The sequence below is a fragment of the Candidatus Berkiella aquae genome (genome assembly GCF_001431295.2).
GTDB classification, from domain to species: Bacteria; Pseudomonadota; Gammaproteobacteria; order Berkiellales; family Berkiellaceae; genus Berkiella; species Berkiella aquae.
This window is the reverse complement of record NZ_LKAJ02000001.1, coordinates 2,074,796-2,132,466: the sequence shown is the minus strand read 5'-3', so window position 1 is coordinate 2,132,466 and position 57,671 is coordinate 2,074,796. Positions and strand designations below refer to the sequence as shown.

The following is a 57,671-nucleotide window of genomic DNA, read 5'->3' as shown; positions in this document are numbered from 1 at the left end:
TTGCTTTGTTCATTTGGGATTTATTTACTGATTGCTTTGATTACCTATCATGATGGTGATTCTGCTTGGTCACATTCTGGTATGTCTAATGACATTCGAAACTCAGCTGGAAAAACCGGTGCTTGGTTCTCTGATGTCCTTTTCTCATTGTTTGGATACATGGCTTACCTATTTCCAGCGGCTTTAGGCATTTCAGGCCTATTTATTTATCGCGATCTTCCGCAAAAAACCGAATCAAACCCGCTCATTTGGTCGGTGCGTTTATTAGGATTATTAGTCGCTTTGGCAGCCAGTTGTGGCTTAATAGCGCTACATATTTCTATGTTGCCTAGCTTGCCAATGAGTACAGGGGGATTGTTGGGGGCAGCAGTCAAAGCCGTAACAGTTACTTACATGAATCCTGTGGGATCGACGGTTATTTTGTTGGCTTTGTTACTCAGCGGTGTAACGCTGTTTACAGGAATGTCATGGTTACTCTTTTTGGAGTTAATAGGTCACCACACCCTGGTGATGCTAGGAAAGCTAACAAAATACTTACCAGGTATTGTGAAAAAAGGCTCTGAACAAATGAGCCAGATTAAGTTACCTGCTTTACCCGATTTTTCAGCCATTAATTTGGGAGGTCGCTCTAGCAAGCAGTCTCCTGCAGATTTTGAAGATGTGGCTTTTGAGCCCGAAGAATCATCAATGAAATCCAGTTCAAAAGATTCATTAGATTCGTTCATCGATGAAGATGATGTCTTTTCGGAACCCTTACCATCATTGCGTCCAAAAGCTAAAAAACAAACGCAAGCAGCAGTCCCCGCATCTGCTCCTCTTGCACTTAAAAAACCACGCGTTGTCGTGAAACCCAAGGCCGTCGTGGAAGAAGAAGAAGTATTACCCTCGATTACAGCGCGCCCAAAACGTCGTCCTAAACAGGATGAAGAACATGCTTTGCCTGATTTATCCTTGCTAGAAATGCCAGAAAAGTCTGCTAGACAAGGTTTTAGTTCACAACAAAGGCAAGATCTCTCCCGATTAGTTGAAACCCGGCTCATGGAGTTTGGGGTTGATGCCAAAGTGGTTGGTGTTTTGCCAGGCCCTGTGATCACCCGTTTTGAATTAGATTTAGCGGCAGGGATCAAAGTGAATAAAATCACGGGACTTGCCAAAGATTTAGCTCGAAGCTTATCGGTGGTCAGCGTGCGTGTGGTTGAAGTGATTCCAGGTAAATCAGTCGTTGGTTTAGAAATACCTAACCCTAATCGAGAGCTGGTACGGTTAAAAGAAGTATTAGAAGATAGCTGTTATCAAGATGCAGAATCTCCAATCACCTTAGCATTAGGTAAAGATATTGCAGGCAGACCCGTTGCCGTTGATCTGGCGAAAATGCCCCATTTGTTGGTCGCTGGTACCACAGGTTCCGGTAAATCAGTGGGGGTGAATGCCATGTTACTTAGTATTTTATACAAAGCTTCACCCGAAGATGTCCGCCTCATCATGATCGATCCCAAAATGCTTGAATTGGCGGTCTATGACAATATCCCTCATCTGTTGACTCCCGTTGTAACCGATATGAAAGATGCAGCAAATGCATTGCGTTGGTGTGTCGCGGAAATGGAAAGACGATATCAGCTAATGGCTGCGATCGGCGTGCGTAACCTAACAGGTTATAACCAAAAAGTGGTTGCGGCAGCAAAAGAAGGACAACCCCTGTTAGATCCTTTTTGGCAGCCCATGCCAGGGGATAAACCAGAACCGTTAGAAAAATTGCCTTATATCGTTGTGGTCGTCGATGAATTTGCTGACATGATGATGGTCGTGGGTAAAAAAGTGGAAGAACTCATTGCCAGAATTGCCCAAAAAGCCCGTGCTGCGGGTATACACCTGATTTTAGCGACACAACGGCCTTCAGTTGATGTGATTACAGGGCTTATTAAAGCCAATATACCGACCCGTATCGCTTTCCAAGTGTCTTCTCGTATTGATTCCAGGACTATTATCGATCAATCCGGTGCAGAGCAGTTATTAGGACATGGGGATATGCTCTATTTACCTCCGGGAGTGGGTATACCTCATCGTATTCACGGGGCGTTTGTTAGCGATGATGAAGTTCATAAGGTGACCAAAGAATTAAGAAAATTAGGGCAGCCAGCTTATATTGAAAGCGTGATACAATCTTCACCCAGTTCAACGACATCAGCGTCGGATGGTGAATTAGATGAGTTATATGACCAAGCATTGGCAATCGTCACTGAATCGCGTAAAGCATCCATCTCGTTAGTCCAACGCCGATTAAAAATTGGTTATAACCGTGCAGCACGCCTCATAGAACAGATGGAAAGTGAAGGAGTGGTTAGCTCAGTCCTTTCTAACGGAACCCGAGAAGTGCTCGCACCCGCACCGATTGAAAGAGGTTAATATGCGAAGCGTTTTAAAAAGTGTGCTACTGACATTCGGCCTTTGTTGTGTCGTGACACAAGCCATTGCAGAAGATTCTGCTGCTGAACAATTAATGGCTTCCTTAAAAAAGATTTCAACCTTTAAAGCGAATTTTTCTCAAAAAATTCAAGGTTCACAAGGTGAGTCATTATCGAATACTCAAGGCGAAGTCGTGATTTCACGCCCTGGTAAATTTTATTGGAAAAGCAAAAAACCCGATCCCATTCTAGTTGTTGCGGATGGCAAATTCGTTTGGACTTATGATCTTGATTTAGAGCAAGTGACCAAACAAGATTTAGGTCAAGCCCTACAAAATTCTCCAGCCACCTTATTAGCAGGAGATGCTTCTAAATTGGGGGATACATTTACGATTTCATTTGCTAAAAAGTGTGATAACAACCAAACCTGTTATCAATTAAAACCAAAGCAAAAAGACAGTACTTTTTCAACGATTAATATCCGTTTTACTCAAGAAAAGCTTAATGAAATTCGTATGCGTGATCCCTTAGGGCAAAATGTGAAAACCATTTTCACTAATGTAGAAGTAAATCAATCAGTTAATCAAAAATTATTTGCTTTTACGCCTCCTAAAGGTGTCGATGTGATTCAAGCAGGCAGCTAACGATGAACGTCCCTTTTTGGCCAAGTTTGAACGTTCGCTATTGAGTGAGAACGCATTATGGTTTTACCGCTTGCTGCTAGATTAAGGCCCACCACGTTTGCTCAATTTGCTGGCCAAGCACATTTAGTTGGCCCTAATCGACCATTGCGTTTAGCAATCGAAAGGGGCAACTTGCATTCAATGCTATTTTGGGGGCCACCCGGCGTTGGTAAAACGACATTGGCTCAGATTATTGCGAATTCAAGTAAAGCCCATTTTTGTGCTTTATCGGCTGTGATGGCTGGTGTTAAAGAAATAAGAGAAGCCGTCGCGGCTGCGGCAACGCGTTTGCAGGAAGAACAGCGTGAAACGGTTTTATTTATTGACGAAATTCATCGCTTTAATAAAAATCAACAAGACGCTTTATTACCCTTTGTTGAAGACGGAACCGTTCACTTAATTGGTGCAACCACTGAAAACCCTTCTTTTCAGGTAAATCATGCTTTGCTTTCTCGTTGTCGAGTTTATGTTTTAAAACCCTTAACCAATGCTGATCTGCTACAAGTTTTACAGCAAGGGTTAGTACAAGAGAAAATGGAATTCACCCAAGCAATGCAAGAAAGGTTAGTGAGTAGCGCTGATGGCGATGCCAGAAGATTATTAAATATTCTAGAAATTATCATTGAACGCTATCATGGATTAGCTGATCCAACAACATTTTCAATGGAAATAATTGAAGATGTTCTGCAACAAGATTATCGTCATTTTGATAAACAAGGCGATGTCTTCTACGAACAGATCTCTGCTTTACACAAAGCAGTTCGCGGAAGTTCGCCAGATGGCGCGCTTTATTGGCTTTGTCGTATGCTAGATGGTGGCTGTGATCCGGCTTATATCGCAAGACGCATCGTCAGAATGGCGAGCGAAGACATTGGTAATGCGGATCCCAGAGGTTTAGGTTTAGCCATGGATGCATGGCAAGCATTAGAGCGATTAGGTTCGCCTGAGGGAGAATTGGCGCTTGCTCAAGCCGTTGTTTATCTTGCTTGCGCCCCTAAAAGTACGGCTGTCTATAACGGTTATAATCAAGCCATGGCACAAATCAAGCATTCTCCATCTTATGGGGTACCGGATCATTTACGAAATGCGCCGACCAAATTCATGAAAAAGATGGGATATGGAAAATCTTATCGCTATGATCCGAATGAACCTGGTGGATTTGCACAAGGCCAGACGTACTTCCCAGATGAGATGGGAGAGCAACAATATTATTACCCCGTTCAGCAGGGGCTTGAAATAAAAATAGCTGAAAAATTAGCATTTCTTCGTCCCAAAGAACGTGAGAGTTAGAACATGATTGATCCAAATTTACTCCGAACAAAATTAGAAGACGTAGTGGCAAATTTAGCAAAGCGTGGCACAACCTTGGATGTTGCTAAGTTCACCTCACTTGAAGAATCTCGCAAATCATTGCAGATGAAAACACAGCAATTGCAAAGTCAGCGTAATGCTCTTTCTAAAGCAATTGGTCAAGCAAAAGCCAAAAAAGAAGATACAACGGCTTTAATGCAAGAAGTCGAAGGCGTTACGACAGAACTTGCAACAACTGAACAAGCTTTTGATGCGATTCATAAAGAACAAACTGAATTTTTGTCTTATCTACCCAATTTAATCCATGACAGTGTTCCAGTTGGGAAAGATGAGGATGCGAATGTCGAAGTGCGTAAATGGGGAGAGCCCAAAACGTTTGATTTTGTTCCCAAAGATCATGTGGATTTAACGGCTTCACAACATGCTATTGATTTTGATGCTGCTAGTAAAATATCAGGATCACGTTTTGCCGTATTGCGCGGCGAGGTTGCTAAATTACACAGAGCATTAGCGCAATTTATGCTATCGGTGCACACCACCGAACATGGTTATCAAGAAGTCTATGTGCCTTATTTAGTTGAGCGTGAAGCTTTATATGGTGTTGGACAATTACCTAAATTTGAGCAAGATTTGTTTCATATTAAGGGAGAGCGAGGGTTGTGCTTGATCCCAACCTCAGAAGCTTCATTAGCCAACTTGGTGCGAGACAGCATATTAACGGCCACTGAATTACCACTCAAATTTGTAAGCCACTCGCCTTGTTTTAGGAGTGAAGCAGGCTCATATGGTAAAGATACGCGCGGTATGATTCGTCAACATCAGTTTGATAAAGTAGAACTCGTACAAATCGTCACGCCAGAATCTTCTTATGAGGCGCTTGAGTCTTTGACAGGGCATGCTGAATCCATATTACAACGCTTAGAGCTTCCTTATCGTGTTATGGCGCTTTGCAGTGGAGATATTGGTGCTGCAGCGGCTAAAACTTACGATTTAGAAGTCTGGTTACCAAGCCAACAAAAATATCGTGAGATTTCTTCTTGCTCTAATACAGAAGCTTATCAAGCACGTCGGATGCAAGCGCGTTTTAGGCCAACAGCGAGTGCAAAGCCCGAGTTAGTTCATACATTAAATGGTTCAGGACTCGCAGTAGGTCGTACTTTAGTTGCTATTTTAGAAAACTATCAAGATGAGCAAGGTAACGTTCATGTACCAAAAGCATTGTATCCGTTTATGGGAGAGACACGAGTTATACAATTAGCGGTTGCGTGAATATTCGCCGTATCATAGTATAAGTTCATCGCAGTTAGTGGGTACAAGGAATTGGTCCCGAAGGTTGGCAATGAAAAAGAGTTTAACAGCCCTCCTTGCAAGCATGGTAGCAACGAATGCCTTTGCAATGGTTGGGGATATTCAAATCAATGGATTTTTGTCTGCAGCCGTTGCCTGGTCAACTGTTGATTATCTCAACACAGGTGTTGAGCCGATTTACGTTTCTTACATAGGTAAGAGACCGAGCTGGGAAAAAGATACTAACATTGGTATACAATTAACCAAATATTTACGTGAAGATGTTAGCATCACGACCCAATTCTTTGCTGAAGGGTCACGCGATTTTGATGTGGTCGCACCTTGGGCATTTATTAAGTGGGAACCCAACGATCGTTGGCAATTTCGTGCAGGCCGAATGCGCACCCAAACTTATATGCTGTCTGATTATGTGAATGTTGGATACGCTTACCCTTGGATCCGTCCACCACAAGAAGTTTATTCACAAATCCCTGCCTCTTTTAGTAACGTCACCGGGGTTGATGCACGTTACCGAATGGAATTATGGGGACAAGATTTAACCCTCACTGGTTTTTATGGCGCAACTAACGCTGAATTAACGTTCCCCATTCCTCCGGGAAATACCATTCTTGATTTAATTAGAGTTCGTTTACGCGATCTGTACGTTATTAATCTTCGTTACGGAGATGAAACTTTTAGCATTCGTGCAGGGTATGAAGGCACTCGAGTGACGTTAACCCCTAATGCAGGGACTGTGATGGAGGGCCTGAATGTTGCGATGGATACGTTGGTGGGTTTTGGCATATTAGGGCCCGATTATATTAATTATTTTTCTGCTTACGGTATTGATGCAAGCTTCAAAGGAATTGGTTATCAATTCGATTGGAATAATTTCGTCAGCATGGGTGAATTGGTTAAACGACATGCTGGTACGCCGATTATTGCCGACGTTATTGGTTGGTATTTAATGGGTGGTTACCGTTTTAACGAATTATTACCTCATATTACTTTTGCGCGAGAAAGACTCGCAGATAATTACACGCGACGATTTAACAGCACGGCAAATATGATAGCAACCTTACCTCCCGCTTTTGGTGGCCTGGGGCTAAGTAGTAACTTCAATCAAATTGCTCAAGCATTGATTGGCACTAGCGTATTTTTTGATGGGGGCGCTGGTGAACAAACATCCGTTACTATCGGTTTACGTTGGGACGTTTATGAAGGGATTGCGATAAAAGGTGAATACTGTCACGTCCATCCTGATCGTTATAGTCCGGGTCTGTTTGATGCGCTTCCGCATAAATCAGTCAACATTTATTCCTTAGCAGTAGATGCGGTGATGTAATGAAAACGGTCTTATTGCCAATTAAAATCAGTGCTACAACCTTAATATCGCTTTGGATAGGATTTGTCTCTCCTGCGGTTCAAGCTGAGATTGTCGTAATAAGTAATCATCAATTACCGGTGACAAGTTTGTCACGCGATGAGGTCTATCGCATTTATTTAGGTAAAACTAAATTTTTGCCGAATGGCACCAAAGTGATCCCTATCGATCAGAAAATGGGAGCTGTTTCTCGATGCCAGTTTTATAAATCAATTATTCACAAAACGGAAACAGAAATAAAATCTTATTGGTCACGAGTTATTTTTACTGGGCAGGGTAATCCACCTTTGCAACAAGACGATGATTTAGCAGTGAAAGAAATGGTAGCCAAAGATACACATTGTCTTGGTTACATTGACAAATCTTTAGTCGACCAATCGGTTAAGGTGGTTTATAGCCAACCCTCTTTTGGGAAAACGATTGGAAACGTTACATTGGCACTTAATGCCATGATGCAAAAGGGATAGTCATGGTAAGAAAAACAACAACAAACTTACTGACGTTATTGTGCTTAGCGCTTGCTCCGCTTGTTTCAGCAGCAGAAATTGCAGTCATTACGAATCCACAATTACCTGTGACTTCAATGTCTCGTGAAGAAATTTATCGAATTTATTTAGGTAAAACCAAATTTTTACCCAGTGGCGTAAAAATAACGCCAGTCGACCAAAGACCGGGTGCTTCAGCTAGAGCCCAATTTTATGCGAATGTGATCCGTAAAAGTGAAACGGAAATGAAATCCTATTGGTCACGCGTCATCTTTACAGGGCAGGGCCAGCCTCCTGTCCAGGAATCGGATGATCAAGCTGTTAAAGAATATGTAGCTAAGAATCCCAATGCTTTGGGTTACATCGATAGATCAGCTGTAGATGATTCAGTGAAAATCGTTTATAGCCAGTAGTGCTTTTTTTCTTCTTCTGAGATTGCCGCGGCAATTGTCCGCGGTGTCATACTCCTTGATTCTTCTATTTGACTGTCCTTTGGCTTATGGCTCTTTGAGAAATGGCTGTCCTAAAATGATGGGGGCAAAAAAAAGCCTCCGGAAGGAGGCTTTTTTGAGAAGCTTGATTATTCTCGATTGCCGCTGAAAGCGGAGAGAATATTCAGTAATGAGATAAACAAATTATATAAGGCAACGAAGATAGAGACGGTTGCCATAATGTAGTTTGTTTCACCACCATGGATGATGGAGCTAGTTTCAAATAAAATAATTGCAGAGCTGAATAACATAAAGCCAGCAGACAGTGCTAATTGTAAAACTGGCATTGGGAAAAAGATCTGCACAAGAACGCCAAGCAAAAGCACAATAGCACCCGACATTAAAAATCCAGACATATAGCTGAAATCTTTACGGGTTGTTAATGCGTAGCCTGAGAGTCCAAAGAAGATCACTCCTGTACCACCTAATGCGGTAAAAATTAGTTGGTGACCGTTCACAAAATTATGCACGTAATAGTTCAGCATGGGTCCTAGTGTATAACCAAGTAAACCAGTTAACGCAAAGACGCCAACGATGCCTAATACGCTATTTTTTGTTGCATTAATGAAAAAAAGCAGCCCAAAGTATAGTAGCAAGGAGAATAAGCCTAATGACGGTGCATTTGTCGCCATTGCTACACCTGCCATTGCTGCACTGAACAACAATGATGAACCCAATAAGATATAAGTGTTTCTTATCACTGAGTTCGTTTGTAAGATCGATGCGCTGCTCGTTCGTGTAACTGCAGGGATTTGAGTAGCCATTAAAACAACTCCTTTCAGCAGGTTATATAGCTATTGTAGATTATACCATAGTATAGGTGATGGTAGTAAAGAGTATGCTCTTACACCTTATGTTTGGGCAGTATGTTAAAAATTCAAGGTTGATTTGCTGTACCTACCTGGGTAGACTGGCGCACGGAAGCTTGGCAGAGTGGTCGATTGCACTGGTCTTGAAAACCAGCAAACCGAAAGGTTTCCAGGGTTCGAATCCCTGAGCTTCCGCCAATAAACAAGAACTTAGGTTCTTCGTTCCTTTAATCTTCTTATTAAAGCCTTATTATGCTCATTAACTCACAAGGAACAGGGCTATGGCTTGGATCTTATTACTCTTTGCTGGTCTGCTTGAAATCGTTTGGGCTTTCACCATGAAGCAGTCAGAGGGCTTCACACAAATAGTGCCTAGCATTATTACGTTAGTGACAATGATTGGTAGTTTTGCCCTTCTTTCTATCTCAATGCGAACCCTACCGCTTGGAACAGCTTATACCGTTTGGACAGGGATTGGGGCCGTGGGCGCCTTTATTGTTGGGATTGCTTTTTTAGGCGAACAGCTTAGCGCCGTTCGCATTTTAGCTGCCGTGCTTATTGTGTCCGGACTCATCCTAATGAAAATTTCTAGCACCCATTGATTGAGTTTGATTTAGTATACGTACTTTTTCGTCAAATAGATGCAATGTAAGCCAAAGCGGGTGCTGGTAAAGTCCATGTGCCTAGGTTATTCTGCGTTAAAAGCTGACACTAGCCCTTGGGGATAGCAAACATTGATCACTGTACTTATCGTTGATGACCATGAATTAGTCCGAGCAGGGATTCGTAGCCTGTTGTCTAGCGTTTCTGGGCTTAAAGTGATTGGTGAAGCCTCAACCGGTGAAGAGGCCATCAAGCTAGCCCGTGAGAAACATCCCAATGTCGTTCTGATGGACGTCAGAATGCCGGGTATTGGTGGGTTGGAAGCAACGCGTAAATTACTCAGAACCGATCCGGATTTAAAAGTCATTGCGTTGACGGTCTGTGGTGAAGAACCTTTCCCATCTAAATTATTACAAGCGGGCGCTGCAGGTTATTTAACTAAAGGCTCTGGTCTAGATGAAATGGTACAAGCCATTCATTCTGTGCACCATGGCAAGCGTTATATTAGCCCAGAAGTGGCTCAGCAATTGGCGTTAAAACATTTATCAGATGAAAAAGCGTCTCCTTTTGAAACACTGTCTGAACGTGAATTACAAGTTATGTTAATGATAACTAGCGGTCAGAAAGTTCAGGAAATTTCCGATAAACTTTGTTTAAGCCCAAAGACAGTCAACAGTTATCGTTATCGTCTCTTTGAGAAACTGGGTGTGAATAGTGATGTTGAGCTAACCCATTTAGCGATTCGTCATGGTATTTTAGATACTGAAACCTCAACTGCTTAACTTTTTATGTTCAATCCGCAGGATTTTGTAAATGCGTTAAGTTCGCATCCTGGCGTTTATTGTATGCGCGATCGCGCCAATAAACCGCTCTATGTTGGCAAAGCAAAAAATCTTAAAAATCGTGTCGGTAGTTACTTCAAAGAGCACGACGATCCTCGAATTAATCAGCTCGTTAGTCAAATTGCCAATATTGATATAACCATTACCTCGAGTGAAAAAGAAGCACTTCTTCTTGAAAACTCTCTGATTAAAGCACTTAAACCGCGTTATAACGTTATTTTCCGCGATGATAAATCTTATCCCTATCTATTTCTTTCTGAGCATCCTTTCCCACGGCTTGTTTATTTTCGGGGAAAGCAAAAATTAGCAGGGCAGTATTATGGGCCCTACCCAAGCAGTATTGCGGTTAAAGAAACGCTGACGGTATTGCAGAAGCTTTTCAAGATCCGTCAATGTGATGATCTCTTTTTTAGCAATCGCTCAAGGCCGTGTTTGCAGTATCAGATTGGTCGTTGTAGCGCGCCCTGCGTCAAGTATGTTACTCAAGAGGATTATCACCTTCAGGTGAATAATGTTGAGCTCTTTCTAAAAGGTAAAGAAACATCGATTATTAACGATCTTGTCAAAAAGATGGAATTAGCTTCGCAGACACAGGAATTTGAAGAAGCGGCTGCTTTACGCGATCAGATCATGCGATTACGTGTCATTCATGAGCAACAGGTGATTTACCGTCAGCAAGGTAATGCCGATGTCATTGCCGTTGGAGAACATAAGGGGCATTTTTGCATTCAGCTCCTCTATATTCGCCAAGGTCGCATTTTAGACACCCAAACGTATTTTCCTAAACAAGTCGGTGAAGGAACGCGTGTAGGCGTTTTACGTGGCTTTTTGACACAACTCTATTTAAACCAAGAGGATAAGCTAGATTATCCCCATGAGATTTTATTAAATGAAAATATTGAAGATGAATCTGTCATTGCTGAAGCCATGTCTTCAGTGGCTAAACATCGCATTAAGATTTATGTCCCGCAAAAAGGTGAGAAGGTTAAGTGGTTAACCTTGGCATCTGAAAATGCAGCCCAAGCACTGAATCGAAAAATTAGCCAATCAACTGTCATGACGCAGCGTTGGTTTGAATTAAAGAAAGTACTAGGGCTGAATCAAAATCTCACGCGTATTGAATGCTTTGATATTAGTCATACCCAAGGAGAAGCGACGATTGCTTCTTGTGTGGTTTTTGATGTGAATGGTCCCACCAAAGCGGAATATCGTCGCTATAACATGGATGTCCCAGCGAATGATGACTATGCGGCGATGGAACAAGCTTTAACCAAACGATACTTAAAACGTAAAGCAGAAGAGCTTCCCTTGCCTGATTTAATTTTAATTGATGGTGGGAAGGGGCAGCTGCATCGGGCGAAGAAGGCGTTATTAGAGTGCCAGATTTTGGATGTCCTCATGATAGGGATAGCCAAAGGAGAGGGGCGAAAGCCTGGCCTTGAAACGCTTTATCTCACACGCAGTCAAAGTGATGAAGAATTTATTATCAACTTACCACCGACATCCAGTGCGTTGCATCTTTTGCAACAGATCCGCGATGAAGCCCATCGCTTTGCCATCACAGGGCATCGACAGAAGCGAGCCAAAGCGCGTAAACATTCTCCATTAGAGGAAATTCCAGGGATTGGCTTAAAGCGTCGTCAAGCTTTAATCAATTATTTTGGTGGCTACCAGGCATTAGTTGGTGCAAGTCAGGAAGCAATTGCGAAAGTGCCTGGTATTAGTGCGCAATTAGCTGCTAAGATTTACATAGCTTTACACCCCTGAGAACATGCTAGCTAGGTAAATTATGCAAGGCATTATGAGTATTCCAAATTTACTCACAGCAGCAAGGATTGCGTTAATTCCTTGTTTTGTGGTCGCCTTTTATTTGCCAACAAAACATGCTGGCATGATCACCGCAGCTATCTTCTGCTTAGCAGGGGCTACCGATTGGCTAGATGGTTATCTTGCCCGAAAGTTAAATCAAACTTCTCGATTTGGTGCTTTTTTAGATCCTGTTGCTGATAAGTTAATTGTGGCGGTAGCCTTAGTGTTGCTGGTAGGGGAATATGGTTCAGTTTGGATGACCATTCCTGCGGTGGTGATCGTCAGTCGTGAAATTACTATTTCAGCATTACGTGAGTGGATGGCAGAAATTGGTCAACGTACCACTGTGTCAGTTAGTTATGTTGGAAAGTTGAAAACATTTATTCAAATTATTGCGATCATTATTTTATTATCTCAGCCAGCAGACTGGAATCTGAAATCTGTTATAGTTGGCACAATTTTCATGTATTTGGCAGCAATTTTAACACTTTGGTCGATGATTGCTTATTTGAAAGCGGCATGGGCTGCGTTAACGGAAAAGTAACTTGCTGTTTTTGTTGAGCTTTAGGCTTGACACAGAGGGTGAAATCTTTAACAATGCACAGCGCGTTTGATGCGGGAATAGCTCAGTTGGTAGAGCACAACCTTGCCAAGGTTGGGGTCGCGAGTTCGAGTCTCGTTTCCCGCTCCAGAATTTTTAATTGCTCTTATTTTTAAAATTGATTTAATTTTCTTTTAAGCGGTTCTAGTACTATTCTAGAATCTTAAGAAAAGTGTTTGGGGCACCGGCTGGGTGGCAGAGTGGCTATGCAGCGGCCTGCAAAGCCGTGTACGCCGGTTCGATTCCGGCCTCAGCCTCCAAAGAATCAATTCTCTTTCTGATACTCGCGTTAGATAAACGCCGAGTTCTTGAATGCCCGGGTGGCGAAATAGGTAGACGCAAGGGACTTAAAATCCCTCGGAGGTTAAACTCCGTGCCGGTTCGATTCCGGCCCCGGGCACCATTAGTTATTGTTAAATCGCCTTCGGCGATTGTTACAATAACTTATGTCCGCCGAAGCTAACCATTCCATAAAGAACTCTGTACCTAAAGCAACCTCAATTTATTTAAGTATAAATTTACCTAAATGTATTCGCGTAGGCGGACTTCTGGCACGCCACGTAAATTCAAAATAAATAAATGTATAAATTCCCCATATTGCAATAATTCCCTGCGTAAGGCGCATTCCGGCGTAGCTCGAAGAGCGAAGACGGAAGTGAATGGGTCGCAATGTGGGGAAATGAGCATTCCCACCACCCAAGCCCCGTAGGGGGCGCAGGAAAAATTCTAAAATATTCTCAAGAAATTGTTTGCAGGAAATAGTCTTCTGTTGTATTTAAGAGGCTTATAAACTCGTTGGACTTTTGATACAGGATGTAAAAATATGAATTTGATTGTCACAACATATCCCATCCTCGTTTTTATATTATTAGGGCTAAAACGAAAACCGTGGTTTTATGGTTTTACTAATCAAAATCCAAAGCTTAAATCATCTAAAATGCGTATGACGTTGATAGGATTATTTAGCATTCATACTCTTGTTGCTCTTTGGTATTCAACCCAGTTTTATTGGCAAGCACTGACTTAATCGTAAATGTTTCAAAAGATATGTTTTTAAGCTAGGTGATCATGTAGCAAGAAGGCTGCTACATGATCATTAGAAAACAACATTATTTATTTTGACGCTGAATTTTCTATAACAATGTTTGCTGGATAAACCATCTGCCCAAGTTGATCTGGCTGAGTTGCATTAAAAATTTGTTCACCAAGGGCATGACCAAACTGATTTAAAGTTTGTGTTGCATTAATTATTGTAGCGGTACCTACATAAGTTGAAACACCCGCACCAATAGCTATAAAGATAGCATTGCCAGCTGAGACCATAGAAAGTAAATCTTGATCGAGAATGTCCATATTTTCCTCAGGATTTTTCAGATTAATAAATAGAGTTAAGAATTATGCCATATCTTTGAGTGATGATTCTAATGGCAACTGTGAAATTAAGTAAAAATAATGAATATATGTCAATGGTGTTTATTATTGAGAAAACATTGTGCTTTGATGATGAATGGTGTAAATCTATTTTCGCTATATGTTTATATGGAGATATCATGATGCAAAGTAAGATTTCTGAGTGTTCTATCATTTCAACAGATTTGCTTTCATTAATCTGTGGTGGCTACAATGAAACCACACAAGATCCACAATTCACACCCCCTTCTGGGCCAGTTATCATTAGCGGCAATGGAAACGTAGCTGGCGGTGCAGTTATTGGATCATTCCCTATCACAAACAATACAACAGCGGGTACTTACGTAACTGCTGATACGATCAATGGAGTGACTGGGATGGGAGCTTCGATTACTCATCGGTTTTAATTTAGACTGGAGAAAATCTTGAAAATTAACTGGATGTTAAGATCTTTAATCATAGGGATTATTCTCCACTCTCCAATTGGCTATACAAAAACAAGCCAAATCCATGATCTTATTTATAAAATAAACTATTTAGGTGGGGCGCAATCAAATTGTCTTGATATATCAGCTGGTATAAGAGGCAATCAAAATGAAACCATTAAAATTAAGTTTCCCGAATATGTAAATAATTTTTCACTCAAAGCAAATGAAGGCAATATTTCTTATACATTGCTTGAAAATAGAACTATTTTAGTCTCATTAAAACCCAATGTGGACATGGAAGCAAATTATCAAATATGCGTAGATAATCCCATCAGAGATAATGAACGTCCTATTATAGAAGAGGAATTTTTTCATTTTGCAGCAGAAAAATTATTAGCTGTCCCTGATGTTGATTTAGAAACAGTTTATAAAATTAAGATTCAGCTGAATAATTTTCCAAAGAATTTTTCAATCGCAACCAATCACAATATAAATAAAAGAGAATATGAAATAGAAACCTCTGTCGAACAGCTAAGCCGATCGATTATAGCAGGTGGAAATATAGATATTAGAACCATATTCATAAAAGAAAAACCTGTCCATATTCTTATGAATGGAAAATGGGCTATGTTTGATGTAAATGAACTGATAGATTATTTGCATAAAATTATTAGTCTTCAAAGAGATGTTTTAGAAGATCACCATTTCCCTCATTTTGTTTTAATTTTCTATGACAATAAATTACCTGAGGGAGAATCTGGTGTTGTAGGCTCTTTATATGAAAATGTATTGAGCATGGTTATCACAGATGGTAAACCAAAGAATAAACCTATTTTATTTGGGTTAATTTCACATGAGTTATTCCATGCGTGGTTAGGTAATAAAATTAGAATTTCCAGACCTCAAGGTGATAAACAATGGTTCTTTGAAGGTGTGAATGATTTTTATGGATGGCAACTTGCACTTGAGACCGGAATGATTTCAAAGCAGGATTATCTTGAATATTATAATAAATTGTTAAAAGAATATATGACATCTCCCTTCAGGGAATCTAACAATCAAGAGATTGCTGCAGCATTTAAATTGAGAAATCCAGCAGGAAGATTGGTTATGTTTAGAGGGCATATTTTATTTATGGAAATGCTTAATAAGCTAGATCATCGAGGTCAATTTAGAAAACCAATAGATACTGCACTGCAGGAAATTCTTGAGAATGCTTCAGATGTGAATTTAGATGCCATATTTAGAAAACATGTTGGTAAGGATATTTGGGATGAAACGGCTGCCATGATCCAGTCGGGTAAGATAATCTCACTTTCTCCTACTTTATTTTCAAATGAGGTAAAGTTAAAAAATCAAACCATCGAAATTCCTGATGTTGGTTTTAATTTGAAATCCCTTGTCAAAGAAAAAAGAATTCGCTCACTTGTGAAGAATAGCCCAGCATCAAAAGCTGGACTAAAAGAAAATGTAAAGATCATCGATTATGGTTTAGATTTAGCTAATCCTCAAAGCAATGTATATATAACACTTGAAGACAAGGGAAATGCAAAAACAGTAAGCTTTAAGCCAGAAACCGCCAAAAGAATAATTCCGCAATATGAGAATAAAAGCAGTCAACAGAATACTTGATCCTTTTTTCTTCTAGCAGGGTTAAAAATAAAACCTTTTATGTAACTACACTATTATTTGTGCAAGCCAATGAGTTTGACAAAAACAAGTTGTTTACTTATGCAAAACAGTATGGGCACGTATTTACTAAGAAGTTTTTTAGTGCTCTAGAGCTTTACACGAGATAGAAAATGAATTCAGTGCAGGAAATTAACGTAGATAAAGCAGAAGAATTTTGGGATATATTATCTCCTACTAAACCAATGTTTCCAGAACCTTATAATTTAATATACAGAGGACAAAGAGATGCCGGCTGGCCGCTTGAACCCTCTGTATTTAGAGAGCATAACAATCCTATAATTGAATTTAATTCGAAGATCCCTACTGCTTATCAGCAAATATCTTCAGAGCTTGATAGTTTTAGAAAATTCTTGGAATACTGCGACAAAATAGGCATTCCCTTGCCGGGTGATTCACATCAATTCAGAGAAATCCATTTTAACTCTAGTAGAATGTTAAATAATTATCTACATAATGCTTACCTGTGGCCTCATCCTGATCTCTATGAGTTAATGGCGATAGCTCAACATTATGGATTACCTACGAAACTTCTTGATTGGAGCAAATATTCATATGTTGCAATTTATTTTGCTGCTTCAGATGCTATAGATAACATTAACAAAATTACCAGCCCTGGCAATTTTGATGAATTGAAAAAGAAAAGATTAGCTGTTTGGATTTTAAATATTGAGAATAAAATTCATTTTCCTGCATTGGAAATAGTTAGAGTTCCAAGTGGTTATAACAAAAATATTGCGAATCAAGAAGGATGTTTTACTCTCCTTAGGCAATCGGCAGAAGTTAATAAACCTTTTAATGGAAGTAGATTTCATGATGAATTTCCGAGAATGTTACCTGACAATTACATAAAGAAAGTAACAGTTCCTGTCATGGAGGCTGTAAAATTGTTGGAATTATGTGAATCGCATTTTATATCAGCTTCAACTTTATTTCGTGATTTTCAAGGAGCAGCCAGAGCAGTTAAAGATGATTTGAATAAAAGCAAATTTCTTCAATTAATGAAACCTGATGCTAATATGGTGAATAAAATTCTCATGCCACAAGAAGCTTAAAGTGCCTAAGTATATTAGCGAAGGACAGGCTGTTTTGATGATGACGTAGCTCTTTCTTATTTATGGCCACTTCAGCTTACGAACACAGCACATTATTAATAGAGGTAAAAATGAAAATACTGAGTGCAAATGAAATCAAGGAAATCGCTGGCGGTATAAACAATCCTGGTTACAATCATTTAGATATTGCTGTCAAAGAAGGTGCCTTAACCTCTTTATTGGTAGTACCACCCACTTTATTGATTGCCTATGGGATAGGTGTTACGAGCCCTTACTTAGCATTAGGAGCTGGTATCGGATTTTTAGCTTGTATATATTGTGAAACTGCTCTGGCTTATTTCGATGTTCCAGCCACTTATATTTTTTATCCGAATGATATTGCGGATTCAATATAAAACTTATCCAAGATTCTATTCGAGAGACGGGTTTGGCGTCTCTCGATTAAGTTAATCATTTACAACAATCTTATGTCTTATTTATACACCAGTTATTCTATCCATCTATAGAGTATAGCGGGGCAATGTTCTTCATTGCCCGAGCCATCATCAAAATCGATTGCTAAAAATCCGTGTTTTTCATAAAAACGTTTTGCACCAATATTTTTCTCAAACGTATAGAGGTAAATTGGAGAACCTAAAATGGATTTTGCTTTTTTTATCATTAATGTGCCGACACCTTGACCAACTGAATCAGGATGAATATAGAGTTGCTTAATCCATTTTTTTTCATCTTCACTAGTTAAAGACATCATTCCAATGATGATGACATTTTTTTCGGCAACAATGACCTGTTCATTGGGAAGCAGTGTATTACGAACCCATTCATGAATGTTGTCATCTGAGTGTGCTAAAGGAGCAAAGGCAACCAATTCTTTTCGGGATCTCAAATATACCTTAGCAATATCATGGATATCATCGGTGGTTGCATATCTTAAAAGCGCTTTTGTCATGGGTGCCTGCATGGTTTCTATTATCAAAATCGATTGCTAAAAATCCGTGTCTTTCATAAAAACGTTTTGCACCACTATTATAACCTTTCCATAGCTGTGTAGTTACACTTCTATAGATGGAAATCCAATTTATATGTAACTACACATTATCTTTATTTATTTTTAAAATTGATTGCTTTTTAACATGGATAAGTTAAATTCTCTTACCATAAATAATGTAAGGAAAAACACGATGGCAGTTAAGGGTGTTGCTTCAACTCATATTGATGATCAAAAAGCTTTGAAAATATTATTTGATGCGTTTTTGCCTGAATTAGGAAAAACGATGGGTGATTTTGAGGTTCAAGTCAATGAGCAAATGATTGAGATTATGAGTTCAGATCTTATGCTCTTATTAGCAATCCATCAAACCTTAAGTACCCCAGATGTTGCTCGTCGAAGTTTAAAATATGTTATCAATGAAATAGTAGAATTTTCTTCCCCCAAACCGATTGTTGGCATCAATCCAAAAATAGATTTTTCGCGCATGACAGGTTTGGATATTTTGAATCGAATTTTTTCAGATGATTTATTCAGAGTTCTGAGCAAAACAGGTTTAACCCAAGAAGAATTGTCAAGTCATGACAATAAATGCACGAAAGTAATACGGATCCCTATCGATGATGGTTCAGGTTTTGAGACTATTGCAAAAGGTCAACTTGAAATTTTAACAGCAGCAATGGTTGGCGGTGGTATTCACGGCATGAAAAAGGCTTTTCTAGAAGGGCCTAAACTCGGGCTTAATAAAGCTCATCAATCTAGCCTGAAATTAGAGCCAGAATTTGAAGATATTTTCAAAATTGAAGCTAATCCAAAGATAGGTCAACATGAGATTGTAATCCGCTATGGAGCATTGATCGACCTCATTTTTCCTCCTGTACCTGAATTAAGGATGGAGGAACTGCCTCAAGAGAAACAACTATCTAAAAAATGGAAAATGTCATTTGATAGGCGAACTTTGTTATCTTATTTAATTGATATTTTTGAAGAAGGCTTTATTCTGCAAATAAAGAATAATCGAGCTACTCCGATTTGTTTACCTAAAGATAGTCTCGTTAAACCAAATAATTTATTATCACTCATTCTTGATCGTAGTACGAGCATGGAAGAAGATTTTCCCGAACTTATTGAACGCGTAAAAGCTTTTCTTCAAGAATATATTTCAAGTTGTTCAAAAGGCGATATTCTTCGTGTGGTTGATTTTGGCAGCAAAAGTCAAGTTAAAGAATTTTTATTAACCGATAATGCTCAAGAAGATTTAGATAACATTTTTACACATCTAAAAACATTACAGGTTGGTGGATGTACCCGCTTATATGAAACCGTTCGTACTGAATTACATGAGTTAACGTCTGATCAATATCAAGGATATACTGAATCTGTCATTGTCTTCACGGATGGGTTTAACGATGAGAATCTATTTGATAGATATGCGGATTTAGAACGCGCTCAAAAGGAAGATGAAGCTTTCCTGCAGGAATACAAAGAAAATATGCAGAAACTTCACTCTGAAGGCGCGAATAAAGTACCCAGTGTGTTTTCGATGGGGTTTGGAACTTATAACAGAACGATGCTTGAACAATGGGCCGTGCAGTCAGGTGTTCATCATACCCATCTAGAAAAAATTGAAGACTTTGATGATGTTAAAGCGCACTTAGAAAAATTACGTCGACCACGTATTCTTGCTAAATTTATTCAAAAAGAGGTGCAGCGTTTATTTTCTGTATATGAAGGAACCTTAGCTATTCCAGACGAATTTACATTAGAAGCGGATGTGCCTTTTACGTTTAATGGCCGCACTTTTCAATTTGCAACAACAAGTTTGCAACCCGTCGTAGAATCTACCTCAGAGATATTGGACAAATCGAAAACCTATTTACCCGCACTTGGTGCTGTTGGGCAAAAAGGAAGTGAGCCTAATCAAGCTGATAGAATGTCCGTTTTGTTTGAAAAATTTAGAAATAGTTTGGTGATCTAATTTTAGTGAAAAGGGGCAGGTATACCTGCCCCCTTATAAGGTTTATCCTATGCGCATATAAGGTCGTCTAAATGAGAAAATATCCATATTAGCGACTTGAGTGCTTAAATCATGGATTTGCGTACTTGTCGAGGAATTTGTTGATGCGCTTGTTAGCAAACAAGTAGAAGACGATAAAGGTTCATCGATAGCCTCTGTGGGAGTGTCTAAAAAACATAATAGTCGTTCAGTTAATAAAGGAGGTGTTAGCTTCGTTGCGTTAAAATGGTGGTGTTCAATAATTGCAAATAGGGAAACGATATGCTTCGGATTGGTCGTCAATATTTTGGATGCTGTTGCTTCTAATGTTGGTACCGATTTCCAATCTGTGCCAAGATCTTCCTGCAAATATTTAAATCTATCAGCTTTAATAATTTTATTTAGGATAGTTAACATTATTTTCTGTAAATCGTCAGGTTGATGAAAGTAAGTACCTATCGCAATCATGAGAGGGCTTTTACCCAGCTTGTTTAGAATATTAATGATTGCGCCTTTCTCTAGCAATAATTGAGCAATATCAGTGCTATTTTGTAGCATCGCTTCGTGCAACGCAGTATTGCCCTGATTATCTTGAGCATCAATGTTTATTCTTCTCTCTAAAAGCCATGGAACCATTTGAGGGAAATGTTGTATTGCCCAATGTAGAGGGGTACTGTTATGATTTTGTGCATTACTCATTATCCAAGCATCGAGTAATCGTTGAACGATAGCAATGTTATCAATCTGTCTTGCTCGTTCAAGTGGGGTATAGCCGTGACTATCGTTGGCATGAAGATGAATGCCTTCGACAATTAATTGCTGTAATGCCTCTGTGCTTTCATTGGTTAGAGGCTCTTGGATTATTTTAAAAAAAGCGATTGTATTAGCATCTTTTGTGGTGTTTGTGCTTGTGCCTAAAATCATATTGCTTCTTATCTTGGATGAACATTCATTGAAATGATGTTATCTAAATATGACAAGAGAGGTAATAAGAAAAATGCTTAGTAAAATTGGTTAGTCAAAGATGATTTTATTGCACTTCATTTAATCTAAGTAGGGTCATCGGTATACGCCTAACCCCTCATACTCTCAACTTTGAGTCTTGTTTGATATTCTTTCCATTGTATTGAGTAATTTGCATCAGAATACCTTGAATGTAAGCCCCAAGAATTCGTATTCCAAATTCCTAAACTGTTAATACTAAAGACGGGTTCATAGGGTAAATTGTTTAATGGCAGTATACGATCTGAACAATTGTCTAATATCAGTGGACTACTGTTTGGGGTTGGATAAAAGCTTAAAACCATATGAGCTGTAGGTGCAAAGACATAAGTAAGAAATAGTTTGTCTTCTGGTATTCCCATTTCTATCAATGTATGAAATTTAGCAAGGGCATAATCTTCGCAATCGCCGCCTCCTGACTGAATGAATTCATGCGGTGTTGCCCAATAATCTTCAACACCCCAGTGATCGAGATCAGAATAATAAGGCATCAGATTAAAAAAGTTGTTGACCGCTTCAATCTTTTCAAAGTCACTGTAATGTTTCGTTTCAGCTATCAGTCTTTTAACATCCTCTGTTGAACAGGGGGTGCCATATAAACTATTTCCAACACTAGGTGGCTCTGCATCAATTTGACATTCATTGTCATGTTGAGCGTACGATGCTTCATTACAATCTTGCGAAGATATGATTTTTTCAGCAAGAATATTTTCTTCTTCAAGGATTGTTGCATCAGTTTCTTTAGTTGCCATCTGAGGCTCAAATAGATTTGGCATTAAATCCGCTATAAGATCCAAAAATTCATTCTCTTGTTGAGAGAATGTTGGTTGCACATTGAACGCTTGGTTATCTAACGATTCATCAATAATGGAAGACAAAGCGTTGATTGCATCAGGATGATGCGAGGAATCTACTACAAGGGGCTCAGTAATCAGTGCTTGAGAGTTGGTGACTGCTATGGGTGGAAAGGTTGATGCTTCACATAAAATAGAAATAATAGCGGATTCTTCCATAACAAAACCTAAGTTGCTATTCAAAAGAAAGGCATTATACAAACTAGCGAACAAATAGCAACACTAGACAGGTGATCAACTTATTAGAATTTTTCGCAATATTCTCGTTTGTATGACAAGAGAGCACTGTAATGGCACATTAGAATAGGCATTACGATGAATATCTGATCCATAATAAAATATTCTGAATTTATCAGTATTTATCAGTATTTCTTTGCGTTTGATGAGCATGGTAATTAAAATATTTCATTTTTTATTGAGTCGTTAAAATGAAAAAATTGACTAAGTTATTATCGATGTTCATATTCCTGGTTTTTACTTTAAGTGCATATGCAAGCAGATATGATTCATTAGCAATTGCTGAGCAGCTTGTTGAAAAAGTAAATCTAGATAACCTTGCTATAGAAGTTATCATACAATCAGCATCATCAATGACAAGTTCCCAAGATGAAAAAAAATCTGTTATTGAATTTATGGATATAGTGAAAGAGGTATACGTTGATGATATTAGAAAAGAAGTAGCGAAGGCGCTGATAGAAAACTACAGCGATGAAGAATTAAGAACAATCACCAAGCATTTTGAAAACTCCTCGATAAATAGATGTTTCAATGCTTATTATAAAATGTTTCTTTCTGGTGAGAATAGAGGGAAAGAAGAAAAACAACGGTTTGGCAAAAATATTAAGTTATTGAAAGATTATGCGAACGGCAAAACACACCGGCCGCCAAAATACTTGAAGCATAATCATTTTGGAAAAAAATACAAAGATGATAACGTATTAAAAATGCTCATGCTAATGGATGGATTAAAAGGAAATTCTGTTGTTGCTTATGACAAATGGGCACAAAATAGAAAAACAGAAGAAATATCAATGATGATAGATTTACATCCTGAACTTAAAAAGTATTCAAAAGAACTTGATAAATTATATGATGCTACGTTTGATACCTTCGTTCATTATTGGCTGTTAAAAGAAAATAAAAATCTAACAGAAAATGATTTTTTTGTTACGGCTTCTGCCCTTGAAAATAACGAATCATTTAGAAGATTTTTTATTGAAATTTATTCTGTGCCAAAAACAATGCATGAGTCGCTAATGAAAAAATATAGATTGATGAAAAAATTAGAAAAATCTTCATCGGCTAAAAATGATGTGTCTGTAGATAATATAATAACTTATCAAGTTTAAAGGATAGACGGCGGGTATTTAGATGATCATATAAGTCATTCAGTTATCCGCCACCTGAAATAATGAACAGGTATTTGGGATAAACTCTCAACAGAAAGGGAACTCTCTTTTTTATCGAATGGTCATACCTGCACCATTAAGAAAAAAGAGGGAAATATGAAAGCAATTCTTACCTTTGGTACGTTAACTGTCATTAGCTTATCTTTATTCTCTCCTATAATACATGCAGAATATGCCAAAACTATTTGTACTAATTCAGAGCTTTATGATTGTTATAAGGTGAAAAAGGGGGAAACTTGGGAATCAATGTTCCCAGATCCAGAGAATCGCAGCTTTGTAAAAAAGATCAATAGGATGAATATCCAGGTTCGTCCAGGATTAATCATTGCGGTTCCCAAAGATAAATCCATTGATTCTGTCGAATTTTTAAAATATTCGCCTTTTCCACAAAATACGGCAACGAACGGTGAAGAGCTTATTAAGGTTGATTTAAGTGATTTAGCTTGGGCGGCTTATGATTCAGATGGAACATTAGTGAAGTGGGGGCCCATATCAGGAGGGAAATCATCTTCCACTATCACAGGAACGTTTACTTTTTATCGAAAACAAGGGAATGGCTGTGTTTCAAGCAAATATCCAATACCCAGAGGTGGCGCGCCAATGCCATATTGTATGCATTTTAAAGGTCCTTATGCGATGCATGGTTCGCCGACCGTACCAGGATTTCATGCCAGTCACGGGTGCGTGCGTCTTTTTACGGATGATGCGAAATGGTTGAATGAAAATTTTGTAGATACTGGAAGTACGAAAGTAAGAGTACAAAAATAAAAGGAGTTAGATTGCGTTAAGTAAGAAAGGTCATCGGTATACCCACGAAATTTTTTCGTCATTGCGAGCAAAAGACGCGGGGAAAACGTAAAAAAATGATAAGCCATAACGTCTTTTGCGTGGCAATCCATCTGAGTATTTATCTTACAGAGTTCCGTAAGAAATATACTCACATGGATTGCTTCGCTTCAGTCGTGTAATTTTGTTGTTTTTTCAACCTATGCAGCGGCTTCTGCTCGCAATGATGATACTATCTAGTAATATTTGTGGGGATACCTCAGTCGGTATATCTTGTATCTGACCCCTTATATTCTACAGTTGCAAATTTCGCTCGAGTGCATTTTCAATAGTCACTAGTTCCTGTTTAGGAATAGGTATATATTTTTGATTTACTAAATTTGGCACTTTTTCTGGGAAGAGCCTTATTTTAGTGGAGGGCACCGCAAAGTGGCTATTTGGAGTTCCATTCTGTTTAACTGATAGTATATCTTCTTGAAGTTTTTGAATGTCATTTTTAAACGGAATTGGTGTTGCAGTGTATGGATAGCGTTCATAGATGAATAATTCACTCGTTTTGTCATGAGACATAACCGGCATTGAAGTTGTCGTAATAATTAAAAAGACTAAATAAGCAAAACGACACATGATGTTTCTTATGTAATAGAAAATAATGAAAAAGTGGGTCATAAGTACCAGACCGTAACCATTTTTGCAAGATGTAGCAACATATTTAAAGTGAGATTAACTGAACAAACTCTTGCAAATAGACTCTGGTGAGGTCTGACCTAGAGTAGATAAGAGTAAATGTATGATTTCATCTCTGCATATCGCAGCTAACTTGAATTCCAACTTATCTAAATAGGGAAAATGTGTGACACTGAATCAGAAATTTGATAAAACAAAAAAGTACTTACAAATAGAAACTATCTAATAGGGGATGACATTATGAGAAAATTAACGATTCGAACACTGCTTTTAGGCGCTATTTTTGGATTGTCTGCTTGTTCACATGCCCCTTCTCTTGGAGAACAGATGCTATCCCAAGGTGAAACAACTGAAATCCTAGGTGCACAATGGATCGATGGTGATAAGCTAATTCGTAAAGGCGAAAAACGCGTACACGATGGTGAAAGCAAAATTAAAAAAGGTGAAAAACTGATCCAAGCTGGTAAAACAGATATTAAAAAGGGGAATGCCATGATTGAAAAAGGCAACAAAAAAACACATATAGTCGAAGAGAAATTTCATAAAGAATTTCCGAACGTAGAATTAGAGAATAGCTAAATTAAGGGGGAGGCAGCTTTGTTGAGTTGACAGCATAATCTCACGTGGTGGGATTGAGAGGACTGTTTTAAAAAACGGTCTCTAAAAATTAATAGAATCAAGGAGATAAACCTATGAAGATATTAAAATTAGACCAATTATTTATGATTGCTGGCGGTCTTAGCAATGAAGAAATCGGCAATAAAGTAACCGATGGTTTAGATAAAACCCAAGAGGTTATTGATGAGGGCCGTGATAATCTTGCTGATCAATTAGACAAACTCACAGACAAAATTCATAAAGATTAATTATTAGAAGATGAAAGGGTCAAGTTTTATTGCTTGACCCTTCACTTTTTAAGTGTCTTTTATGCTACCGTTAAAACCTATATTTTACTTTATTGGTTGCTTGATAGCTTGGCTTTGGTTTTGTATCAATCTTGATACGTGCGCTACCAAGGGGAGGAATGGTGCGCTTCGCGCTATGTGTTATAGTCCGGCTTGCAAAGACACTAGAAATGTCTGTTAAAGGATTGTTGCCTAAATGAGATAAAGCGTTATTGCCACCACCATTCAGAACTTTCCCTGCACCTATGACAGGTTGTGCAACCTTAACGCCAAAATTAAGCCATTTGCCAATATCTAATCCAATGGTGTCTTTGATTTTTCGCTTAAAAAATCCAAGCAAATTGGCAAAAGGTGCAAGAACAGGATGGAATATTTTACCTAAAAGTTTACCTATTCCAGTAGACTTAACCAGCGATTGGGTCATTTGAGCGGCAGGAATTGCCCCTGCAGGGGAGGCGACCGCGCCAGTGACAGCACCAGCTGCAAGAGGTGCCCCTACATTCACCATGTTTTCGATGAAGTTTTGACGAGCCTTAACTCGCTTCTTTTTATCTAATTTAGAATTGGTTGCATCATTAGCATTTTTGACGACATTGAGTGCATCACCCGCTAAATTTGCTGCATTACCACCTAATCCAAGAAAAGTTAAGAAGTTAAACATTTATTTCCCCCGAAATTGTTTGTTTGACCTCTCAATATTATCAAGCTAACTGACCTAAAATCAATCACTTTTTAGGTGTGGGTACATAAGCAGCGGGATAATCAAAGTCATTCAAAAGCATCGAGCTATTTAAGGTAGGGCGGTACTTTATTCTTTAATATTTTTATTAACGCTTCATCCATATAAGCATATTTATCAGGTATATCTAAACAAATCACCTTTTGATTTTTCAGTAGGCTTCTGAATTTTGTTTTTAATTTCGTTAGATGGGCTTTTTCCATTACAAAAATAGTGTCAGCCCACATGACATCTTCTTGCCCTAAAGAAATATCAGCATCATTTTTGAGGCCTGCCGAACGAACTTCCAAGTTGGGATAATCAGAAAATAGGGCTTCTGCTGTGGGGCTGCGTAATTTGTTATGGCTACAGATAAATAAAATTTTCTTCATGGCTAATATTATGTAAGTTTATAGATATAAAGTAAATTTTATATTCGATTCCTAGATAATATTCAAACTATCGATGATCGACTTAGAGAGGTTGTGGGGATTTGATGATCAACCCAACTGTCATAAGTTTGGGTCAAATTAGTCAAATAATATTGAAAGGGATAATTTTCATGGGTATAAACACCACTGCCATGACCAAGTGATTGAGCCCAAGGATCAATAATAAGAAAATTGGTTCCCCAAGCAGATATGTTTGGCTCATCTCCAATGAGATCTAGATTCTCTATGCCGGCTCTATTAAAAATAATAAAACAATGTGATCCCATGCCATGAGAGCTAGTCACCATCTCAATCCGATGACCAGGCAAATCTTCATCTATCAACTTAAGAAGCTTATGCACAGCACAAATAGCAAGTGTTGTACAACAGCCGGAATTTGCTTTATCAATAAGCAGTGCTAATTTTTTGATTAAGAAATCATTATAATGTTTACCGGGTGCAATGGCTGCACTTTTATTTGCTTCGGCTTCATATCTCAATTTGTGTGCAGGTATATTTGCATAGCGTGTTAGAATCTCATTTCGCTTATCTTGTGCTATACAAAGTGGGAAGCGGGGAGCATCTGAGCAACCATAAGTTTCAAAACACTTTAATGTATTTTCGAGTTGCTGCAAAAGCTGCTTATTCGCAGGCTTATTATTGAAAATTTTGCTTGCAATAGCGGTACTGACTAATGCAACTAAACAGATTGTGATGAATGGATATTCAACAAGGAGAAGGTCTACTGTTGCAAATAAATAAACTAATATTACATCCATATTATATCCTGTATCTCAAAAAAGATTCATTGCATACCGCTGTGCTTAAAATGTTATTTTATAAAAATAAATGATGAACTCGATATAAGAAAAATACTGAATTTTTAAATTTAAATTGCAATATGCCTCTGAATAATAAAGTAAACTATATTGCATCAGCAAGAAGTCCTTGACAATCGGTTCGTATATGCATGATAGATGCCTTAAAACGATTAAAAAAATCCATGTTGCATTGATTAAGGTAAAGCTTGATAAATTGATAATATTTGTTGATACACACATTTTTTCTAAAAGTTGAGCTTAACTGCCATTACTTAATAGCTAATGGTCTATAGTTATGAAATAAGCGAGCATTTATCAATCTAATTGAATAAGTGTATAAAATGAAAGATAAAGCTGACAATAAACCTAATTTTTTTCATCGGTTTGCCCAAAAAGTTTCTGATTTTGTAGGGAATGCATGGGTATTTGTCGCAATGCTGCTTTTAGTATTAGCTTGGATTGTGTCGGGCCCATTTTTTGGATTTTCAGATACCTGGCAACTTATTATTAATACCACAACAACGATTATCACTTTTTTGATCGTTTTTATTATTCAGAATACACAAAATCGTGATACCAAAGCACTTCAATTAAAATTAGATGAATTAATTAGAGTTCATAAATTAGCGCATAATTCACTCATCGATCTTGATGAGCTTTCTGATGAACAAATAAAAGAATTAGAAAAACACTTTGTGGCAATTAGTAAATCAAATCAAGAAAGTAATTAAACTTTAAATTACTGATTCATTTATTAAAATGATGCCACGGCTTGCGGTTTAGCTTCGAGATAGGGCTGTAATGCTGCAACGGCTCGTGGGTTATCCTTTTGATAATTTTCAGAATGAATCAGGTTTATCATTTCGGTCGTTAAAGAGGCCTTCTTTTCTAAGGCATACAGGATCCCAATTTGCTTTCCGCATTCAATACAGTGCTCAAGATATTCTTGAGGCAGATGATCTCTTAATTGACCTCCTTCTTTGACTTTCAACCTAAAGAGAGCGCCATAATAGTCTGGGGTAAAGGCATTTATTCCTTTTAATAGGTGTTGCAGATAGGGAACAGAAGGCGATAAAGGTAAGGATAAATATGTGTGTGGAACGATATAACTTTCTGCAATACTGCCATCCCTTAATGTGACATTTTGTCTTTGATAACCAAAACGGCTCGGTTTAGATGGGTTATATCCTTCAAATCGATCTAACATGGTAAGCTGTTCAGCATTTAACTGATAAACAGCGCCTTCTACGATATCGGTTTCAAAGCCAGTGTAGCGTAAATTAGCAACACCACACTTTCTATTCAGAGAGAATTTATCAAATACAAGTTTATAACCGACTAATTGAGCTGGTGTTGCTTGAGTGCTACATCCAACGCGTTCTTGCATTTGAGCAGCATCAAGATTCGAACCGTAAGCGAAATAGGCAGTCATCGGAAATATTCCTAGTGCACAGGGATTGTTGAGTTTCGGTATTATATAGCCAACTTACTTTTTTGGCAATATTAAAATATTCAATCAGTGCTTATACATGTAGTTTTGATTTGTTAGGCATCGCGTATATATATCAGCAGCTCTCTCAGGTACTTAAAGACTTCTTTGAACTAAGATTGATTCAGTAATGCGCGTTCTACGGAATTGCATATGAGAAAAGCTACTTTAAAACGTTTTATTGTCTTTTCTACAATATTATTAGCTTGCTATTTTGTGTGGTTCTTTTTAAGTGCAGGAAAACCATCACTTCCAGATGCAAGCCCTTATCGCTCTCTTTTATATAAGGTTGTATTTTATATTTTGCCCTTAATCATTTTGGGCGATTTCATTTATCTTCTTTCGAGTTTTATCAGAAACGCTAAAACAACCATAGTGCTTAGCTTATTGTTAGGTCTTTGGGGACCTTTACTTCTCATATACTCGGTTCATACCTCACCCGATCCTATGGCTGGGATGGCATTGATAGCCCTTGTTATTTTTTATGCCGTAGCAAGTTTTATCACTTTTTTGCTTATTGCGCTCATCCAATTAATCATCCATTACATACAGAAAAGGCGTAAGACAGGGTGATCTCAACAGCCGATATGCTAGGTAGTGGCGTATTTACACTATTTTAAAAGCGAACTCTCTATCTAAAACGCAGTCATAATAAATAAGTGAAAATTTTGAGTAGTTGGGGTATATGAGCGCCGGCGACAAAAGAACCTTTTGGGAGAAAATTAAGGAAGCTTTTAACAATATTGCCGATCTTCGTGTAAAAGATGGCCTTTTGGCAATTGCCAAGGTTTGTGGCGAAGGAATTGCCGCAGCAGTGAGTTTTGCTGGGGGGGTTGAGCTTTACAATATTTTGAAAAACCCTAATTTAAAGACTAGGCAGAAGATTTTCCCATCCATTGGTTATGGTTTAAGTATAGCGATAGGGGTACCTGCAGTGGTTGCACTGATTGCGGGTGCGGCAACATTGCTTCCTCCCTTCTTATTTGCGGCTTCGGTTGTCTGTGTCGTCAGAAACGTGGGTACTTACTTAGAAGAACGGGCAGAAAGAAATAATCTACGTAAAGAATTGATTAGCTATAAAGCTTTAGCTTCGAAAATTGACAAAGTGAATCTCACTGAAGATAAAAAAACTGCCGTTCTTAATTCTATCAAAGGTCAAAATGATCTCTATCTTGAACTCTATGCATTACGCCAAAACATTATTACGACTAGTCAGCTCCCATTTGAAGATAGAGAACGGTTGGTAGAAACAGTAAATCAAGCAATAGAAAAATTTTCAAGAGGTGAACTTGATAATCTTGAGTTTGATACACAATATATTCCACAAGGAATGAAAAAAAGTTTGATGGAAGGCAGTGAAAAAATTAATGCCCAGTTAAATCAATATAAAAAGGATTGTGATGCTGTAAAAGAAATGAATCTACCTAAATCTTTGTTAAAGGCCATTGAAACGCATAAATCCTCACAAGAAAACATTTATTCACAGGATCTTCCACTGGAGATTAAAAATGAAATGATCGCCATGTTGGAACGTAAAAAAGTGCCTAAAAGAGAATTAAACGACTTATATCTAAGAATTGGGCAACACTATTTGAATAATAATTCTATCGATCAGCTTAAAATTCAAGACGATAGCCGTAAAATTCGTCTCATGACCTACATTAAGGATGAAGAAAAATTAAATGACGCTATTAGTTTTTATCAACAGCCTAGAGCTGTTTATAGCGCACTGCATGCCTTGCAGACAAATATTGCACATCAAGATTTTGGCATGGAACAGGCAGACAAAGAAAAATTACTTGCAAAACTAAAGGAATTTATTCTTGCTTTTAAGAATGATCCAAGTGACAGTAAGGTATCGCTGAATCAATTTCAAGATAATTTTGCCTATGCAGGCTCTCCCATACATCATGTCGCACAAAAAGTTATTACAGAATTAAGTAAACTGGATGTGGTTGTTAATCAATATCAAAATTCGCCATTATTTGAAGAAAGGGAAAGATTGCAAAAATTAGCTCATCCAACCGGAAAGGAGCAGAAAGAACTGGCAGAAATCAATCTGTTAATTAAATCGATAGATGAACACCAGCTCAATAGTTTACAACAATTTTCTAGTCAATTTGGCCAGCAATTTCGGGCCCCTCAAATTCAAGTCAATCATAATAAATATGATTTAATAGCCAAAGCAGCAAATAAAGTTGATCAGAAAACAGGCTTGTCAGCCAAGCTCAAGAAAATTGGCAAATCAGCAAAAGCACGTTCGTTGCAAAGATTATTTGGCGCAGCTAATGATACTGAAATTCATGATAAAGCAAAAGAAGATGAGAACAAGCTACAAAAAGATTTTAAAGAACGCTATAGCAACACCTTTAATGTTATGGGCAAAAAGGAAAGGTTAAATTATTTAGAAAAAAGCGTTCCACGACGTTTATTAAATGTTGGGCTTGCATCGATTGTCGCCTTGGCAAGCTTAGCAACGACGATACTGATTCCAGCAATTGCATCCCCGGCAGCGCCTGCCGCAGCAACGGCAACAGTCGTATTAGGTGCAATTAGTACAGGGTTAGTTGCTGCCAGTGCGCTTAATAGTGTCGATCTTGTTCGCAAAGAACTCAAAGGTAACATGAAAATGGCACAGGCAAAGAAGAATATTAATGAGGGAGTTGTTCCGGGTCTGGATGATGATTCACACAAAAGACAAGTTGAATATGAATTAAAAAAGCAAAAAGAGGATGCTAAAAAAGTGGTCTCTGATGTAATGAAGGCTGAACCTTCGCATAATATACTGCCATTAGAATCTTCTGTCGTTCATGCGCATCATGAATCAATGCATGATGCATTACTCAAAGAAACGAAAGAACATTCGAAACTAAATCAAACTGAACCCCAACAATCTCGTGATAATGATTTTCAAGAAGAAGGAAGAAAATCAGAGCATCCACGATAGTCGCATTAAATTACTCTTTACGATAGCCATAAGTTAAGCGCGCATTTCCTGCGGAATCAGACACTGTATTGATATGTTGAAAATCTTTGCCCAGAAGGAATTGCAGTTTTTCTGCTTGATCATAGCCATGTTCTAATGCAATTATCCCCCTTGGTTTTAAATAGGGAATGCATTGGCTTACTATTAATTCGAATACTTCAAAGCCTGTTTGTCCCCAGCTTAAAGATACACGAGGCTCAAAGAGAGTTTTGCCAAATAGATGGGCAACATCTTGTGCTCTAATATAAGGTGGATTGCTTACAATCAGGTCAAATTGTTTACCGTTTAGTGCGTCAAACCAATCGCTTTCAATAAAGCTGATGTTTTTAAGTTGTAGTGTATCTGCATTTTTTTGTGCAACTTCTAAAGCTTTTGCACTGATATCGGTGCCAGTAACTTTCCAATGAGGATGATGAAAAGCTAATGTACAGCCAATCGCACCGCAACCAGTGCCAAGATCAAGGATTTCCCTTTCTCCACTTTGCAGCGCTAATACAGTTTTTACCAAAAGTTCTGTTTGTGCGCGAGGGATCAAAGTATCGTATGTAACATCAAAGACTAAGTGATAGAATTCTTTTTTGCCAATAATATAGGCTAACGGTTCATTACTTTTTCGTCTTTCGATGTAACGATAAAACTGTTTAATGTATTCTTCTGAAACGCTATGATCTGGGTTGTCGTAAAGAAAAGTGTTATCACATTGTAATATATGTGTAAGCAGTATTTTTGTTTCATAAGCGACAATTGCAGTCGAACCAAGTTCTAACGTTCCCCAATCTAAAAGCTCTGCAATCGTCTTCATTCTGTAAACTTCTAAATGTGTATTGAGTTATTAAGAAGTTTATATTGTAACCTAAAAATATTCTTACTCACATATCGAACTGCTGGTTATTATTTCACTGTCAGCAATGCAGCGCATAAAGATGCAGACCTACTATCATTCATCATTGGGCTATAGTTCAAATGGTATGTCGTTTTCATTGATTGAATGAGGTAAAAATTTATGACTCAATTGATACACCAACTGCAAGATTTTTATAGTGCTTTACTTGAACATCAGCCTACTGTTTTGGCTTTGCAAAATGAAACAGAAACAGCCTTGTTTCAAGAATTATTAACGAGTATTGCTGCTGCAACAAAAGATAAACAAACAGACTGGCAAGTTACCTATCAGCAGTTAATCAATATCAAAAGCCGTTGCTGTCCTTTTTATGATGCAAGTTTAACTTCCTTGGTCGTTGAAAAAATACACCCTTATTGTGAAAAAATCATTTGTGAGCGTAGAACACAAATAGCGTTTCTTTTAAATTTTATACATGATTATAAGGCGGTAAAGAATAAATCAGCCTATGACAAGACATTTTGTGATGATATGCGGTATTTACAATATTTATTCGATTCATCAGAGATTTTACCAGTCATCAGCCAATTAACGTTAGAAGAAATTTGTACCAAAATAAAAGATTCAAAGACGTTTTCTGAAAGTGAGATACTTATTTGGCTGCGTACTACCCAAAAGCATGATGAACGTGTGTTTAAAGAGATGCTTTCAAGTCAACAGGTGGTAAAACGTAAATATTTTCCAGCGGGTGAATATACAATCTCTCCCCTTATTCAAGAGCGTTTTAATCGGCAAAGACGTTATAATCGACTAGCTTTATTATCAACCTCTGATGATGTAATCAATACAGAAACATTTTCTACTGAATCAAAGCTAGTGCTATCGATGATGAAATTAACAAAAATTAATGATGAGCAACTAAATACCAGTACTTTTCCTGTGCAGACAAAGGAATCGGTAACACGATTAAAGCAGTAAAGAAGGGCTCTATCTTCTACCTAAGCTCTTTTTTTTAGCAGTTGAAGGTAAGGGGTTTTCTTTACCTTGTCCCTGACGAGAATGGGCTGTTCTTGCGCTAAAGCGTGGCAGGTATTTTTTGGCTTTTTCTAAGGGGGAAGCAGAGGCAGGTGATTTTTTCTTGGCGTCAAGATTTTCCATTTCATCAATCAGAGAAAATAGTTTAACTTTGACGCCAGCTTGTTCTTGCGGGATCTTGATATGATCGGCTCTATTTTTACAATCGAGCACTAAACAATTCCATTGATGATTCTGTTCTGACTGAAGCTTGTTTTGGGTATTTCTTAATTGTATGAAACCTCTAATACTCGTTAACCCCGCTAAAACCCCCACGAACCGCATTAAATTATCAAATATTTCAGAAACAATCCAAAATGAGGTGTAACACATAAAAATGGCAAGTGCTGCTGAAAGCAAACTATATCGGGTAGCAGAGAGTTTTTGTTTTTTTTCAATCTGCGATAAAGCCAACCGGTTTTGATATTTAATCAGTTCTCTGGCCTTATTCATTATTTTGTTCATATCATCGGGCAACTGCTCATTGGGATTGATTGCAATGAGTTGTAAATATCTTTGTTTTTCTGCCAGTTCTCTTTCTTTATCTCTGATAATTTGCATAAGACGTCTTGTTTGATTTTCAAGCGTTCTTACCAGTGTTCTTCGATTGGGTAAACTTTCTAGGGCTGTTATTTTATGATATTCAGAAAAAATCATCGTAGAAGAGGTTGTTTTAGCTTTGCTAAGGTTAGTATTTTCACTAATATATCGATGAAGAGAGATTAATCTTTGATGTAAATAATCTCTTTCTAGATCTTTGAGAGCGATAGCTTCACTTGCACTATATTCATCAAAGGGAGGTTGCTGATATTTTTGATCTAATGTCCTAAGCTCTTGTTCAATTTCATTTTTAGTATCTTCCGCTTTTTTAATTTTATAGAAGTGTTGGTTAATAATGGCAAGTTTTTTAATTTTACCTTCTAGAATAGCGATTTGCTTGTTGATTGGCTTATTGTTTGAGGCGTTACTCCTTCCATTGCGCGATGAAGAAAGATTCCTTTGAAGCTCATTCTTTCGCTGGTTGAGCGTTTTAATTTCTGCACTGGTATTTTGAATGATTTGATATTCACTTAATTTTAATCGAGTTGATACTTTGTAAAAATCTCGGATGACTTCTTTTTCATCTAGAATGGAATCACATCTTTCTTTAAGTGCAGCTGAAATGTCTCTGATGGTTTGAATATTGGTTTGATCGTTTTCACTTTGATTTTCAATAATACTGAGAAAATAAATAAGTTCTTCTTGTTGAAGCGTTAAACTTTCAATTTCATCTTGAAGACCCATGACATCTTCGAAAAATAGGCTATTTTGTTCAAAAGCAATATTATTGCTTGAAAGTTCACTTTGTAACTTTTTAATTTTGCGAGTGAGCTTAAAGTTTTGATACCGCTCCTGCATATAGTCGTATGAATCACTAAGGAGACTGGTCATACTAACAAGCAAGGTTGCCATCGTTGCGCCAAGTAGCGCTTCCCCGAGCAAGCCGGTCGCAAAAAAGATAGCAGTGATATGTAAGAGATAAAATAATGAAAGCCCAAGTTTAATCGGTAGTGGTAAAGGCTTCTTTTGATTAAACCAAATCGTTTTAAGGGCAAGCACGGTGCCAATCACACCAATGCAAGCAAATGTGGCTTCCCAAGCATTATATGCAAGAAGTGCTAGATTAAGTACAACATCAATCATGTTAGTTAAACTGCTATATAATGAGTGAGCTATCGTAACTTTAGTTGGATGATAGATCAACGTTTTCAAAAGTAAGAAAGCAAGATTTTGGGTAATTTGTTGTTGATTTGCTCGATATTATATACGCTGACTAAATAATTTCCTGCTTTGCAATGAGCTTAAATTCTGAAATCGTCAGGATTTTATTTAAAAATGGATAAGGGTTAATGATTAAGGCCGTCTCTTTGTAGGGTCATTTTGCTTGGCTTCTTGCTTTTGCGCTTCTGTTTGAATATTAAAACCTTTGACCATGATTGGATCTTTTCCTCTGACTTTTGCTATTTGTTTTTTTGCCCAAGTGATAGGTTCAATAATCGCTTGTGGGGTTTTTCCATAGAGTTTTTGGGCAACCCGAGGAAGGGTTCTACCGGAGGTTAAACCACTCTTTAACTCTGCTCCATTGGCATGATTCGTCAAATAATCAAAACGGGGCGCTTGCTCACTCTTGTCATGATATCGCATCAGAGGATGATCACAATGCCCCAGTATTGGATGGATGTTTGATACACCATAGTCGGTGTGTTTTCTCAGCAAAGCAACATCAACTTGACTATTAGGACCAAATCCAGAACCTAAATTTTTCATTCCGGCTTGAGATACCCAATCACCACGTGCTTTAAAATAATTAAGAGATTGCTGAGGCGCGGAAGGCGATGATTGATTGAGTGCAATGAAACCTTCACCCACATACGCTTCTATGCTATTCAGTCTTGCTGAATTAGCGGACGTTGTATTAATTTTACTAAGATTCGATAATGCAGAATAATCCTTTCCCTGCATCTCACGGTTATTTAATGCAACTCTTTCTTGAACATTTGTTACCATTTTTGTTCTTTCACGATGCGCATCATCGCCTTGGTAAAGATCTTGATTTTGCGCTGCTTGCTGTATCTGTTCAGTAGAAAGAGTGCCTCCTTGGGAGTTGGCATGATAAATTGCTTGATGTACTTCAGAGGTAAACCTTTCAGCAAAAGCACCACCTAAACTATGTCCTTGAATAGAGAGTGAGATAGAACTGCCAGGTTGTGAAGCTTGCAAATCACCAACGATTTTATTGACTTCATCGAGTAGTTTAATACGATTATCGCGCATGGTTTTGCTACCGGCACCGGTTGTTTCTAAATCAACACTGGCTGAGGCACCGCTGTGTGTTCCACGAAACAGGATTTTCACATCTAATTGATTACCAGGTTCATAGGGGATTAAGGCAGTGCAAACCAAACCTTTATCATTGGCAATATTGTGTACCCGATATAAGCGATTTTGGCCATCATCATCTAGCACCGGTATCACAGAACCTTGATTTAAATTTCTATAAGCTAAATCCGTTGCAAGATAAAGTCCCGAGGCTAATTTTTTTCGCTCATCTGGTTCAGTCATAACATTGGCAATTTCAGGAGAGGATATCCCTTTGGCAATACCATTCTCTTGGTATCCTGCGGTATAGGTATTGGAATAATGCATGGTTGCAACCGTTTTAATATCTTCCTCAAATGCTTTATTGATTTGTACGCCGGCAAAAGCATCTTTAAGATCGTTTGCTTTAACCGCGACATCGGTTATTGCTTTGCCGACTCTCAAACAGAATCCGACGAGAGGATTTTTCTTTTTAAGTGCCGTTTTATCCATGTGCTTTGCAAGTTCTTGGCGTTGCTCTTTAGCTAATTGAGAAATATTGACTTGATTATTTTCTAAAAAATTACGCAGCTCTTGGTTGCTGGCCAAATCATTGGCGGAAGTATTCGTTGAAATACCAATCATTAATGCACGCAGATCATTAACGTTGAGATGATTTCCAGGATCATTGATGTGTTGAATTTGATATTTATTAATGACATTGTTATATAAATCGTGCCCAACAACGTGTTTTAGTGTTTCTAAAATGAACTGAGTTTCAAAAACATTAAATTCTTCTTTACCAGATGTTGCAGGGTTAAGCACTTTATTTACCATATGTTCCAAAGACAGGGGATTTGCTGTGGTCATATGCTACCTGCTAAAGATTTTTACTACTTATTCATAACGACAGTAATGCTTAGTAAAAGTTCAATATGGCTATATTAAAGTGCATATTAGCATTTTTGTTGGGTACATATACTCAGTATGATGAAGAATATTGATAAAAATATCTGAACTATCGCGTTAGGTAGCTTGTCTCAACTTCGGTTTCGAAACTAAAAACTTAATGAAGCTGCGGAGGCTATCATGTTGAAAAAATTTATAGCAATAGGACTCATTGCTATGACGACTACGGCTAGTGCCTATTATGATGATGACTATGCGCCATTTCCTCGAAGAATATCAACGGGCAATATCATTAAAGTAGATTTAGGGAAATTAGCTTGGGCTGCTTATGATGATGCAGGATATCTTGTTCGATGGGGACGCGCCTCCGGTGGTAAAAAATACTGTCCTGATATTGGAAGAGGATGCAGAACGGTAACAGGCACTTATACAATATATCGAAAACAAGGTCCTGGCTGTAAATCGAGTCGTTTTCCAGTAGGTCGTGGCGGAGCACCTATGCCTTATTGTATGCATTTTAAGGGTGGTTATGCACTGCATGGTGGTCAAGTGCCAGGATACAATGCAAGCCATGGTTGCATTAGATTGCATTATGGTGATGCGGAATGGTTAAACCAAGATTTTGTGCGAGTCGGTAGCACAAGGGTAAACATAAAATATTAAGATAAGAAATAAAAAAGCGGCAAATCAATTAGTTGGTTTGCCGCTTTTTTTTAAGCAAATGATTGATATTGTGGCTTGTAAACGTGTTCTCGAATAAAGGCTTCAATATCACTAGGTCTATTAACGCGAGCAAGCTCCTTATCAAAAATCAAAGTTGCTACTTTTGTCGCTGTTTGAATTTCAACTTCTAAAATATTTGATTGTAGCGGATAGAGTAAACCTTGCTTTAGCAAATCTGCTGGCACTTGTGAGGCAACTGCTTTGGCTGCTTCGATAAACATTTCATCTGTTACCCGTTTTGCTTGCGTTGCATAAACTGCCATGCCAATCGCTGGGAAAATATAGAAATTATTGGCTTGCCCCGGCATCAAGGTTTGGTTATTGATATGAACGGGTGAGAAGGGCACACCAGCTGCATAAATGGCTTTGCCATTTGACCATTGATAAGCTTGTTGAGCGCTACATTCAGCATGTTCAGTAGGGTTAGATAAAGCGAGTATAACAGGACGCTCGTTGATTTTAGCCATGGTTTCAACTACATCCTTTGTAAAAGCGCCACCAATCGTGCTAACCCCTATGAGGGTTGTTGGCTTAATACTCTTGATAGCCGCAACGAAATCGCGTGTGGGTGCATGTTGATGGGCATAGCAACGTTGAAAATCGACTAAATCAGTACGGGTTGATTCAAGCAAACCATTCACATCAAATAAGTAAATCTTGGATTGCGCTTCTTTAAGCGATAATCCTTCTTCTACCAAGGCGGTACATAATAAATTGGATAAACCAATTGCGGCAGAACCAGCACCTAAAAAGAGAAATTTTTCATCCTTGAGCTTGGTCCCTTTTAATTTGGTTGCATTTAACATACCTGCTAAGGTAATCCCTGCTGTTCCCTGAACATCATCATTGTATACGGAGTAATTATCTCGATAACGTTCTAATAAATGAACAGCATCAACACCAGTCCAATCTTCAAAATGGATACAACATTTAGGAAATACTTCTTGTACAGCCTCGACAAACTCATCAACAAAAGAGAAGAGTTCTTCAGTGGATACCCGTTTTTTGCGTAGTCCTAGATAGAGGGGATCTTGTAAATATTGTTCATTGTTGGTTCCTGCATCTAGATAAAGTGGCAATAAATGTTGTGGTGGAACGCCAGCAGTTGCTGTATATAACTGTAACTTCCCAATGGGAATACCCATTCCATTGGCACCTAAGTCACCTAAACCTAAAATGCGGCCGCCATCGGTAACACAAATAAAGCGAATATCTTTTTCTGGCCAGTTTTTCAAAATTTCTTTCACATGTCCACGTCTTTCAATTGAAAGATACATGCCACGAGATTGACGATAAATATGGCCAAATTTAAGACAAGCTTCTGCGATGGTTGGATCATACACAATCGGTAAAAAGCGTGCTGGATCAGACATAATTGTACGATAAAATAACGTTTCATTGTGATCCAATAAATTGATTAAATAAACATAACGTTCAAGATCGGTGCTTTTGTGCCCAAGTTGCATCATCACACGACGTATTTGCAAATCTTCGCTTTCAACGGTATCGGGTACTAAACCAACAATGCCAAGTTCTTGTTTTTCAGCCTCTGTAAATGCAGTAGATTTATTAAGAGCCGGATCCATTAATAGCTCCATACCGCGTTTTTGATTTTTATTGCTCATGATGTTTCCTTGTTAATGTTGGCCATTGATATGCATGGCGCTTGGGTGAACCATTTTAGCGGGATCGATAATCTTGTCGAACTCTTCTGCTGTGACAAAGCCTAATTGTAAAGCAGCATCTTTTAGCGTTAAATCGTTCTCTAATGCAAAATGAGCTATTTTAGAAGATTTATCGTAACCAATCACAGGCGAAAGCGCAGTTACCAACATGAGTGAATTATCAAGAAAATATTTAATTTTTTTCAAATTAGGCTCTGTGCCTTCAATGAGAAACTTACGGAAATTGGTGCAACCATCAGTTAATATTCTAATTGAATGGGTGATATTAAAAATCATTAAAGGTTTATAAACGTTCATTTCAAGATAGCCACCTGCGCCACCAAACCCAACAGCAACATCATTGGCAATCACTTGTACCGCAATCATGGTCAGTGCTTCTACTTGAGTAGGATTGACCTTGCCAGGCATAATCGAAGAGCCTGGTTCATTTTCAGGGATCACAAGTTCTGCAAATCCTGCTCGAGGTCCACACGATAATAAACGAATATCATTGGCTATTTTGTATAATGAGACAGCAAGTGTGCGCAAGGTACTTGAAAATTGCACCAACGCATCGTGAGAACCTTGAACGGTAAATTTATTGGGGGCCGATGTGAACGGTAAACCGGTTAGTCGTGCGATTTCAGCTGCCGCGTTTTCTGCAAAATGTGGCAAAGAATTGATACCTGTTCCAACTGCCGTGCCCCCTAATGCTAACTTGTAAACATCTTGTAAGGCATTTTCGATTCTTGCAATATCATCTACCAGCATACCAACATAACCCGACCATTCCTGACCCAGCGTCAAGGGGGTTGCATCTTGCATATGGGTACGACCAATTTTAATAATATCTTTCCATTGTTCTGATTTCATTGCGATGGCATCTTTTAATTTATTTAGCGCGGGCAATAACCCTTGCTTTACATTCATCGCAACAGCAATATTCATTGCAGAAGGAAAGCTATCATTTGAAGATTGCGCCATATTAACATGATCGTTAGGGTGAATGGGGGTTTTTGAGCCTAAGGCGGTATTGGATAATTGACAACACCGATTAGAGATCACTTCATTCATATTCATATTAAATTGTGTTCCGCTGCCTGTCATCCAAACATGCAAAGGAAACATATCATCATGCTTGCCGGCAAGGATCTCATCACAAACTTGAACAATAAGTTGATGTTGTTTATCGTCTAGTCGTTTATCTGCATGATTGGTGTTACACGCAGCTTTTTTTAAAATGGCATAAGCAATGATCATTTCAGAGGGAATCAAATCTTTCCCAATACTAAAATGCTCTAAAGAACGCTGTGTTTGTGCTCCCCATAATTTGTCTGCAGGAACATTCACTTCTCCTAAACTGTCCATTTCTTTACGTAGCATATGTTTAACCCTAAATCGACATATTGAGAGTGTATCGGTTAAGTGAAAAAATGATTAACTGAAGTGAGCCTCAGATTGAATGAATATCTAGCAAATCTTCAATGCATCGTATATGCACTTCTTACATTAGAACGATATTCAATGAATAATGAATAAAAATACAAAAATACTGAATGACCTAAGTCTATTTATACCGCTCATTAGTGGCCATGAGAATCTGAGTTAAGTATAATAAATTAAAGGTATTATTTTGCAGGAGTACCACCGTAATGGCAGAATCACCCAAACCTCCATCCAATCTCACCGATTCTTCTGCAGCAACAGGAGGCTTAGAAAACAAGGGTGGGAGCACCGCGCAATATGGCGCGATGGTAAAAGATGGTTCAAAAATTGCGGGTGATGCAAATGATGCATTAGATGAAAAGAAATCACCGAAAGAAAGAGAGCAATCCAAAGAAGAATTAAAACAAGGTATTGCTGAAAATGGCCCAGCCTTTGGTGGTGCTGCCATTGGTGCAGTTGGCACAAGAAGCCCAGAAGGTGCTGCGGTGGGTTATGGTATCGGAAAAGAAGTGGGTAAAGCGACGGCTCCGGTTACAAGACAAGTGGTCGATCCAGTTGTTGATGTTGCAGTTGATAAAGGCTCGGAAATAAAAGGGAAATTAAAAGAATCTGGTGTGCCAACCGATGAAGCAACGAAAGTTACCCGCGGAGCCACGCAAGGTGGTCAGCAAATCGGTGGTGCTGTTGAAGGTGTTGGCAATTTACAGCAAGGGCAAGGATTAGAGACCTCGATGGCTGCGAAGCCAAATGGGCAAGAGCAAAAAGACGCATCAACACCGTCAACTACCAGTAGTGTGAAACCTGCTGTGTCAGGCACAACAGAAGAGAAGAAAGATGTTTCAGCTGCATCATCATCTCCTACCGATAGTATAAAACCTGCTGTAACAGGTCCATCCGATGAGAAGAAAGATGTTTCTGCCGCAGCCTCATCTCCAACCGACAGTGTCAAACCTGCAGCGCTAGGCTCATCAGAAGAGAAGAAAGATTTATCTGCCGCATCACTATCACCTACTGATAGTGTTAAATCCAGCGTAACAAGCGCAGCCGATGACAATAAAGCTGTATCACCTTCATCACCTTCGCTTGGAAAAGGTGGGAGCACCGCGCAATATGGCGCGATGGTAAAAGATGGTTCAAAAATTGCGGGTGATGCAAACGATGCATTAGATGAAAAGAAATCACCGAAAGAAAGAGAGCAATCCAAAGAAGAATTAAAACAAGGTATTGCTGAAAATGGCCCAGCCTTTGGTGGTGCTGCCATTGGTGCAGTTGGCACAAGAAGCCCAGAAGGTGCTGCGGTGGGTTATGGTATCGGAAAAGAAGTGGGTAAAGCGACGGCTCCGGTTACAAGACAAGTGGTCGATCCAGTTGTTGATGTTGCAGTTGATAAAGGCTCGGAAATAAAAGGGAAATTAAAAGAATCTGGTGTGCCAACCGATGAAGCAACGAAAGTTACCCGCGGAGCCACGCAAGGTGGTCAGCAAATCGGTGGTGCTGTTGAAGGTGTTGGCAATTTACAGCAAGGGCAAGGATTAGAGACCTCGATGGCTGCGAAGCCAAATGGGCAAGAGCAAAAAGACGCATCAACACCGTCAACTACCAGTAGTGTGAAACCTGCTGTGTCAGGCACAACAGAAGAGAAGAAAGATGTTTCAGCTGCATCATCATCTCCTACCGATAGTATAAAACCTGCTGTAACAGGTCCATCCGATGAGAAGAAAGATGTTTCTGCCGCAGCCTCATCTCCAACCGACAGTGTCAAACCTGCAGCGCTAGGCGCAACAGAAGAAAAGAAAGATTTATCTGCGGCATCGTCATCACCTACTGATAGCATCAAACCTGCAGCGCTAGGCTCATCAGAAGAGAAGAAAGATTTATCTGCGGCATCACCTACTGATAGCATCAAACCTGCGATACCAAGTGCAACAGAAGAGAAGAAAGATTTATCTGCCGCATCGTCATCTACCGATAGCCTCACTAAAGGTGGTTCAGATTTAGTGTCAGAAGGCAATGAAAGTGCCAACCCAGAAGCCGCGGTTGCATCGGGAGCGAAAGATGTTGTTGGCGTGGGTGCCAATGTTGAAACGGCTACCAATAGTCGAGTGAGTGAACAAGAACGGCATGATGCGACGCGTGATGCAGCTCGAGGCGGTGCAAAAGTAGGAACAGCGGCAGCCGTCACAGTTGCTTATAACGTTGCTGCTGATGGAGAGACTGCAGGCGTCGGGGCAGGTGCTTCAGCAAATGTTTATGGTGCGACGAACGCGGTTAATGAGCAAGTTGGTAATGCAGCCAATGCGATGGGCGTCAATAAAATACAACAACAAATGGGTTTGGGGGATGGAACGGCTTATACCTCGGGCACCGATATTGTTGCAGATGCCGGCACCCAAGTAGCAGGAAAACAAATTTCTGATGCTGGCACCCAAGCCAGAGGAGGCGTGGGAGAAGAGTATCATGAAGAAATTCAATTAGGTGCTGAAGGAACAAAAGCAGGATTATCGGCAGCGAGTGGAGAAGCGCCTGACAATATTGACAAAGTCTCTCAACGAAGTGGAGAAGTAGGTCAAAAGCATGGCGTGATGGATGAAGATGATGCAAAGAATCTTAACGCCGCGGGCCAAACAGTCCAATCAAGTATTAATCTCAGCAAAATGGATCCTTCAAGTAGTGCAGGTAATAATGCTACCGAGATCCCAGGTGCGGATCAGATAGGCGGTATGAGTCAATCAACGCAGAATCCCACCGAAAGTGTTGGCGGCATCAGCAAATCAGTACCTAATCCAACGGATCAAATGGGTGGCGCACCGAAACTCGGAGGAGAAGGAGGCCCTGCATCCAGCATGCCTAATCCCACCGAGAGTGTTGGCGGCATCAGCAAATCAGTACCTAATCCAACGGATCAAGTGGGTGGCGCACCGAAACTCGGAGGAGAAGGAGGCCCTGCATCCAGCATGCCTAATCCCACTGAAAGTGTTGGCGGCATCAGCAAATCAGTACCTAATCCCATGGAGCAAAAGGCTGGAGGACCACAACTCGGAGGAGAAGGAGGCCCTGCATCCAGCATGCCTAATCCCACCGAGAGTGTTAGCGGCATCAGCAAATCAGTACCTAATCCAATGGAGCAAAAGGCAGGAGGGCCTCAACTGGGAGGAGAAGACGGAGGCCCTGCATCCAGCATGCCCAATCCCACCGAGAGTGTTGGCGGCATCAGCAAATCCGTACCTAATCCAACAGATCAAATGGGTGGCGCACCGAAACTCGGAGGAGAAGACGGAGGCCCTGCATCCAGCATGCCTAATCCCACCGAGAGTGTTGGCGGCATCAGCAAATCCGTACCTAATCCAACAGATCAAATGGGTGGCGGACCGAAACTCGGAGTAGAAGGAGGCCCTGCATCCAGCATGCCTAATCCCACTGAAAGTGTTGGCGGCATCAGCAAATCAGTACCTAACCCCATGGAGCAAAAGGCTGGAGGACCACAACTCGGAGGAGAAGGAGGCCCTGCATCCAGCATGCCCAATCCCACCGAGAGTATTGGCGGCATCAGCAAATCAGTACCTAATCCCATGGAGCAAAAGGCTGGAGGGCCACAACTCGGAGGAGAAGGAGGCCCTGCATCCAGCATGCCTAATCCCACTGAAAGTGTTGGCGGCATCAGCAAATCCGTACCTAATCCAACAGATCAAATGGGTGGCGGACCGAAACTCGGAGGAGAAGGAGGCCCTGCATCCAGCATGCCTAATCCCACTGAAAGTGTTGGCGGCATCAGCAAATCAGTACCTAACCCCATGGAGCAAAAGGCTGGAGGACCACAACTGGGAGGAGAAGGAGGCCCTGCATCCAGCATGCCTAATCCCACTGAAAGTGTTGGCGGCATCAGCAAATCCGTACCTAATCCCATGGAGCAAAAGGCTGGAGGGCCACAACTCGGAGGAGAAGGAGGCCCTGCATCCAGCATGCCTAATCCCACTGAAAGTGTTGGCGGCATCAGCAAATCCGTACCTAATCCCATGGAGCAAAAGGCTGGAGGACCACAACTCGGAGGAGAAGGAGGCCCTGCATCCAGCATGCCTAATCCCACCGAGAGTGTTGGCGGCATCAGCAAATCCGTACCTAATCCAACAGATCAAATGGGTGGCGGACCGAAACTCGGAGGAGAAGGAGGCCCTGCATCCAGCATGCCTAATCCCACTGAAAGTATAGGCGGCATCAGCAAATCAGTACCTAATCCAACGGATCAAATGGGTGGCGCACCGAAACTCGGAGGAGAAGGAGGTCCTGCATCCAGCATGCCTAATCCAACCGAGAGTGTTGGCGGCATCAGCAAATCCGTACCTAATCCAACAGATCAAATGGGTGGTGCACCGAAACTCGGAGGAGAAGGAGGCCCTGCATCCAGCATGCCTAATCCAACCGAGAGTATAGGCGGCATCAGCAAATCAGTACCTAATCCAACAGATCAAATGGGTGGCGCACCGAAACTCGGAGGAGAAGGAGGCCCTGCATCCAGCATGCCTAATCCAACGGAAAGCATCGGTGGTATGGGTGGAGCCATGCCAAGCGGCGGCGGTGAAGGTGGAACACCAGGTCTAGATCAGGTAGGTGGCATGACGAAGTCGATGCCTAATCCAACCGAAAGCATGGGAGGTATGGGTGGAGCCATGCCAACCGGCGGTGGTGAAGGCGGAGCTAAAATGACGGATACGATGAAATCAAGTGGTAAGGATCAAATAGGCGTACCAACCGAAAGTATGACAGGACCCAGTATGGATGGTGGCGGTATAGGGGGAATGTCTAAAGGAATTTCCATGGAGGGTGGCAAAGGAGGACCTGAATCTCAAATGGGTAATGGTCTTGAATCAATATCAAAAGAACTGAGTGGGCTAGCGAATAAAGTGACTCAAATGGATGCCCAACAATTGGTTCAAGAACTGGACAAACTCCTGAACACCGCGCAATCCTTAACTTCAGGGGTATCAAATGGAATGGGGGCCGATAAAGAAAATAAATCGAGTATGCCTTCTATGCGATTTGGTGGAGACGAACAAAAGGCCGATGGAGGTCCTGCAATGACCAGTGCCTTAAATACCAAGATGAGTCCGATTGAAAATATTAGTAATAAGAATGAGATGATGAATATGGATATCGGCAATAATATGAAACCAAAAGGAATAGAGCCACCAAAACCAGAATCTAAACCAGCCGATCCTGAAGAAAGAAAACCTGGCATCAGAAATCGCTAACCGCTTAGGGACATTTATTAGGTGGTTGATTGCTAAAATAAAATACTTGATTATCTAACGGAACTAACTGTTTTGTATTCTTCTTAGGTAGCGGTTTTATGGGAGTCCAAATGCCATAATCCGCGACAATCTCATCCACATTGCCAATCAAATTCGCTTTTTCCAGCACAAAAGGAACGCCTTCACATTTTAGCGGATCGTTGGCATCGCAAACATGCAGATGCAAATGGGGGGCTGATGAATTTCCTGTATTGCCAAGTAATCCGATTACTTGTCCTTTTTTAACCTGACTGCCTTCTTTGACACGAATACTCCCAGGTTGCATATGGGCATTAAGGACATAATACGTTTTTCCGTTTTGCTGGATTTGGATGATCACATGATTACCACCAATATCGTTTAGAGGAAGTTGAGGAACAGGTAAAGTAGGCGGGATATTTTCTTTTACATTGTCATGGACTTTAGAAACAATCCCATCTGCAACTGCATAAATTTCATCACCAAAACCATTCCAATTTTCATTTTTATGGAGATCGCCATGCACACTTTTGCCATCAGCACAAATTTGCATCCAGTCAATGGCATAGCGCTGTGCAAGATAAAATTTACCTTCAATCGGTAGTATGGTTAAACGGTGATAGGAAGTAGGGGAAAGCGCAGCAGAAGCGACCCACTGTGTGCCTTTTAGAGGGTTGCCCAGTACAACCGGTTTTTCATCAAGTACGCTCAAGGTATACTCGATTGGGTAAGTGGTGGACTCTCCCTTTTCAGTGGAATATTCAACAAACCAAATATCATGATTTAAAGATTTAGGAACATGCGTGAACATAGGCTGAGATAACCAAATGGTTACAAAAGCCCCCATTCCTTTTTTCAGTATCCTATTTTTATCTTCTAGGCGTTTATTATTTTCATAGGCAAAACTATTTTGTTGTAATTTTGTTCCTGAATAAGATGTTATGGGTTTGTTGGCCTCATCCATAATCTCTATTAAACCCAGTTGAAGGGTTTTGTCTGTATTGTTAACAATATGTAATTCATAAACCAGAAGTTCGCCTTGCAATGTGCTCACGGGAGAAGGTGGCTTTAATACCGAAATGAGTACCTCTTTTTGCGACAAAAGTGAGTCAGCAAAAAGGGATGTTGAGATGGAATACAAGCAAGCAAAGAGCAGGCCATGAACCAATCTGCGTAACAGATGATTTTTTAATATAGCAATCATAATATCCCCATTATATGAATAAATTTGCTAATGTTTGCCTTTATCATCAGGCACCGCTGCTTTTGGCATAGGCTGCTGAGGTACTTGACGTTGAATTTGCTGAGGCATTTGCTGCAATTGCGGCGCCTGACGTAATTCACGTTGGGGCGCTTGCTGTATTTCCCGTTGCGGCGCCTGATGCAACTCACGTTGTGGCGCTTGCTGTATTTCCCGCTCTGGACGTTGACGTAACTCACGTTGTGGCGCTTGCTGTATTTCCCGCTCTGGACGTTGACGTAACTCACGTTGTGGCGCTTGCTGTATTTCCCGCTCTGGACGTTGACGTAACTCACGTTGTGGCGCTTGCTCTATTTCCCGCTCTGGACGTTGACGTAACTCACGTTGTGGCGCTTGCTGTATTTCCCGCTCTGGACGTTGACGTAACTCACGTTGTGGCGCTTGCTGTATTTCCCGCTCTGGACGTTGACGTAACTCACGTTGTGGCGCTTGCTCTATTTCCCGCTCTGGACGTTGACGTAACTCACGTTGTGGCGCTTGCTGTAATTCACGTTTAGGTTGTTGCAATTCGTGTTTAGGTGCTTGCAACAATTCTTTGTCTGGGATTTGATAATGTTTACGTAAATTAGGGGGTTGTTTATCAGTGGGCACACCCGGTTCGCGAGGTTTTTGCAAGGTACGCTCAGGTTTAGTATTCACCGAACCTTTGGCAATCTCTCGAGGTTTTGAAGGTTTAACCGGTTGTAATGTTGAAAATGATGCTGATGCTTTAGGTTCAACATTTTTTTGCACTTTTTCTGTTCCCAAGCCTCTTGCTTGAAAGGTTTGTCGATTTTGAGGCACTTGAGATTTTGTTAATGCACCACGCTTTAGCACTTGTTCCGATGGCTTAAAGCGAGAAGTTTTTAGATCTTTTGTATCCGTGACCGGTTTTATATTCATGCTTTGCGAGATTGTCGCTTTATTCAGCTGAGCTGCATTAAGAGGCACTCGAGCTTGCTTGATGTTGGGAGATAGAAAAGCATCTTTTTTAACCGCGGTGATGCCATTGTTGATTTTGAAATTTTGATAATTAAAATGCATGTGTGGATTGCCATAAGCTTGCTTGAGTAGTTTTTTATTAATAAATTTATCACCACTATTAATTTGCTTAAAGTAACTAAAACTGACAGCATAAGCCGGACTATAAATATCGCCTGGGCCTAATGGGAACCAGCCAATTTCGGCTCCGAAACTTCCATCGCCAATAAAGGCAACCAAAGCAGGCGCATAAACGACATCGGCACCTGAATAAGGCACCCAATACCATTTATCAGCATATACCCAGCGCCCATAATGATAAGGCGCAAATCCCCATGGTTCCAAGCCTATCCATGACCAACCCCAAGGTTCAATCCAAGCCCAATGACCATGACGATAAGGTGCCCAATCGGAGTCAATATCACTTGGCGACCAAACAGGACCATATTCCTCAATAGTGACCCAATTACCATAGCTATCGAGATCTTCAGCACCAATGATTTCTTGAGAAACAGTATGCGATTGCCTAGTCTGTTTTGCGACTTGACGTTGATTGCTCCAACGATCAAAGTCATCTTCAGCTAATGTTGTAAAATTGGGGTCGTAATCGAGATTGGTGCCTGTAAAACGATAGGCTTGACCGTTGTTGATTATATAAGAATGACTGTCACCATAAACATGGCCTTGTCCTTGATTAATTTGCACAATAGTTGCATTGCCATCTTTATCGACATCAACACGATAATAACCTAATTTTTGCACCGTGAAAGCAAGATTGGGTGTATCAATTTCATAAATTTGATTATGCTTAATACCATTGACTTTGAGAATTAGTGAACCTTCGGTAAGCTGAAATTGCGCGACATCGTTATTTAAATTGAGTACGTTTATATTCGTATTAGAACCAATGTAAAGATTGGCTTCCCCTAACTGTAATTGACTGAAGGTGTTTGCATCATTCCAGAGGCTATCACCTGCTACGAGTGGTCTATTGAGAGTGGCATCGAGCCAATCTTCACCACCTGCAGGTAAAAAACTCATATTACCTTCAATGCGGCTTAATCTAGCAACGCGATCGGAAGGATCGGCAAGAAGTGTCAACGTTGAAAAGCAAATTATTGCTGTTAAAACCCATTTTACACCTAAGCTTGCATTTTTTAACATGGTAAACCTGCCTTTCTGATCTGCGGCTTATTAGATTTAACATAGACCGCACAATGCCAAGGAAATGTTATGGCCGTTAGATTTTTTGGTTTATTTGAATAAATGTTTTAAAAAAGACGTAAATTGGTTCAGTAAAAGTAGGTGTAGCTACCCACTATTCAAGGGATTTAGTTTATTCGAACATCATGCATAAATTCCTGACAAAATGATCTCCATTCGTCGGATAAAATTAGCATTTTATCAGGTGAAAATACCCAGTTATCCACTAAGCCAGTTATTTGAATAATTGTTAAATATAGAGGCATTTTACACAAGAATAATCCGCATTCTGTGATATGGATGTTTTCAATAGTTTAAAAAAAACATCAATAAAAATAGCACTTTGCTAATAAAAAATTATTCGCATTTTAATGAAGAGTGACTCCTCTTATTGTTGATCATGATTGTTTCTGTGTCAGATAAAATGAATTGAAATCCATTTAAAGTTATCTTGCCTAAGTATTTGTCGCAGTTGACAAACAAAATATAGAAACTTACCATTTTTCACCTTTGAGTTTGATTGGGCAGTATTAGCATGAGCAGTGAAGAGAGCAAAATTAAAAAGAAGATTGAGTCACTCACCTTGCTTTCATTGGCAAAACGTTTTTATCGTTTTTATCGACCCTATTTTGGGTTGGATGCAAAAAATCTAAAGCGAACAATGTTGGCCGGTGGGATTATTCTTGGTAATACATTATTAGCCTTTGCTCTGGTTTTTGTGAATACCTCAATGGCCTCATTGATGGGGTTGCTATTAGTGCCAGGGGTTACCTATACGGCATTCTTCTATGCAGCTGCGCAGTGTATGGCGGCCATTGTTGGCTACGGTGCGATTACAGGTGTTGATGCTTGGATGGCAAGCTTATTAGGAAGCTCATTAGCGCACTCTATCAACAAAAAACTTGAAAACCGATGGATGAAAAGTAAAGGATACTATGGTGCCACTTTGCTACCCAAGAGTAGTGCACAAAATCCTTCTCAGCTTATCAGCCACGATAATTATGAATTAAATGCCACTGTCACTGAATTATTCGACAATTTCCTAACAACAGTCAGTAATTTTGCAGTAGGGATTGTTGGCCTTTATATGCTTTCTGTTCCTTTGGAACTTAGCTTATTTTCATTATCATTTGTCTTACCTGGCTATCTGGTTATCAGCACCGTCATTTATGCCGTGATTTATAACTCTATCACCAATAAAATGGGCGATTCGCTGGAAGATCTGCAGTCCAAACAAAGAAAGATGGAAGGCAAGATTCAAACCAAGATCAATCATATTAAAACCCATGCAGAGGCTATTGCATTTAAAAAGGGAACTGACTATGAGCATAAGTCATTATTAGATTCCATTAAGCAAAGTAGAGCCGTTCAAGTTTCTGTGTCAAAAATTCGTTCATTATTAACTTTTGCGACGAATTTACATGCAGAATTTACTTCCTTTTTTGCTATATTGCTTTGTGCACCCAACATTATCGCTCAGAAATTAAGTTTTGCGAGCATATTAGAGATCCCTTATCACTTTCAAAATGTGGTTAATTTCTTTACTTGGAAGAGTGACAATTTTGATAAAGTGACCGATTGTGCTGTTTCTTTAAAACGTATTGAAGATTTTAATGCTACCTTAACGAAGTGGGAAAAACTTCAAGAAGACAATCGTGCGCACTTACAGTTTTCCAAAGGAAATAATAAAGCGATTGAGATCAAAAATCTGACGCTGAAAAAACCAGATGGCACGCTAATCTTACAAAAATTCACTCAATCCATTCCTAAAGGAAAGGTCACCTTGTTGCAAGCAGCATCAGGGGTAGGAAAAACCTCGATTTTACGCGCTGTGGCAGGGCTCTCGCCGTACGCCAGTGGTAAAATCAGTGGCTTGTCAGACAATATGCATTTTATTCCTTCACATCCTTATTTCCCTGTGCAAAGAAGCTTGTTAGATGCCATTTTGTATCCAAGCCAGAAAAAAGCAACCGCTCAGGAAATTAGAAAGATCAAAGGGTTAATGAGAGAATTAAGTTTCAATGAATCCATTATTAATGATCTTGAAGTTGTCAAAGATTGGTTTGGCCCTCATTTAAGTGATGGTGAGAAACAACGAATTGAAATTATTTCTGCCATCATGAAAAAACCGGATACCTTGTTTATGGACGAAGCAACATCACGCGTTGATCATGATGCAAAAACAGATAACAAAGGTAAAATCGAAAGATTGCTTAAAAAGCATTTACCTGACACGACGATTGTCTATACCGACCATAATCCAAGCGAAAGCGGATTCTGCGATAATCGTATTTATCTTTCTAATAGCAGAAAAGCAATGGCAAAGCGATAACACGATGCTCAACTGCGCCCAATTAATGACAGAACGTGCCTTTTTGCTGAAAAAGCAGCAAGCGGTATTTGCCATGATTGATGCGCAGCCCAAAGAGTACCAACATGCGGTCTCGAAGATTAAGAAAGGTTATCAGCAACTTAACCGATATCACTCTCCCAAAGCCTTAAATGTCATCATAGAGCAGCTGAATACCTCACTTGCTTATTTTCAAACGATTCATTTGTTGGCTAAACCCAGTGAAAGGCTTCATTTGAGCTTTTTGACACGGGTAACGCGGCAATATGTTGCGCAAACGGCTGTGCCATTAAGCAACATTAAGCGGCTCTACCTTAATGCGCGTTTTCCAAAGGAATCTGCGGCATTATCGGATAATAAAATTGTTAGTTTGCCTAGCAATATCGAAGTGTTGAAATCCTTAGAGGTGTTATATGCAAGATTTAATGGCTTATCATCACTCCCAGAAAATATGGGAAAGCTTGAGCATTTAAAAGAATTAGGATTAGAAGGCAATGAATTTCGCAGTTTACCTTTGTCGGTGCTGCGCATCCATTCATTAGAAGAATTAGGGTTAGATAAAAATAAGCTAAGAAAACTGCCAGATGGCATTGCCCAGTTAAAAAAATTACGCATTTTGAGTCTGGATAATAATTTTCTGATAGAACTGCCACCCCCTATGGCGCAATTTGAGAATCTTAAGATTTTAGGACTCAATAACAATCTGCTGTTTGAATTGCCGGATTTAAGTAGACTAGACAATTTAAGTGTTCTCGGTGCAAACAATAATCTGTTAACACAATATCCTCGGGTTGCTGCTGCAAACAAAGAGTTGGTTGTTGGTGTAAAAAAAAATCCCTTGTTAGAAATGAAATCGCCTGACGAACTGGATGCACTTGGGTTTAGAAAATTAAAAAGTTAAAGCAGCGGAAGCTGCGATAGTTAATAGCCCCGGGTAAAGCGAACGAGCCGTAAGGCAAGTGAGTGGAACCCGGGGTGGGAATGTCCTCTCTATCAAGAACTGCGGTAGCAGTGAAACAAGATTATTTCACCGGTGCCCCGGTTGGAATTCTATACCCCGGATTCCAAGCAGTTTTGCTATCGCAAAATGCTTTCCATCCGGGGCTAGCAACTTAGGTTGCTGCCGCAACCAGGAATTATTCGATAATCATTGCTTACATGCAACAAGCTGTGGGAAGTAGGTTTAGAAGATGAGCAAAGCAAATCATTTGCCCCCTTTGAATAAAAGGGGGCAGCTCGCGCTTGTCCGGCGTAGCATCGCGAAGACGGAAGCGAGCGGGGGATTTCTATCCTAATTTAATAATTCATCAACAAACAGTAACAGTGAGTCAAAGCTTACTTTGTCGCGGTCAATCGTTTTTCTTCAACCTTTTCATGATTGATTTCAACCGTTTGAATTACATGCTTTAATAAATAATCATCTTTTTTATACTGTTTAATGATTTCACGACCGGGGTTTTCCACGGTTGAATCAATAGAAATGAGTGCTTCACCATTTAAGGCATTTAATTCTGCAACAAGCGTATAAATAGTGACTTTTTGTTCATCATATTCTTGCTTCGCTTTCTTATGCCCTGCGATATCGCTATGGCCAGAATTTTGTAATGTTTGGATGCGAGCCATCCAATGTCTAAACACAGGTACCACTTTTTCCATCAAATGAAACATTGTATATGGTGCAAATGATTTTTTCTCGGCTTCATCGAGTTGTTGAATAGTCTCAAAAGCTTGTTCAAGTGTTTCTACGTCTTGTTGGATTTCTTCAATGTAAGGTTTATGAAATCTAACGGGCGGCATATTCTTTTTTCGTTCAGAAAAAAGCTGTTTAATTTGATTAATATGGGCTAACAGTTTTTCTTTCATATATTGGGTATCAACATGGGTTAATCGGACCCACATTTTTGATAGTTACCCGATGACTGTCAAGCGATTGAGTAAAATGTAAAGCAAGTTATTCGACTTATTAAAGGTGACTTGATTTTTTTGTTGTTAGTCGTATAATTGACAAAAGTTCGAGTAGGCGTCAAAACAATGTTTTCAATTCAACAAAAACTATCACTTCAAAGCTATCTTCTCTGGGGAATATTAGCAGGGACCGCATTTACCGCCTGTGTGTGGCTCGGATTTGCACCGCTGACCGCATGGTTGATGGCGGGCTCACTAGGTTTAGTTGAAATGTCGCCTTATTTTGGCTATGCGAAAGAATTAATCGCTTCCTTTGGGGCTATCGCGGCATTGTTATTAACATTCAATGTTGCTGTGGTTGCTTTTGTTTGGCTGGCGAATTTATTTACCATTGTAAGCGATAAAAGACCTGAAACCATCACTGATGAATTTAGCACTTATCGCGCATTAAATAGGACTGAACCTAAAGAACGTTGGCTTTTAAATACTATCAAGCAGTTAAGTAATCAAACTGGAATTACCATTGGCACTATTTTTTATAGAGACGTTTTCTCACTATTTAAACAACCCAATAAGTATCGACAGAATAAGCATTCAAACGAACAGCAAGAAAAATTAGTTAAAAAATTAATCGACCTTAAAAATTTTTATCCCCCCAGTCTTTCTGCAGGCTCAACTGCTGAAAGGTCCTTTGTATTTATTGATTCGAGTGTATTTGATGCCAATAAGAAAATAACCCGAAAAGAAATTGTAGCGACTTTAGCGCATGAATTGGGACATATCGCTAATAAAGATAGTTTCAAAAAAGGATTACATCAGAGTTTATATTGGATTGCCATTATCTTAGGTGTTTGCTCCTTAAGTTTATGGGGAATTGGTCTTGCGTTAACCGCACACCTTACATGGTATCGTTTACAGCAAACAAAAGAATTAATGGCAGATGCTTATTCAGCGCAATTAACTGATCCTAAAGATCTCATTAGTTTTTTTAAGAAATCGGCTATTTTAGAAAAAAAGTTAATGGAAAAATTATCTATTAACAAAACCTATGTTAATGCTTGGGAAAGATGGTGTTCGACACATCCTGAAGATAAAACCCGCATTAAAGTGCTAGAACAAATTCAGCAAGAAAAATCTTCTTCTGCAAAACTTAAAAAATAGTGCATTAGCTAACTCCGACAGTGTCATATAGATAGCACGAGATTATTCAGTGTATGATGTGCCTATATTGCCGGAGGTAGGTTATGGAAAATGATGCTTTAATTGCCTTCAAAGAAGTCCAAAAAGAAAATTGGAGTTTATTTGCTCCCCTTGAAGCGGTTACGACGATTTGCGCCGCTTCTTTAGTTCGATTTTCACGCATTAAACCAGGCGACAAAGTGCTTGACGTTGCTTGTGGTACCGGCGTGGTTGCCATTACTGCCGCTAAAATAGGCGCTAAGGCTTCTGGAATCGATTTATGTCCTGCTTTAGTTAACCGTGCGCAGGAAAATACTGCAATCGCTAACGTAACCGTCGATGTGCAAGAAGGGGATGTAGAATCCCTGCCGTTTCCAGATCATTCTTTTGATGCGGTATTGAGTCAATTTGGTCATATGTTTGCGCCAAGACCTCAGGTTGCTATCCAAGAAATGCTACGCGTATTAAAACCCGGTGGAATCATTGCATTTTCAACGTGGCCACCTCATCTTTGTGTTGGGAAAATGTTTGGCTTAGTCAGCAAATTTTCCCCCCCTCCTGAAGGGGTTTCGCCACCGCCTTTATGGGGAGAGCCGCATTTTGTCCGCCAACAGCTGGCAGATGCTGTTGAAGATTTGGCTTTTGCTCAAGATTTCATGCTTTTCCCCGCTTTAAGTTTAGGTCATTACCAGCAATCCATAGAAACAGGGCCTATCTACGAATTTATTCAGAATCTTAAAAAAGAGCCAGCACGCCTTGAACAATTTAGAAAGGAATTACAAACATTAGTATCCCCTTATTATGTTGATAACCACCTCCATCAGCATTATTTAATGAGTAGAGCTAGAAAAAAATAGTATCAGTAAGCCAAGGAGAATATAAAAATGGCAAAAAAGGCATCTGTCGCCGGTAAACGTAAACTATCGCCAGCTAAAAAAACCACCGCAGTAAAGAAAAAAAGGACGGTAAAAAAAGTGGTGGTGAAAAGTAAACGCCCCAGCAAACCCAAAAAGAAAGTTCTCACTACGCCTAAAGGTTATAGTAGTGTGACGCCTTATCTGATTATCGACAAGGCAAGTAAAGCGATTGACTATTACCAAAAAATATTTGGCGCTAAAGTCGTGATGCGAATGGAAAAACCCGGTGGCAAAATTGGCCATGCGGAGCTGAAAATAGGGGATTCCAAAATCATGCTAGCCGATGAATTTCCCGATATGGGCGCCTGTAGCCCCCGTGCTTTTGGTGGCTGTGCGGTCAGTATCCATCTTTACACCAAAAATGTAGATGATGTGGTTAAGCGAGCCGTTGCCGGTGGTGCAAAATTATTAATGCCTGTGATGGATATGTTTTATGGTGATCGCTCAGGTTCCATTGAAGATCCTTTTGGGCATCGCTGGTATATTTCTACCCATATTGAAGATGTAACACCTGCAACCATGCGAAAGCGTGCGGCAGAGTTATATGCAAAGAAAAAATAGCTAAGGAAACGCTATCAAAGCGTGAACCCTATCTTTCATGATGAAGTTCACGCTTTGCCAAGTTCTACAGCTTTCTTGACATTAAGCCGGTTTTTATCCTCTTTTATCTTCCAATCCTTGACACGCAAGCACGATACGATTACTTTGTTAGGTATTATGACTATTCAAATTCTATTTTACATCATTCAAGCCCCATCGCCTCGTCGACCAGCATA

50 protein-coding genes and 4 tRNA genes (1 of these 54 cut by a window edge) are annotated in these 57,671 nt (G+C 39.5%); 36 read left to right on the top strand and 18 right to left on the bottom strand.

Features of this window, described 5'->3' with window-relative positions; all coding sequences use genetic code 11:
- The 7 genes from HT99x_RS09490 to HT99x_RS09460 all read left to right on the top strand — a co-directional run.
- Positions 1-2,403, top strand: the 3' portion of a protein-coding gene (locus tag HT99x_RS09490) for a DNA translocase FtsK (RefSeq protein ID WP_083482991.1). The gene continues 90 nt to the left of window position 1, outside the view; only the last 2,403 of its 2,493 coding nucleotides appear in the window; its start codon lies off the left edge, out of view; it ends in the stop codon at positions 2,401-2,403.
- Position 2,404: 1 nt separating this feature from the next.
- Positions 2,405-3,046: an outer membrane lipoprotein periplasmic chaperone LolA gene (gene lolA / locus HT99x_RS09485; RefSeq protein WP_075067468.1), complete on the top strand. Its 642-nt coding sequence runs from the start codon at positions 2,405-2,407 to the stop codon at positions 3,044-3,046.
- Between the two features lie 57 nt (positions 3,047-3,103).
- Entirely contained in the window at positions 3,104-4,375 is a 1,272-nt protein-coding gene (locus tag HT99x_RS09480; protein WP_075067469.1) for an AAA family ATPase, read from the top strand.
- Between the two features lie 3 nt (positions 4,376-4,378).
- Complete coding sequence (gene serS, locus HT99x_RS09475; protein WP_075067470.1) at positions 4,379-5,665, top strand: serine--tRNA ligase; 1,287 nt, start codon at positions 4,379-4,381, stop codon at positions 5,663-5,665.
- 70 nt (positions 5,666-5,735) lie between these two features.
- Positions 5,736-7,028: a hypothetical protein gene (locus HT99x_RS09470; RefSeq protein ID WP_075067471.1), complete on the top strand. Its 1,293-nt coding sequence runs from the start codon at positions 5,736-5,738 to the stop codon at positions 7,026-7,028.
- A complete protein-coding gene (locus HT99x_RS09465; RefSeq protein ID WP_075067472.1) occupies positions 7,028-7,534 on the top strand; it encodes a hypothetical protein in 507 nt (168 codons plus the stop codon). The genes HT99x_RS09470 and HT99x_RS09465 overlap by 1 nt, the downstream gene beginning before the upstream one ends.
- A 2-nt stretch (positions 7,535-7,536) precedes the next feature.
- Positions 7,537-7,965, top strand: a complete 429-nt coding sequence (locus HT99x_RS09460) for a hypothetical protein (protein ID WP_075067473.1) — start codon at positions 7,537-7,539, stop codon at positions 7,963-7,965.
- Between the two features lie 167 nt (positions 7,966-8,132).
- Here HT99x_RS09460 and HT99x_RS09455 read toward each other — a convergent pair whose 3' ends face one another.
- Positions 8,133-8,807: a Bax inhibitor-1 family protein gene (locus HT99x_RS09455; RefSeq protein ID WP_075067474.1), complete on the bottom strand. Its 675-nt coding sequence runs from the start codon at positions 8,805-8,807 to the stop codon at positions 8,133-8,135.
- Between the two features lie 155 nt (positions 8,808-8,962).
- Here HT99x_RS09455 and HT99x_RS09450 point away from each other — a divergent pair.
- The 9 genes from HT99x_RS09450 (at position 8,963) to HT99x_RS09410 (ending at position 13,734) form a co-directional block, all read left to right on the top strand.
- Positions 8,963-9,050, top strand: a tRNA-Ser gene (locus HT99x_RS09450).
- An 83-nt stretch (positions 9,051-9,133) separates the two neighbouring features.
- Complete coding sequence (locus tag HT99x_RS09445; protein WP_075067475.1) at positions 9,134-9,454, top strand: DMT family transporter; 321 nt, start codon at positions 9,134-9,136, stop codon at positions 9,452-9,454.
- 132 nt (positions 9,455-9,586) lie between these two features.
- A complete protein-coding gene (gene uvrY / locus HT99x_RS09440) occupies positions 9,587-10,237 on the top strand; it encodes a UvrY/SirA/GacA family response regulator transcription factor (protein WP_075067476.1) in 651 nt (216 codons plus the stop codon).
- 6 nt (positions 10,238-10,243) lie between these two features.
- The gene (gene uvrC, locus HT99x_RS09435) at positions 10,244-12,064 is read left to right on the top strand and encodes an excinuclease ABC subunit UvrC (RefSeq protein ID WP_075067477.1); all 1,821 of its coding nucleotides are present in this window, start codon (positions 10,244-10,246) and stop codon (positions 12,062-12,064) included.
- Positions 12,065-12,098: 34 nt separating this feature from the next.
- Positions 12,099-12,650, top strand: coding sequence for a CDP-diacylglycerol--glycerol-3-phosphate 3-phosphatidyltransferase (gene pgsA / locus HT99x_RS09430; protein WP_075067509.1), 552 nt, complete (start codon positions 12,099-12,101; stop codon positions 12,648-12,650).
- 71 nt (positions 12,651-12,721) lie between these two features.
- Positions 12,722-12,797 (top strand) — tRNA-Gly (locus tag HT99x_RS09425).
- 96 nt (positions 12,798-12,893) lie between these two features.
- A tRNA-Cys gene (locus HT99x_RS09420) sits at positions 12,894-12,967 on the top strand.
- Between the two features lie 54 nt (positions 12,968-13,021).
- A tRNA-Leu gene (locus tag HT99x_RS09415) sits at positions 13,022-13,110 on the top strand.
- Between the two features lie 420 nt (positions 13,111-13,530).
- On the top strand, positions 13,531-13,734 hold the full coding sequence (locus HT99x_RS09410) for a hypothetical protein (protein ID WP_075067478.1): 204 nt from the start codon (positions 13,531-13,533) through the stop codon (positions 13,732-13,734).
- Between the two features lie 86 nt (positions 13,735-13,820).
- On the opposite strand, the gene HT99x_RS09405 is transcribed toward HT99x_RS09410, so the two are convergent.
- Complete coding sequence (locus HT99x_RS09405; RefSeq protein WP_075067479.1) at positions 13,821-14,060, bottom strand: hypothetical protein; 240 nt, start codon at positions 14,058-14,060, stop codon at positions 13,821-13,823.
- Between the two features lie 71 nt (positions 14,061-14,131).
- Between HT99x_RS09405 and HT99x_RS09400 the strand changes: the two genes are divergently transcribed.
- The 4 genes from HT99x_RS09400 to HT99x_RS09385 all read left to right on the top strand — a co-directional run bounded on the left by HT99x_RS09400 (position 14,132) and on the right by HT99x_RS09385 (position 17,684).
- Positions 14,132-14,524 carry a hypothetical protein gene (locus tag HT99x_RS09400; protein WP_075067480.1) on the top strand — a complete coding sequence of 131 codons (393 nt, stop codon included), beginning with the start codon at positions 14,132-14,134 and terminating at the stop codon, positions 14,522-14,524.
- An 18-nt stretch (positions 14,525-14,542) separates the two neighbouring features.
- A complete protein-coding gene (locus HT99x_RS09395) occupies positions 14,543-16,177 on the top strand; it encodes a M61 family metallopeptidase (protein WP_139016649.1) in 1,635 nt (544 codons plus the stop codon).
- A gap of 170 nt (positions 16,178-16,347) precedes the next feature.
- Complete coding sequence (locus tag HT99x_RS09390; RefSeq protein ID WP_075067482.1) at positions 16,348-17,289, top strand: FRG domain-containing protein; 942 nt, start codon at positions 16,348-16,350, stop codon at positions 17,287-17,289.
- 110 nt (positions 17,290-17,399) lie between these two features.
- Positions 17,400-17,684: a hypothetical protein gene (locus tag HT99x_RS09385; RefSeq protein ID WP_075067483.1), complete on the top strand. Its 285-nt coding sequence runs from the start codon at positions 17,400-17,402 to the stop codon at positions 17,682-17,684.
- A 92-nt stretch (positions 17,685-17,776) separates the two neighbouring features.
- On the opposite strand, the gene HT99x_RS09380 is transcribed toward HT99x_RS09385, so the two are convergent.
- Entirely contained in the window at positions 17,777-18,238 is a 462-nt protein-coding gene (locus HT99x_RS09380; RefSeq protein ID WP_075067484.1) for a GNAT family N-acetyltransferase, read from the bottom strand.
- Between the two features lie 232 nt (positions 18,239-18,470).
- Here HT99x_RS09380 and HT99x_RS09375 point away from each other — a divergent pair, with 232 nt between their 5' ends.
- Positions 18,471-20,255 carry a VWA domain-containing protein gene (locus HT99x_RS09375; protein ID WP_075067485.1) on the top strand — a complete coding sequence of 595 codons (1,785 nt, stop codon included), beginning with the start codon at positions 18,471-18,473 and terminating at the stop codon, positions 20,253-20,255.
- 42 nt (positions 20,256-20,297) lie between these two features.
- Here HT99x_RS09375 and HT99x_RS09370 read toward each other — a convergent pair whose 3' ends face one another.
- Together HT99x_RS09370 and HT99x_RS09365 are read right to left on the bottom strand one after the other, a co-directional pair.
- Entirely contained in the window at positions 20,298-21,197 is a 900-nt protein-coding gene (locus HT99x_RS09370) for an ankyrin repeat domain-containing protein (protein WP_075067486.1), read from the bottom strand.
- A gap of 149 nt (positions 21,198-21,346) precedes the next feature.
- The gene (locus HT99x_RS09365) at positions 21,347-22,288 is read right to left on the bottom strand and encodes a transglutaminase-like cysteine peptidase (protein WP_075067487.1); all 942 of its coding nucleotides are present in this window, start codon (positions 22,286-22,288) and stop codon (positions 21,347-21,349) included.
- A gap of 269 nt (positions 22,289-22,557) precedes the next feature.
- Between HT99x_RS09365 and HT99x_RS09360 the strand changes: the two genes are divergently transcribed.
- Entirely contained in the window at positions 22,558-23,478 is a 921-nt protein-coding gene (locus HT99x_RS09360; protein WP_075067488.1) for a DUF2059 domain-containing protein, read from the top strand.
- Positions 23,479-23,634: 156 nt separating this feature from the next.
- Entirely contained in the window at positions 23,635-24,306 is a 672-nt protein-coding gene (locus HT99x_RS09355) for a L,D-transpeptidase family protein (protein ID WP_075067489.1), read from the top strand.
- 312 nt (positions 24,307-24,618) lie between these two features.
- Here HT99x_RS09355 and HT99x_RS09350 read toward each other — a convergent pair whose 3' ends face one another.
- Positions 24,619-24,951: a hypothetical protein gene (locus HT99x_RS09350; protein ID WP_075067490.1), complete on the bottom strand. Its 333-nt coding sequence runs from the start codon at positions 24,949-24,951 to the stop codon at positions 24,619-24,621.
- Between the two features lie 300 nt (positions 24,952-25,251).
- On the opposite strand from HT99x_RS09350, the gene HT99x_RS09345 reads away from it, so the two are divergent.
- Complete coding sequence (locus HT99x_RS09345; RefSeq protein WP_075067491.1) at positions 25,252-25,590, top strand: hypothetical protein; 339 nt, start codon at positions 25,252-25,254, stop codon at positions 25,588-25,590.
- A 113-nt stretch (positions 25,591-25,703) separates the two neighbouring features.
- Positions 25,704-25,877 carry a hypothetical protein gene (locus HT99x_RS09340; RefSeq protein ID WP_158003422.1) on the top strand — a complete coding sequence of 58 codons (174 nt, stop codon included), beginning with the start codon at positions 25,704-25,706 and terminating at the stop codon, positions 25,875-25,877.
- Positions 25,878-25,947: 70 nt separating this feature from the next.
- On the opposite strand, the gene HT99x_RS09335 is transcribed toward HT99x_RS09340, so the two are convergent.
- The 3 genes from HT99x_RS09335 to HT99x_RS09325 form a co-directional block, all read right to left on the bottom strand.
- Positions 25,948-26,577, bottom strand: a complete 630-nt coding sequence (locus HT99x_RS09335; RefSeq protein ID WP_075067492.1) for a hypothetical protein — start codon at positions 26,575-26,577, stop codon at positions 25,948-25,950.
- A gap of 125 nt (positions 26,578-26,702) precedes the next feature.
- Positions 26,703-27,026, bottom strand: a complete 324-nt coding sequence (locus HT99x_RS09330; RefSeq protein WP_075067493.1) for an arsenate reductase/protein-tyrosine-phosphatase family protein — start codon at positions 27,024-27,026, stop codon at positions 26,703-26,705.
- Between the two features lie 62 nt (positions 27,027-27,088).
- Positions 27,089-27,844 (bottom strand): hypothetical protein, encoded by a 756-nt coding sequence (locus HT99x_RS09325; protein WP_075067494.1) that lies wholly within the window; start codon positions 27,842-27,844, stop codon positions 27,089-27,091.
- A gap of 383 nt (positions 27,845-28,227) precedes the next feature.
- Here HT99x_RS09325 and HT99x_RS09320 point away from each other — a divergent pair, with 383 nt between their 5' ends.
- On the top strand, positions 28,228-28,617 hold the full coding sequence (locus HT99x_RS09320) for a low affinity iron permease family protein (protein WP_075067495.1): 390 nt from the start codon (positions 28,228-28,230) through the stop codon (positions 28,615-28,617).
- A gap of 23 nt (positions 28,618-28,640) precedes the next feature.
- Here HT99x_RS09320 and HT99x_RS09315 read toward each other — a convergent pair whose 3' ends face one another.
- Positions 28,641-29,318 (bottom strand): gamma-glutamylcyclotransferase, encoded by a 678-nt coding sequence (locus tag HT99x_RS09315; RefSeq protein WP_075067496.1) that lies wholly within the window; start codon positions 29,316-29,318, stop codon positions 28,641-28,643.
- A 210-nt stretch (positions 29,319-29,528) separates the two neighbouring features.
- Here HT99x_RS09315 and HT99x_RS09310 point away from each other — a divergent pair, with 210 nt between their 5' ends.
- Together HT99x_RS09310 and HT99x_RS09305 are read left to right on the top strand one after the other, a co-directional pair.
- Entirely contained in the window at positions 29,529-29,948 is a 420-nt protein-coding gene (locus HT99x_RS09310) for a hypothetical protein (protein WP_075067497.1), read from the top strand.
- A gap of 112 nt (positions 29,949-30,060) precedes the next feature.
- Positions 30,061-32,322 carry a hypothetical protein gene (locus HT99x_RS09305; protein WP_075067498.1) on the top strand — a complete coding sequence of 754 codons (2,262 nt, stop codon included), beginning with the start codon at positions 30,061-30,063 and terminating at the stop codon, positions 32,320-32,322.
- Between the two features lie 10 nt (positions 32,323-32,332).
- Here the strand turns inward: HT99x_RS09305 and prmC are convergent, their stop codons facing one another.
- Entirely contained in the window at positions 32,333-33,163 is an 831-nt protein-coding gene (gene prmC / locus HT99x_RS09300) for a peptide chain release factor N(5)-glutamine methyltransferase (protein ID WP_075067499.1), read from the bottom strand.
- A gap of 201 nt (positions 33,164-33,364) precedes the next feature.
- Between prmC and HT99x_RS09295 the strand changes: the two genes are divergently transcribed.
- Positions 33,365-34,180 carry a hypothetical protein gene (locus HT99x_RS09295; RefSeq protein WP_075067500.1) on the top strand — a complete coding sequence of 272 codons (816 nt, stop codon included), beginning with the start codon at positions 33,365-33,367 and terminating at the stop codon, positions 34,178-34,180.
- Positions 34,181-34,189: 9 nt separating this feature from the next.
- Here HT99x_RS09295 and HT99x_RS09290 read toward each other — a convergent pair whose 3' ends face one another.
- Both HT99x_RS09290 and HT99x_RS09285 read right to left on the bottom strand, forming a co-directional pair.
- Positions 34,190-35,959, bottom strand: a complete 1,770-nt coding sequence (locus HT99x_RS09290; protein WP_075067501.1) for a hypothetical protein — start codon at positions 35,957-35,959, stop codon at positions 34,190-34,192.
- Between the two features lie 210 nt (positions 35,960-36,169).
- A complete protein-coding gene (locus HT99x_RS09285; RefSeq protein WP_075067502.1) occupies positions 36,170-37,984 on the bottom strand; it encodes a hypothetical protein in 1,815 nt (604 codons plus the stop codon).
- A 219-nt stretch (positions 37,985-38,203) separates the two neighbouring features.
- On the opposite strand from HT99x_RS09285, the gene HT99x_RS09280 reads away from it, so the two are divergent.
- Entirely contained in the window at positions 38,204-38,686 is a 483-nt protein-coding gene (locus tag HT99x_RS09280; RefSeq protein WP_075067503.1) for a L,D-transpeptidase family protein, read from the top strand.
- Between the two features lie 50 nt (positions 38,687-38,736).
- Here HT99x_RS09280 and HT99x_RS09275 read toward each other — a convergent pair whose 3' ends face one another.
- Together HT99x_RS09275 and fumC are read right to left on the bottom strand one after the other, a co-directional pair.
- A complete protein-coding gene (locus tag HT99x_RS09275) occupies positions 38,737-40,371 on the bottom strand; it encodes an oxaloacetate-decarboxylating malate dehydrogenase (RefSeq protein ID WP_075067504.1) in 1,635 nt (544 codons plus the stop codon).
- A 12-nt stretch (positions 40,372-40,383) separates the two neighbouring features.
- Positions 40,384-41,793, bottom strand: a complete 1,410-nt coding sequence (gene fumC, locus HT99x_RS09270) for a class II fumarate hydratase (RefSeq protein WP_075067505.1) — start codon at positions 41,791-41,793, stop codon at positions 40,384-40,386.
- A 269-nt stretch (positions 41,794-42,062) separates the two neighbouring features.
- On the opposite strand from fumC, the gene HT99x_RS09265 reads away from it, so the two are divergent.
- On the top strand, positions 42,063-47,102 hold the full coding sequence (locus HT99x_RS09265; RefSeq protein ID WP_259566176.1) for a hypothetical protein: 5,040 nt from the start codon (positions 42,063-42,065) through the stop codon (positions 47,100-47,102).
- Between the two features lie 4 nt (positions 47,103-47,106).
- On the opposite strand, the gene HT99x_RS15925 is transcribed toward HT99x_RS09265, so the two are convergent.
- Together HT99x_RS15925 and HT99x_RS09255 are read right to left on the bottom strand one after the other, a co-directional pair.
- Positions 47,107-48,324, bottom strand: a complete 1,218-nt coding sequence (locus HT99x_RS15925) for a M23 family metallopeptidase (protein WP_075066068.1) — start codon at positions 48,322-48,324, stop codon at positions 47,107-47,109.
- Positions 48,325-48,351: 27 nt separating this feature from the next.
- Positions 48,352-50,505, bottom strand: coding sequence for a DUF6600 domain-containing protein (locus tag HT99x_RS09255; protein WP_259566175.1), 2,154 nt, complete (start codon positions 50,503-50,505; stop codon positions 48,352-48,354).
- 574 nt (positions 50,506-51,079) lie between these two features.
- On the opposite strand from HT99x_RS09255, the gene HT99x_RS09250 reads away from it, so the two are divergent.
- Positions 51,080-52,876 (top strand): ATP-binding cassette domain-containing protein, encoded by a 1,797-nt coding sequence (locus tag HT99x_RS09250; protein WP_259566173.1) that lies wholly within the window; start codon positions 51,080-51,082, stop codon positions 52,874-52,876.
- Between the two features lie 4 nt (positions 52,877-52,880).
- The gene (locus HT99x_RS09245) at positions 52,881-53,795 is read left to right on the top strand and encodes a leucine-rich repeat domain-containing protein (RefSeq protein ID WP_075066064.1); all 915 of its coding nucleotides are present in this window, start codon (positions 52,881-52,883) and stop codon (positions 53,793-53,795) included.
- 434 nt (positions 53,796-54,229) lie between these two features.
- Here HT99x_RS09245 and HT99x_RS09240 read toward each other — a convergent pair whose 3' ends face one another.
- Positions 54,230-54,793, bottom strand: coding sequence for a hypothetical protein (locus HT99x_RS09240; RefSeq protein WP_075066063.1), 564 nt, complete (start codon positions 54,791-54,793; stop codon positions 54,230-54,232).
- Between the two features lie 132 nt (positions 54,794-54,925).
- On the opposite strand from HT99x_RS09240, the gene HT99x_RS09235 reads away from it, so the two are divergent.
- The 3 genes from HT99x_RS09235 (at position 54,926) to HT99x_RS09225 (ending at position 57,456) form a co-directional block, all read left to right on the top strand.
- Positions 54,926-55,960, top strand: coding sequence for a M48 family metalloprotease (locus HT99x_RS09235; protein WP_075066062.1), 1,035 nt, complete (start codon positions 54,926-54,928; stop codon positions 55,958-55,960).
- Positions 55,961-56,043: 83 nt separating this feature from the next.
- Positions 56,044-56,835 (top strand): methyltransferase domain-containing protein, encoded by a 792-nt coding sequence (locus HT99x_RS09230; protein ID WP_075066061.1) that lies wholly within the window; start codon positions 56,044-56,046, stop codon positions 56,833-56,835.
- Positions 56,836-56,862: 27 nt separating this feature from the next.
- Positions 56,863-57,456, top strand: coding sequence for a VOC family protein (locus HT99x_RS09225; protein ID WP_083482844.1), 594 nt, complete (start codon positions 56,863-56,865; stop codon positions 57,454-57,456).
- Positions 57,457-57,671: the final 215 nt, after the last annotated feature.

Bases quoted from the DNA above. Each gene is read 5' to 3' on its own strand.
- lolA (WP_075067468.1), top strand. From the start codon at position 2,405: ATGCGAAGCGTTTTAAAAAGTGTGCTACTGACATTCGGCCTTTGTTGT.
- HT99x_RS09480 (WP_075067469.1), top strand. From the start codon at position 3,104: ATGGTTTTACCGCTTGCTGCTAGATTAAGGCCCACCACGTTTGCTCAA.
- serS (WP_075067470.1), top strand. From the start codon at position 4,379: ATGATTGATCCAAATTTACTCCGAACAAAATTAGAAGACGTAGTGGCA.
- HT99x_RS09470 (WP_075067471.1), top strand. From the start codon at position 5,736: ATGAAAAAGAGTTTAACAGCCCTCCTTGCAAGCATGGTAGCAACGAAT.
- HT99x_RS09465 (WP_075067472.1), top strand. From the start codon at position 7,028: ATGAAAACGGTCTTATTGCCAATTAAAATCAGTGCTACAACCTTAATA.
- HT99x_RS09460 (WP_075067473.1), top strand. From the start codon at position 7,537: ATGGTAAGAAAAACAACAACAAACTTACTGACGTTATTGTGCTTAGCG.
- HT99x_RS09455 (WP_075067474.1), bottom strand. From the start codon at position 8,807: ATGGCTACTCAAATCCCTGCAGTTACACGAACGAGCAGCGCATCGATC.
- HT99x_RS09445 (WP_075067475.1), top strand. From the start codon at position 9,134: ATGGCTTGGATCTTATTACTCTTTGCTGGTCTGCTTGAAATCGTTTGG.
- uvrC (WP_075067477.1), top strand. From the start codon at position 10,244: ATGTTCAATCCGCAGGATTTTGTAAATGCGTTAAGTTCGCATCCTGGC.
- pgsA (WP_075067509.1), top strand. From the start codon at position 12,099: ATGAGTATTCCAAATTTACTCACAGCAGCAAGGATTGCGTTAATTCCT.
- HT99x_RS09410 (WP_075067478.1), top strand. From the start codon at position 13,531: ATGAATTTGATTGTCACAACATATCCCATCCTCGTTTTTATATTATTA.
- HT99x_RS09405 (WP_075067479.1), bottom strand. From the start codon at position 14,060: ATGGACATTCTCGATCAAGATTTACTTTCTATGGTCTCAGCTGGCAAT.
- HT99x_RS09400 (WP_075067480.1), top strand. From the start codon at position 14,132: ATGGCAACTGTGAAATTAAGTAAAAATAATGAATATATGTCAATGGTG.
- HT99x_RS09390 (WP_075067482.1), top strand. From the start codon at position 16,348: ATGAATTCAGTGCAGGAAATTAACGTAGATAAAGCAGAAGAATTTTGG.
- HT99x_RS09385 (WP_075067483.1), top strand. From the start codon at position 17,400: ATGAAAATACTGAGTGCAAATGAAATCAAGGAAATCGCTGGCGGTATA.
- HT99x_RS09380 (WP_075067484.1), bottom strand. From the start codon at position 18,238: ATGACAAAAGCGCTTTTAAGATATGCAACCACCGATGATATCCATGAT.
- HT99x_RS09375 (WP_075067485.1), top strand. From the start codon at position 18,471: ATGGCAGTTAAGGGTGTTGCTTCAACTCATATTGATGATCAAAAAGCT.
- HT99x_RS09370 (WP_075067486.1), bottom strand. From the start codon at position 21,197: ATGATTTTAGGCACAAGCACAAACACCACAAAAGATGCTAATACAATC.
- HT99x_RS09365 (WP_075067487.1), bottom strand. From the start codon at position 22,288: ATGGAAGAATCCGCTATTATTTCTATTTTATGTGAAGCATCAACCTTT.
- HT99x_RS09360 (WP_075067488.1), top strand. From the start codon at position 22,558: ATGAAAAAATTGACTAAGTTATTATCGATGTTCATATTCCTGGTTTTT.
- HT99x_RS09355 (WP_075067489.1), top strand. From the start codon at position 23,635: ATGAAAGCAATTCTTACCTTTGGTACGTTAACTGTCATTAGCTTATCT.
- HT99x_RS09350 (WP_075067490.1), bottom strand. From the start codon at position 24,951: ATGTGTCGTTTTGCTTATTTAGTCTTTTTAATTATTACGACAACTTCA.
- HT99x_RS09345 (WP_075067491.1), top strand. From the start codon at position 25,252: ATGAGAAAATTAACGATTCGAACACTGCTTTTAGGCGCTATTTTTGGA.
- HT99x_RS09340 (WP_158003422.1), top strand. From the start codon at position 25,704: ATGAAGATATTAAAATTAGACCAATTATTTATGATTGCTGGCGGTCTT.
- HT99x_RS09335 (WP_075067492.1), bottom strand. From the start codon at position 26,577: ATGTTTAACTTCTTAACTTTTCTTGGATTAGGTGGTAATGCAGCAAAT.
- HT99x_RS09330 (WP_075067493.1), bottom strand. From the start codon at position 27,026: ATGAAGAAAATTTTATTTATCTGTAGCCATAACAAATTACGCAGCCCC.
- HT99x_RS09325 (WP_075067494.1), bottom strand. From the start codon at position 27,844: ATGGATGTAATATTAGTTTATTTATTTGCAACAGTAGACCTTCTCCTT.
- HT99x_RS09320 (WP_075067495.1), top strand. From the start codon at position 28,228: ATGAAAGATAAAGCTGACAATAAACCTAATTTTTTTCATCGGTTTGCC.
- HT99x_RS09315 (WP_075067496.1), bottom strand. From the start codon at position 29,318: ATGACTGCCTATTTCGCTTACGGTTCGAATCTTGATGCTGCTCAAATG.
- HT99x_RS09310 (WP_075067497.1), top strand. From the start codon at position 29,529: ATGAGAAAAGCTACTTTAAAACGTTTTATTGTCTTTTCTACAATATTA.
- HT99x_RS09305 (WP_075067498.1), top strand. From the start codon at position 30,061: ATGAGCGCCGGCGACAAAAGAACCTTTTGGGAGAAAATTAAGGAAGCT.
- prmC (WP_075067499.1), bottom strand. From the start codon at position 33,163: ATGAAGACGATTGCAGAGCTTTTAGATTGGGGAACGTTAGAACTTGGT.
- HT99x_RS09295 (WP_075067500.1), top strand. From the start codon at position 33,365: ATGACTCAATTGATACACCAACTGCAAGATTTTTATAGTGCTTTACTT.
- HT99x_RS09290 (WP_075067501.1), bottom strand. From the start codon at position 35,959: ATGATTGATGTTGTACTTAATCTAGCACTTCTTGCATATAATGCTTGG.
- HT99x_RS09285 (WP_075067502.1), bottom strand. From the start codon at position 37,984: ATGACCACAGCAAATCCCCTGTCTTTGGAACATATGGTAAATAAAGTG.
- HT99x_RS09280 (WP_075067503.1), top strand. From the start codon at position 38,204: ATGTTGAAAAAATTTATAGCAATAGGACTCATTGCTATGACGACTACG.
- HT99x_RS09275 (WP_075067504.1), bottom strand. From the start codon at position 40,371: ATGAGCAATAAAAATCAAAAACGCGGTATGGAGCTATTAATGGATCCG.
- fumC (WP_075067505.1), bottom strand. From the start codon at position 41,793: ATGCTACGTAAAGAAATGGACAGTTTAGGAGAAGTGAATGTTCCTGCA.
- HT99x_RS09265 (WP_259566176.1), top strand. From the start codon at position 42,063: ATGGCAGAATCACCCAAACCTCCATCCAATCTCACCGATTCTTCTGCA.
- HT99x_RS15925 (WP_075066068.1), bottom strand. From the start codon at position 48,324: ATGATTGCTATATTAAAAAATCATCTGTTACGCAGATTGGTTCATGGC.
- HT99x_RS09255 (WP_259566175.1), bottom strand. From the start codon at position 50,505: ATGTTAAAAAATGCAAGCTTAGGTGTAAAATGGGTTTTAACAGCAATA.
- HT99x_RS09250 (WP_259566173.1), top strand. From the start codon at position 51,080: ATGAGCAGTGAAGAGAGCAAAATTAAAAAGAAGATTGAGTCACTCACC.
- HT99x_RS09245 (WP_075066064.1), top strand. From the start codon at position 52,881: ATGCTCAACTGCGCCCAATTAATGACAGAACGTGCCTTTTTGCTGAAA.
- HT99x_RS09240 (WP_075066063.1), bottom strand. From the start codon at position 54,793: ATGTGGGTCCGATTAACCCATGTTGATACCCAATATATGAAAGAAAAA.
- HT99x_RS09235 (WP_075066062.1), top strand. From the start codon at position 54,926: ATGTTTTCAATTCAACAAAAACTATCACTTCAAAGCTATCTTCTCTGG.
- HT99x_RS09230 (WP_075066061.1), top strand. From the start codon at position 56,044: ATGGAAAATGATGCTTTAATTGCCTTCAAAGAAGTCCAAAAAGAAAAT.
- HT99x_RS09225 (WP_083482844.1), top strand. From the start codon at position 56,863: ATGGCAAAAAAGGCATCTGTCGCCGGTAAACGTAAACTATCGCCAGCT.